We start from the raw sequence: 40758 nt of genomic DNA on the forward strand, positions 1-40758 counted from the left end.
TCAAAGTTTTGAGGGCGCCAAGTCAACAGCTATCATCATGAGTTTACTGGAGACGGCCAAGCGCCACGGACTTGAATACTGAAAAATACATCACCCATCTTCTAGAACATCTTCCAAATGAGAAGACCCTCGCAAAAGAAGAGGTTCTAGAAGGTTATTTACCATGGAATAAAACCATTCAACACCACTGCAAGCAAAAACGTTCCAAAGTCAGTTAAGATTTTGGAACGTTTTCAATATACTCTGTTATTGGGCGCTTACCTTGTATTTATCACAATCCGTAGTTATAATCATCATCTTTCATGGCTTCAACCGTACCAAGAAGATAACCATTACCTACTTGAGAGAAGAAGTCGTGGTTAGACGTTCCTGTGGAAATACCATTCATGACAATTGGGTTGACATCATCGGCAGTATCTGGGAAAAGAGGATCTTGACCAAGATTCATAAGGGCTTTATTGGCATTGTAGCGCAAGAAAATCATCACTTCTTCAGTCCAGCCGACGGTATCATAAAGTGATTTGGTATAATTCTCCTCATTTTCATAAAGTTCGTAGAGGAGGTCATACATCCATTCACGGAATTCAGCTTGTTTTTCTTCTGACAATTCATTAAAACCGAGTTGGAATTTATAACCGATATAGGTACCGTGTACAGATTCGTCACGAATAATCAGTTTAATAATTTCAGCAACGTTAGCCAATTTGTTATTACCGAGGTAGTAGAGTGGCGTAAAGAAACCTGAGTAGAAAAGGAAGGTTTCAAGATAGGTAGAAGCTACTTTTTTCTGAAGGGCATCACCGTTTTTATAAATTTCGTTGATGATTTCAGCTTTTTTTTGCAGAAATTCGTTATTGTTTGTCCATTCAAAGATATCTTCGATTTCTTTTTTCGTGTTTAAGGTTGAAAAAATCGAAGAGTAAGATTTAGCGTGAACAGATTCCATGAATTGGATATTGTTCAGAACAGCTTCTTCATGAGGCGTTCGGACATCTGCACGGATCGCATCAATACCTGACTCGGACTGCATTGTGTCTAGGAGGGTTAGGCCTCCAAAGACTTTACCAACCAAATCTTTTTCATCTGCGCTAAGTTTACGCCAATCGTCAAGGTCGTTTGACAGTGGGATACGAGTATCGAGCCAGAATTGCTCAGTTAATTTTTCCCAAGTCGATTTGTCGATAACGTCTTCAATTTCGTTCCAGTTAATGGCGCTATAGTAGTTCATGAGTGATTCCTTTTTAATTTTATTTGTTTATTATATCATATCATAATTTGTTATGATAAGGAAAAGAGAGAAGTTGAGGTAAACGATTAGTGTTACTAGAGATTATAATGGAGTTCATCTTAGGAGTCTTCATTTTCATAAGTGATCGTTAGTTGCTAGAGCAACCTAAGGGGAATAGTTTTTCTGGGAGAGCTAAGAGGGGGAATTTACACCGTATGGCTAATCAGTACCCTTATATTTAGTTGGCTAACTGTTCAACTATTTTCGGCTATTCTAAAGGGAGAAGGGAACTGGGCCATTATCTTAGTGGCTATTGTTAGCCTAGCCATTGCCATTTGGCTAGGCTATCGCTTTTGGCGTTACACAAAAGCCTTGCTTTTAGAAAGAAACCCAAAAAGTGATGTTTAAATGGATTAGTATAAGATGATGAGACAAAGGAAGAGGCAGAGACGTGATGGTCTTTGCCCCTTTTATGTGTTCAGAGATATAAGGTGATTAAATCACACAGCTTTCACATTGGTTAGCACCAACTTCTTCGCCATCATCTGTATATGTACGAACATAGTAGATGGATTTAACACCTTTATTGAAGGCGTAGTTACGGAGAATAGAGAGGTCACGTGTGGTTTGCTTGCTTTCAGTCTTCCATTCGTAAAGTCCGGCAGGGAGTTCACTTCGCATGAAGAGAGTCATTGAGAGACCTTGGTCAACATGCTCGGTAGCCGCAGCATAGACATCAATCATTTTACGCATATCCATATCATAAGCTGATTGGTAGTATGGAATAGTATCCGTTGACAAACCATAAGCTGGGTAGTAAATTTTACCGATTTTCTTCTCTTGGCGTTCTTCAATACGTTGTGTGATTGGGTGAATAGAAGCAGAGCAATCATTGATATAGCTAATAGAACCGTTCGGAGCAACTGCTAGACGGTTTTGGTGGTAAAGACCATCTGCCATAACCGCTTGGCGAAGGGCTTCCCAGTCCTCTGCTTGAGGAATAAAATGATCTTTGAAAAGCTCTTTGACTAAATCTGATTTCGGAACAAATTGACCTGTAACATACTTGTCAAAGTAAGAGCCATCAGCATAAGCAGATTTCTTAAAATTAGCAAATGTCACGCCACGTTCGCGGGCAATATTATTAGATTCTACAAGTGTCCAATAATTCATCAGCATAAAGTAGATATCTGTAAACTCAATAGATTCAGGTGAGCCATATTCGATATGGTGTGTCGCAAGGTATGAGTGAAGTCCCATGGCACCAAGACCGAAGGTATGAGCCTGGCTGTTACCGTATTTTACTGTTGGCACAGCATCTATGCTTGAACTGTCTGTGACAAATGTTAGCGCGCGCGTCATGGCTTTGATTGATTTTCCAAAGTCTGGAGAAGTCATCATGTTGATGATGTTTGTTGAACCAAGGTTACATGAAATATCCATTCCCATCTTCAAGAATTCTTGAGCATCGTTAAGTTCACTAGCTGTCTGAACTTGAAGGATTTCAGAGCATAGGTTAGACATAATGATTTTACCATCAACAGGATTTGAGCGGTTAGCCGTGTCAATATTGATAATGTAAGGGTAACCTGATTCTTGTTGAAGTTTTGAAATTTCAGTCTCAAGATCACGAGCTTTAATCTTTGTTTTGGTAATTCTTGGATTAGCAACGAGTTCATCGTACATCTCAGTGATGTCAATGTAGTTGAATGGAATACCATATTCTTTTTCAACGGTATAAGGGCTGAACAGGTACATGTCTTCATTGTTGCGAGCCAATTCATAGAATTTATCTGGAACAGTCACACCGAGTGAGAGGGTTTTAACACGGACTTTTTCATCGGCATTTTCTTTTTTTGTTGATAAGAAAGCGATAATATCTGGGTGGAAGACATTAAGGTAAACCACACCAGCCCCTTGACGTTGTCCTAGTTGGTTAGAGTAAGAGAAACTGTCTTCAAAGAGTTTCATAACAGGGACAACCCCGGAAGCAGCACCAGCGTAACCTTTAATAGGTGCACCAGCTTCACGAAGGTTATTGAGACTGATACCAACCCCTCCACCGATACGGGATAATTGCAGAGCAGAGTTGATGGAACGTCCGATTGAGTTCATATCGTCAGTAACTTGAATCAAGAAACAAGAAACGAGTTCACCACGACGGCTACGTCCAGCATTCAAGAATGATGGTGTTGCTGGTTGGTAACGCTGATGAATCATTTCCATCGCCAAGTCATGTGCCAATTCTTCATTACCATCTGCAAAATAGAGGGCGTTGAACATGACACGGTCTTCAATACTTTCCAAGTAGAAGTCCCCGTCGTTGGTTTTTAAAGCGTATTGCTGATAGAACTTATACGCTGCCATGAAAGACTTAAATTGGAAGTTTTCAGCTTTTAAATCAGCTGCCAGTTGCTCAATAAAATCAGGAGAGTACTTGCTGATAAAGGCAGTCTCAATATAGTCATGCTCAATCAAGTAATTGATTTTAGCCATCATGCTTTCAAATGTTAGCGTGTTTGGGATAACATTTTCAGTAAAGAAAGCACTAAGGGCCTCTCTATCTTTGTGCAACATGATTTGCCCATTTACAGGACGGTTGATTTCATTATTAAGGCGGAAGTAGGATACATCGCCAAGTTCTTTAAGACTCATCTTGCTTTAGTTCCTTCTAATTGTGATTAAACGATTTCTTTTAATTTTGAGGGTTGGAACCCTGAAAAGACGATGTCACCAGCTTCGATTACTGGAGCAGCTGTGAAACCAAGCCCTTTAACGTAGTCGATTTTTTCTGGATGTTCATCAATGTTGATTTCTTCAAAATCTGCACCAGCATTTGTCAAGAATTTTTTAGTCATATTGCATTGCATGCAATTATTTTTTGAATAAACAGTAATTTTTGCCATTTCAATTTCTCCTAAAAATGATACCTTATTAGGATACCAAAATTTTCAGAAATTGCAACTTAAAAAACTTAAAAAACACAAAATATGGTACAAGGTTAATTCTATTGCCCCTATATATAGTGGTTTATTCGTTCTTTATAATGTAGAAAGCGAAAAAGATAAATGGATGGTATCTTGTGAATCATTAAATTTTTTTAAAACCCGCGTTGTAAAATGAAGTGCAACAGAAAAGACATGTTAGTCTGATATACTAGAATTCCCCCCAACTCAGTATAGAAAGCAGATGAACATGTCCACTAATTATTCTACCAAAAAGTCGCGTTGTTCTCATTTCTCAGCCCCTGAGCGAGGTGAAATTAGTGCCTATCTCAAGATGGGGAAGAAAACCGCTGAGATTGCTCGCCTTCTAGGTCCTCATCGCTCGACGATCAGTCGCGTGGCAGCGTCACTCAAGTTCAAGATAAGAATGGAAAACTCTTATACTCAAATGTCTACTTTCCAGACAGTGGTCAACGTGTCTATGAGACCAATCGACAAAATAGTACTTATTGCAAACTAGGAGATTGTTCCAAGACCTTCTTTGAGAAGTTGGACAAGACTTTGAAATCCCAACCTAGCTGCCACAGTATCTATACCTTTGTCCAAACCTACAAAGAGGAACATCCGTTTGAAGTCATTCCTTCAACCAAAACAGTGTACCGTTACATCAAAGATGGCCTGTTGACGATTAAACCAATTGATTTACCTAAGATGGTGAGTATCCGAAAACGGTCTAAAGTCACATCTAAGGTCGCAAAGAAAATCCTAGGCAATTCCATAGAAGAATGTCCTGAGTCAATTAACGACCGTTCTACGTTTGACCACTGGGAGATTGACCTTGTACTCGGTAAGAAAACCAGGGGTGAAGCTGTTGTTATGACCTTGGTAGAACGCCAGACTCGATTTGCCCTGGCTTGTCAATTGCCGAATAAGCAAGCAGAGCCGATTAACGCTACAGTTAAGGAACTTCTTTTAGACTATCCTATTCTTTCGATTACGTCGGACAATGGTTCAGAGTTTAGTAGTTTGTCAGACTTACATGGAGTTGATATATACTTTGCCCATCCTTATTCTTCGCATGAAAGAGGGACTAATGAAAACTTCAACGTTCTTTTGAGAAAGTTTCTCCCAAAAAGTATCTCTCTAAAACCACTGACAACAGAAGAACTTAATCATTATGTCTCTGCTATCACTAATAGACCTAGACGACTTCACCACTATAAAACTGCAGATTTTCTGTTTGGGATAGCCCAAACAGCCTAAAAATGGAATACTAGTCTACCCACGAACTTGTGGCACTTGACTTGATAATGCGCGATTTTTTTTAAAGTTGCATGAAATGACTTCTAAAGCTTGACTACCAAGCGGTTTTAAGTTATGATAGTTCTTGTTAGAGCATAAGCTCAAAAAAAATTGGAGGATTTGTTAACATGGCTAACAAACAAGATTTGATCGCAAAAGTTGCAGAAAGCACTTCATTGACTAAAAAAGACTCAGCAGCAGCTGTAGATGCTGTTTTTGCAGCAGTTGCAGACTACCTTGCAGCAGGTGAGAAAGTTCAACTTATCGGATTCGGTAATTTTGAAGTTCGTGAGCGTGCAGCACGTACAGGTCGCAACCCACAAACTGGTGAAGAAATCACAATCGCAGCATCAAAAGTTCCAGCATTCAAAGCTGGTAAAGCACTTAAAGACGCTGTAAAATAGTAAAACTGTCCAGTGGACAGTTTTAGCCCCTGAGCCTAGAAATAAGAAGTGAAGGGATAAGAAGACCAGAGATAGTTCTGGTCTTTTGTTTTGAAAACAGTTAGCTAATCTATTTGACGCCTATTGTATCAACGTTTCTACGTTGTGCAGTAGGCTTTTTTTGTGTTTAGGGGCTCCAAGTATCGGGGGAGCGATACTTGGAGGTGGGAAAACAGAGTCTGTGATAAACCAGTGCGAGATCACAGGCTCACTTATGAAAGGGGCATAAAATCAGTAAGTTTCCATGATGTCAGTAACATTTCATTTTTTTAAGGTTAGAGTAAGAGGTTTAGTATCAATTCATCAAATAGTGGCTTTTCATTAGATTGGCTGAGTTTTAGTTGCAGGACTATAATCCCCTTTTATACTATTCTATTGTTCTTACTTTAATGATAATCTACCTTTTTACCTTAAAATTAGACCAGTATGTGCTATAATAGTTCTATGAATACTAAGCAAAAAATTGAGAATTATGAATTATTGTTAATGCTGGCAGAGGGTCTTTTTGCCAATGAGACAAATGCTTTGGCGAATTTGTCAAATGCTTCTGCTATGTTGCGCGTGACTTTGCCAAATTCTGTGTTTACAGGTTTTTACCTTTTTAATGGTCAAGAATTGATTTTAGGGCCTTTTCAAGGTGGTGTTTCTTGTGTTCATATTGCTCTAGGTAAAGGTGTTTGTGGTGAGTCTGCCGAGAAACGTGAAACATTGATTGTAGATGATGTGACTAAACATGAGAACTATATCGCCTGCGATAGTGAAGCCATGTCAGAAATTGTTGTTCCAATGGTTAAAGATGGAAAGTTGGTCGGTGTCCTTGATTTGGATTCACGTTTGGTAGCGGATTATGATGCTATTGATCAGGAGTATTTGGAAAAATTTGTTGCTATTTTACTGGAAAAAACGCATTTTAACTTTGATATGTTTGGAGTAGAAGGTTAATGTATCAAGCACTTTATCGAAAATACCGCAGTCAAGCCTTTGATGAAATGGTTGGACAAGAGGTTATTTCTACGACTTTAAAACAAGCTGTTGCTTCTGGGAAAATTAGCCATGCTTATCTTTTTTCTGGACCTCGTGGGACTGGTAAAACTTCTGCCGCGAAAATCTTTGCTAAGGCAATGAACTGCCCTAATCAAGTAGATGGGGAGCCTTGCAATACTTGTGATATTTGCCAAGATATTACCAATGGTAGCCTAGAAGATGTCATTGAAATTGATGCTGCTTCAAATAATGGGGTTGATGAAATTCGCGACATCCGTGATAAATCTACCTATGCTCCAAGTCGAGCGACATACAAGGTTTATATCATTGACGAGGTTCATATGTTATCAACGGGGGCTTTTAATGCTCTCTTGAAAACTTTGGAAGAGCCGACTGAGAATGTTGTATTCATTTTGGCTACGACAGAACTGCACAAGATTCCAGCAACCATCTTATCTCGTGTGCAACGATTTGAATTTAAGTCCATTAAGCAGGTCGCTATTAAACAACATTTGGCAAGGATTTTAACCAAAGAAGGTATTTCTTATGAAGATGATGCCTTAGTGATTATTGCTCGACGTGCTGAAGGAGGTATGCGTGATGCTCTCTCGATTCTTGATCAAGCATTGAGTTTGGCACCAGATAACCAAGTGACAGTTGCCATTGCAGAAGAAATTACGGGATCGATTGGACTTGTGGCACTTGATGATTATGTGACAAATATTCGTTACCATCAGGTGACAGAGGCGCTTGAGAACTTGGAGACCCTCTTTGACAGTGGTAAATCCATGAGTCGCTTTGCGACGGATTTGTTGACTTACCTTCGTGATTTGCTAATTGTTCAAACCGGTGGACAAGCCAATCGTCAGACGGAGCAGTTTACTGAAAACCTAAATATTCCTCAAAGTCAGCTATTTGCTATGATTGATACGGTTACGACTAGCTTGCCTGAGATTAAAACAGGTACACATCCTAAGATTTATGCAGAGATGATGACCATTCGTTTAGGGGACAATAGCAAAGCAGTTCAAACGGAGATTCCAGAAAACTTAGAAGCAGAGCTTAATCAGCTACGTTCAGAAATCGCTGAGCTGAAAAAACAATTATCACAAGGGATTGCAAATCCTAGCTCTGCCATTGCTCCAAAACCTCAAACCAAGAAAAGTGCTATCGCCTTCAAAGTGGACCGTGTCAAAATCATAACGATCATGGAAGAAACAGTTGCGGATAGCCAACGCTCGCGTGAGTATCTTGAGGCATTAAAGGGTGCGTGGAATGAGATTTTAGATAGCATCTCGGCTCAAGATAGGGCCTTGTTATTGGGGTCAGAGCCAGTTCTTGCCAACTCGGAAAATGCTATTTTAGCCTTTGATGCGGCATTTAACGCAGAACAGGCCATGAAGCGAGAAAATCTCAATGCCATGTTTGGCAATATTATGAGTAAAGCAGCAGGCTTTTCTCCGCAAATTATGGCAGTGCCACGCCAAGACTTCAATGAGATTCGTGCAGAATTTGCTCAAAAAATGAAAGCACAACGTACGGAATCGGAAGAAAGTGTCGCAGAAGAACCAGTACTACCAGAAGAATTTGCTTACTTGACAGATAAAGTTGAGATTGTGGAAGATTAAGAGAATAGATGAGGCTAGAAAAAGCTTAAAAACAGAGAATGGCTTAGAGTGACGTTTCTTGACAACATCACTCTAAGCCGTTTTATATTGTTTACTTTTTTTATTGCAAGACTAACATTTAAGTTTTTGCCAGCTTCATTTATTAGTGTGATTAAGAAATGATAATTTTTAGTAGATACCTTTAATAGAGATTGTGATTATCTAACAACGATAATGGGAAGCAGTTTTTGTTTTTTCATGTGAAATACCTCACTTTTATTTTTTTCTATTTTATGATAAAATGTTAAAAATCAAAAAATTCCCATATATGCGTGATTGAGGTGTGATATGAAAAATTTTGGAGAAATTTTTAAAAAGTTTCGAGAATCGCGAGGATTAAAGTTAAAAGATGTTGCAAAGGCTGGTATATCAACGTCCCAGCTATCTCGATTTGAAAAAGGAGAGACAGATTTAACCATTTCTAAGTTCATGCTTATCTTAGATGAAATTAACATGCCTATTGACGAATTTATGTATGCTGTGCATGATTTTCATAGGGATGAACTCAATGAACTTTTGTCAAAGGTTAGGCATTTTGTATCTAATCATGATGTTGATGGGTTGAAAAAATTACTCTATTCCCAAATGGAGTCAAATCCTAAACAAGAGAAATTTCATAAGCTTAATATCATTTTATTAAAAATTCGCTTACAAGATTTATCAGGAGAAGCTTATTATTCTAGTGGTGATTTATCGTATCTAACCGATTATCTTATTAGTGTGGAATATTGGGGATATTATGAACTTTTGATTTTTTCAAATACTTTAGATGTCCTAAAACATGATGTTTTCATGGTTTTGGCTAGAGAAATGTCTAGGCGTTCTGATTTCTATAAAGAAATTCCAAATAATAGACGATTAATCTCATCAATGTTATTAAACGGATATATCACATGTGTTGAGAGAGGAAAATTTCTGGATGCTCTGTATTTTGAAAAACAACTAAACCAATGCTTTTTCACTGAGACTGAAATTTATGAGCGATTGGCGTTTCAGTATGCACAACATCTGTATCACTATACAAAAGAGAAGGATTGTAAAGCAATTATTGAAATGAGAAAGTGTATCGCTGCAATGAAATTAGCAGGAAGTAACCACTTATCCAAAACTTACGAAGGGCATTTAGAAAAAATTTTAGGAGAACATAGCTAATCAGCAGATATGGGAAAGAAATTTAAAGTTTTTCAGAGTGATATACTTAAAGCGTGATAAAGGAGGTTTCGTTATGGAAATGTCACATTATATTTTAAGTAAATCTCTTTCAGGCGGAAATGTATATTACAATACCAAAAATAATCATTCTTTTTTCATAACGAATGAATTATTACGAAAAATAGAATGTGATGCAATAACAAAAATGCAATATTATGATTATTTAACATCATATCATTATCAACGGGAAGAAAATGAGTTACAAGATACGCTAGATAGAATTAAAAACGAAGATGATAAATTGCTAGAATTTACAATTCTAACTCATGGAGATTGCAACTTTAGATGTAAATATTGTTATGAAAAATTTGAAAATATTTCAATGTCTCCAGAAGTAGAAGATGCTATTGTAACATTCGCGGATAAACTATTATCCGAGGGAAAGGTTGTGTAGACTTTATAAAGAGAGAATGCAAAAGGATTTTTCACTTTTTATTCTTACCAAATCTTATAACGATATCCTTGATATAAATTAAATTTTTGGAGGAATTAACCATGATTATAAAAGAAAATAAAAAATATGACCCAACTTCAGCTGTTGAAAAACCAGGTAACGGATTTTGTCCGAATTTTATCTGTGGTAAGTAGCTTGTAACTAGTTAGCTAACCTTTCCTAGCTAATTTCTTTATTTAGAGGAGATGATATGAAATTACTTTCCTATCTTGGTAAATTCCGTTATTTTGCCCTTGTGGTCTTTATATTAGGGGCTTTCTCTAGTATTTTACAGTCATTAGTCATTCAAAAAGTCATGACGATTGATAGGGTAACGGACTTTGAATCGCTTGGGAAACTGTTTGTCGTAGGATTGTTGACTTATCTGCTATTTTATGGTTTAGAATTTGGGGCAAATGTTGTTTATAATGTGTCTTGTAAACGCATCATGTTAGCTTTGCGGGATAAATTGACAAAGACGCTCCTCTTAGCGAAGGAGTCAATAGACCACCATGAGACGACCAATTTTCTCAGTCAAGATTTAGAATTTTTCTATGACAATTACGTGACTCAGGTCATGCGTTTGCCCAAAAATGGGATGATTTTCGTAGTTGTATCAGTTTATTTATTCACCTTAAATCCTGTTCTAGCGCTTCTGTTTATTTTAGGCTCTCTTTTACGCCCATTACCACAAGTGCTTTTAAGTAAAATGGCGGATACTCTTGGTCAAAAGCAGAGCGAGGAGCGAGAGCGTTCCATGGCTCTCATTATGGACTTTGTCAATGGTGGAAGCACCTTGTTACATCATCAAGCATTTGCAACGACCTATGGAAAATTGAAACATCAGGTACTGACTTATGAAACTGCCCGCCGAAATTATTATTACCTATCTAATTTCCTCTTTTTCTGTAATGGTTTGACACAGTTTTTAGGACGTGTGCTACCAATTGGAATTTATTTTTTATTCCCAAATGTTTTTGGTCATATTCCAGTATCATCTCTGGTTGCCATGTTTATCGCTTCAAATAGCCTGTCAAGTCCTCTTCAAAATATGATGTATGCCACTTTTGACATGCAAGCTGCTCATTCTATCAAGACAAAAATCTATAATCTAATGGATAAGGTTGTTAATGAGGAGGAAGTCTCCTATATTCCAGATTTTAAAGCTCTGATTTTGCAAAATATCACAAAATCCTATGGAGACAAGACTATTTTGAAAGATTTCTCCTACACCTTTGAAAAAGGGAAGAAATATCTCATCACGGGAGCTAGTGGACGAGGAAAAACCACCCTCTTAAATATCATTAAAGGTGAAGCTGTCGATTCAGGACAAGTCGCTCTTGTGACGGATGACAATCAGTTATTTAACTCTTATCAAGCGAATATTGGCATGGTCAGTCAGTCACCCTTTCTCTTTAATGGCACCTTGGAAGAAAATATCTGTCTAAATCAGACCTTTTCTCATGACGAGATGATTAGGGTGTTAAATCAAGTCCACCTGCTTGAAGAGCTACCAGACGGCTTAGACTCCAACATTGAAAATAACGGCAGCAATGTTTCAGGTGGTCAGCGAGTGCGCATAGAATTAGCACGCTTTTTACTGCGCCAGAAGGATGTTTTACTGCTTGACGAAGTGACAGCAGCACTTGATAAAGAGAATGCTCATCGTGTCAGAGAGTTGATTTTTTCACTGCCCATAACCATTATTGAAGTGGCTCATCATGTGGACGAAACAATCGTTTATGATGCTGTGATAGAGTTGTAGGTGATGAGATGTTTAAGTATTTTAATAAATTTTTAGTGACCTTAACCCTTATCGCCTGTATCTTAAACAGTTTTGTCTTTCTCATTGAACCCTTGATGACAGATAAAATCTTTGACCTTACAGCGTTAAATAGTCGTAAAGAAACATGGGAGTTTTTGGTCTATGGATTGACACTCTACTTGCTCTTATATGCTGTCATGTTTATCGCTAATCTCTTGATCAATCAGATTATGACCATTGGCTGCGGTAACATTCGCCTTGATCTTTACAAGCGTTTGATATTGGGGCATCAGGAGATTGGGAATGAACAGAAGATTTCCCTTTTAACACAAGATGTTGAATATTATCTCTGGAATCATATTAGTCCAAGTATTCTCCTTGTTGCACACATTAGTAATTTCCTATTACTTAGCATCTACCTCTTGGTAAAAAATATACCGATTGGTTTGCTGTTTATTGCCTGTTCCTTTATTTTCTTAGTTGTTCAACTGAGGATTAGTAAAATAGCAGAGCGAAAAGGGGACGAGCAAGCATCAGAGAGACAGAAATTACTGAGTTTAGTGAGCGATGCCGTTGTTGGAAGGCCAACGTTAGTTCATAATCAAGCCCTTTCTTCTGGTCTTAAAAATGTTCAAAACCAGTCAACACGCTACGAAGATTCACGACAAACATTTGGAATTTATCAATCTTTCTTTGCCTTTTTAGCCAATCTGATGCTCTTTGTGTCTCAGTTTCTCCCAATCTTTTTAGGACTGGTACTCATAGCAGCAGGAACTAGCGTACAAGTGACAGATTTAATTGCCATGTTTATTGCAGCAACACGTCTGGAGCAGCCATTGATGAATATTGTTAACGATATTTTTAGGCTCAAAGGAGCAAAATCCATTTCTGACACATTTGACCAGATATTAGCCCAGCCTATTCCTAAAGAGCAGGAGCGGTCTCTTACTAATGAAGATTTTGAAGCCTTAGCATGTCATCAATTAACGAAATCCTTTGCAGGCAGAAGACTCTTTTCAAACCTCACTTATCGCTTTGAGAAAGGAAAAAAATATTTGATAAAAGGACCGAGTGGTTCTGGTAAATCAACCTTTTTTAAGTTAATCTCACAAGAATTGAAGCCTGACGAAGGCTCTATCGAGATGGTGACTAAAAATGGTCAGGTAATGGCAGACAATCATCAGCGTATTGGTTTGATTGCACAGTCACCTTATCTTTTTAATGATAGCATTCGCTATAATTTGACATTGGGAGCTGAGTTTTCTGATGAGCTATTATTAGAAAAGCTTGAGCAAGTTGGTTTGACAGCTGAGTTTGATAATATTTTAGACTATCAAATTGTTAATAATGGGGAAAATATTTCTGGGGGACAAAAGGTACGCCTTGAAATTGCACGAAATCTGATTAGACAAAAAGATGTGCTTCTTGCAGATGAGGTGACAGCACCGCTGGATGCTCAAAATGCTAAGAACATACGAAATCTGCTATTTAATCTACCAGTTACCGTTATTGAAATTGCCCACCATATTGATGATGATTTTGTCTATGATGGAGAAATTGAGTTAACATCATACAAAAAAGCCTAAAATCCTTGGTCGGATGTGACCAAATTTTAGGCTTTTTGATTTGAATTATAGTTATTACCACGATGTTAAGCTAACTTCCCCACTAGAAATTTCCATCATGCCACCAGAATCTAATTCAACAAGGAGGCCACCGTTTGGAGTAATATCTTGGGCAATACCTGAATAATCCTGCCCATTTTGTGTGAAAGTGACATGCCTATCTAATACTAATGATTTATCACGGTAGACCTTGTACAAATCATGTTCTGGAATGGTTGAAAAGATATGCCAGATTTCACTAATGAGATCGTTTCGTGTAATCGTAGGCAAATCATCTGAAAAGAGACTACCAGCTTTCTGCTTGAGATCGCTTGGAATATCTTTAAGATGGAAATTAATCCCTACACCAATGATAACATCTGTAATGGTACCAGTCTCAATTGAGGAAACGGCCTCTGTTAAGATACCAACAATTTTTTTACCTTCAAAATAAATATCGTTGACCCATTTGATGTCACAATCTTTACCGGTTAGGCGGTGAATAGCTCGGACTGTTGCACTTGCTACCATGAGCGTATAGGTCGGTAGCTGATCAAAGGCTACATTTGGCTTAATGTGCAAACTCATGTAAATGCCACCATTTTTTTCAGCAAAAAATTGGCGTCCCATTCGCCCACGAGCTGCGGTTTGATTACCCGCCAGATAGAGTCTAGGAGAGGAGTTGCCATTGTCCATGCCTTGCTTGGCATCTAATTGGGTAGAAGCGCTGCTTTGTACAAAAGTCACAGGAAGACCAGTTTTAGAAGTGATTTTATCTGGAATTAAGAGATCACCAGATACCCAGCGATAGCCTTTTCCTTTACTGGTTTCTATCGTAATGCCTTGTTCTTCAAGAGTTTTTATAGCTTTCCAAATAGCTGTGCGAGACACTTGCAAGGATTGAGCCAGACTTTCACCGGTGATAAAGTCTTTTTTCTCGTAAAGTGCCTCAAAAATTTTTTCGTATGTTTTCATAAGTCTAGTATAGTATAAAAAGATTGATTTTGGTAGTTTTAAATGAGAAGATTTTAATAGCCAAAATGAGTTATCTATGTTAGAATAATAACGTTATTAAGTCCCGAAAAGGTAGTTGTATGCTAGTGATTGTTTCTTCTGTTGTGAGACTTCAACTGGTTTATAGCTAGTGCTTTGTAACCTAGTAACGCGTAGTGTTCTTTATCGTTCAAGGAGATCTACGAGATTTTTATTAAAGGGGGACATTTTTATGTCAGAACGTAAACTTTTCACGTCTGAGTCAGTTTCGGAAGGACATCCGGATAAGATTGCAGACCAAATTTCAGATGCGATTTTAGATGCGATTTTAGAGCAAGATCCAGAAGCACATGTTGCAGCAGAAACAGCTGTTTATACAGGTTCTGTTCATGTTTTTGGTGAAATTTCGACGACAGCTTATGTTGATATTAACAAAGTTGTTCGTGAGACGATTGCTGAAATCGGTTATAACAATGCAGAATATGGCTTTGCGGCAGATTCTGTTGGCGTACATCCGTCGTTGATTGAACAATCACCAGATATTGCTCAAGGGGTTAATGAAGCTCTTGAAGTACGTGATGGGGAAAAAGATGAACTTAGCTTGATTGGTGCAGGTGACCAAGGTCTTATGTTTGGTTTTGCCATTGATGAGACACCAGAATTAATGCCACTTCCAATTTCATTATCACACCAATTGGTTCGTAAATTAGCAGAGCTTCGTAAATCAGGTGCGATTTCTTACCTTCGTCCAGATGCAAAATCTCAAGTTACAGTGGAATATGATGAAAATGATCAACCAGTGCGCGTGGACACAGTTGTTATCTCTACACAACATGATCCAGAAGCGACAAACGAGCAAATTCGTGAAGATGTGATTAACCAAGTCATTAAAGCTGTTATTCCAACAGAATATCTTGATGAAGACACAAAATTCTTTATCAATCCAACAGGACGCTTTGTTATCGGTGGGCCTCAAGGAGATTCTGGTTTGACAGGACGTAAAATCATTGTGGATACTTACGGTGGTTATTCTCGTCACGGTGGTGGTGCCTTCTCTGGTAAGGATGCTACTAAAGTTGACCGCTCTGCTTCTTATGCGGCACGTTACATCGCTAAAAATATCGTAGCAGCAGGTCTCGCTAAGAAAGCAGAAGTTCAATTGGCTTATGCCATTGGTGTAGCTCATCCAGTATCTGTGCGTGTAGATACTTTTGGTACGGCAACAGTTTCTGAAGCTGCTTTGGAAAAAGCGGTGCGTGAAAACTTTGACCTCCGTCCAGCAGGTATCATTAAGATGCTTGATCTTAAACGCCCAATCTATAAACAAACAGCAGCTTATGGACACATGGGACGTACAGATATCAACCTTCCATGGGAAAATTTGGATAAGGTAGATGCTCTGAAAGCAGCAGTAGCAGAATAATAGCGTTTAGATATGAGGTTGGGACACTTTTCCCTGCCTCTTTTAAATAGAGGCGATGGGGTGGGGAGTAACACTTTCTATAAGAGTGAATGGCCTACCATTGAAATCTGTTTTAGAAAAAATAAAGTAAAACTCACTGAAACTTACTAGAATAAATGAAAAAGATGAAAGCTAATGAAGGTTGGCTTTTTTGGTGTTCTCGTGGTAAAATAAATAATGATTTACAAGTAGAAAAGAAGAGAGAAAATGAATTATTTTAATGTCGGAAAAATTGTTAATACCCAAGGGTTACAGGGTGAGTTGCGTGTGATGAGTGTCACTGATTTTGCGGATGAACGTTTTAATAAAGGCAGTCGCTTATCACTTTTTGATGATAAGGACAACTTTGTGATGGAAGTCGAAGTAGCAAGTCATCGTAAGCAAAAAAACTTTGATATTGTGAAATTCAAAGGACTTTACCATATCAATGATGTTGAAAAGTACAAAGGATTTTCACTCAAAGTGGCTGAGGAAAATTTATCAGAATTAGAAGAGGGTGATTTCTATTATCATGAAATCATCGGTCTAGATGTTTATGAAAATGATGTTCTGATTGGTCAAGTAAAAGAAATTCTACAACCTGGAGCCAATGATGTTTGGGTGGTTAAACGCAAAGGAAAACGTGATTTGTTGCTTCCATACATTCCACCAGTGATTCTCAATGTAGATGTTGCAGGAAATCGTGTTGATGTTGAGATCATGGAAGGGTTAGACGATGAAGATTGATATTCTGACCCTATTTCCTGAGATGTTTGCCCCGCTTGAGCATTCTATTGTCGGTAAGGCAAATGAAAAGGGATTGCTTGAGATCACCTACCATAATTTTCGTGAAAATGCAGAAAAGGCTCGTCATGTGGATGATGAGCCTTATGGTGGAGGTCAAGGAATGTTGCTGCGTGCGCAGCCGATTTTTGATACCATTGAAAAAATTCAAGCTAAAAATCCTCGTGTGATTCTCCTTGATCCAGCAGGACGTACCTTTGATCAAAGCTACGCTGAGGAATTAGCGAGTGAAGAAGAGTTGATTTTTATTTGTGGTCACTATGAAGGCTACGATGAGCGCATCAAAACGTTAGTGACGGATGAAATTTCTCTTGGAGATTTTGTATTGACGGGTGGTGAGCTTGCGGCGATGACCATGGTGGATGCGACGGTGCGCCTTATTCCAGATGTGATTGGTAAAGAGGCCAGTCATCAGGATGATAGCTTCTCATCAGGCCTCTTGGAATACCCACAATACACCCGTCCATATGATTTTCGTGGCATGACTGTGCCTGATGTCTTGATGTCTGGGCATCACGAAAATATCCGCCTTTGGCGTTTGGAACAAAGCCTCAGAAAAACTCTGGAACGCAGACCAGATTTACTTGAGCTGTACCATTTTACTGAAGAAGAAAAACAATTATTAGAAAAGATAAAAAAAGAGGAAATTGATGAATAAACGTATTAATTGGGCACAGTGTGCTGTCTATTTGCTTGGAGTGGTCATTTTAGCGGCGGGGATTACGCTTAATACCAAGAGTCTTTTAGGGGTTTCTCCGGTGACGACTTTACCTTATATTGCAACGGTATTGTCTGGTATCTCACTGGGAATAACGAGCTTTATTTCCTACTGTGTGATGCTGCTTTTACAGGCGATATTGTTGGGAAAAACATTTAGACTTATCCAGCTTTTTCAGCTTATTGCAAGTGTGTTGACCAGTTATTTTATTGAAGTTTTTGATGGGTTAATGCCAACTGCCGAAGGGGTTGTCTTGCAAGGGATTTTTCTAATCTCGGCGGTTGTCTTAATTGCTATTGGTGCTTCGCTTATGATTGCTATGCAGTTAATTCCTAATCCTGCGGATGCTTTGGCGGATGTGATTGGTTTGGTAGCTAAAAAAGGATTTGGTTATGGTAAAAATCTTTTAGATGCTCTGCATATTTTACTAGCTCTAATCATTGGCTTTTTAGCCGGTCAACCGTTTCTAGGGATTGGTATTGGTACTGTGATTGCAATGGTTTTAACCGGTCGTGTAATTGCGCTTGTTCACCCTTATTCCGAAGTATTATTTAAACGTATTCAAGAAAAGTAAGGAGCGATTATGACACAGACTATTCATGATATTACGATTATTGGTGGCGGTCCTGTTGGGCTTTGGGCAGCTTTCTATGCTGGCTTACGTGGCATGGACGTGCAGATTATTGAAAGTCTATCAGAGCTTGGTGGGCAGCCTGCCATTCTTTATCCTGAAAAGAAGATTTATGATATTCCAGGCTATCCAGTCACAACAGGTGCTGAATTAACTGAGAAATTGCTGGAACAGTTAGAGCGTTTTAAGGACAAGACGACAATCTGTCTTAAAGAAGAAGTACAGACTTTTGAAAAGGTTGATGGTATTTTTCACATTAAAACCAATAAAGCAGAGCATTTATCCCGTTCTATTATTATTGCGTGCGGTAATGGTGCTTTTGCGCCACGTCCTTTGGGCGTTGACGGTGAAGACCGTTATGCCGATACGACTATTTTCTACAATGTTCACAAATTGGATCAGTTTGCTGGTAAAAAAGTGGTTATCTGTGGTGGTGGGGACTCAGCAGTTGACTGGGCAAACGCCCTTGAAAGTATCGCAGAGAGTGTCACGATTGTTCACCGCCGAGATAGCTTTCGAGCTCATGAACACAGTGTAGAGGTCATGGAAAACTCTTCTGTGGAGATACTGACTCCTTATGTTCCTCTTTCAATTTCTGGGGAAAATGGCAGAACGACCAGTTTGACTGTTCAAAAAGTGAAATCAGGAGAAACACTTGATTTACCACTAGATGCTTTGATTGTCAGCTTCGGCTTTTCAACTAATAATAAAAATCTTAAAAATTGGAATGTGGATTACAAACGCACTTCAATTAACGTATCTCGTAACTTTGAAACTAGTCAAGAAGGTGTTTTTGCAATCGGTGATGCCGCAGATTATGAAGGCAAAGTTGAGCTGATTGCGACAGGATTTGGTGAAGCGCCGATTGCAGTAAACGAAGCCATCAAATATGCACACCCAGACAAGGATAACCGTCCAGTGCACTCAACATCGTTGATCAATGAGTAAACGTTACAGGAGAGACGGTTTTATCTTGTTATCCGTTTACTAACTCTTGTCTGTAAAAAGTGGTCAATGCTTTATAATGAGAACACAAAAAAGGAGTTGGATTCAGTCCAGCTCCTTTTGCTATCTTAGGTATAGCATAGCTCTGATGAACAGCGAGTGGAAAGTTTTTGAGATTAGCTCAGTTAGATCATTCTAGTTATTAAAGGTATTCATCTCTAGAGTTTTAGAAAAGTGAGGAAATATAGTAGAATGAAACTAAAATAGGAGACCATTGAATCAGAGACATGTGCTATAATTACCGCTTTATTACGACTCTTTTGTGTCCTAATGTTGATTCAAATTTTGGAGCTGTTGTATCTAACGTTGTTTTAGGGGCTATTTAGGCATTAATTGGGTGTCTGTTGTGTTTTTCGTGCTCTTTGGAAGTTTTTGAGAGATATTGCTTGACTTTGCTAGAAAATAGTGTAGAATGAAATCTGTAAACGATTGCAAAGGAGGTGCCCCTATTTTAAAATCTGAACGTAAGCAACTGATTATGGATAAGTTAGCACAAGAGCATTTTGTGACTTTGGAAGAGTTGGTTAGTTTACTAGAGACCTCAGAATCAACGGTTCGGAGAGATTTGGATCAGCTGGAGTCTGAAAATAAATTACGCCGTGTTCATGGCGGTGCGGAGAGTTTACAGGCGCTGAGAGATGAACCGAGCAACCTTCAAAAATCTGTCAAAAACATTCAAGAAAAACGTCAGATTATCACTCGAGCTCTGGAAGAGATTCATGCTAATGATGTGATTTTTATAGATGCTGGAACCACAACGGCGCTCTTGGTAGATGTTTTGACAGACACGACGATAACTGTGGTGACTAATTCTGTTCACCATGCTAGTCAGCTGATTGATAAAGGGATTCGGACGATTATCATTGGCGGTTTTGTCAAAGAAACTACCGATGCCAGTATTGGTCAAGCTGCGTTGATGCAGATCAAACAGCTCAATTTTGACAAGGCTTTTATGGGGATGAATGGTGTGGATACTGCTTATCTCACTACTCCAGATTATGAAGAGGCTATGGTCAAAAGGGCAATTATTGATAATGCCAAGGAGTGTTTTGTTCTTGTTGATGCGTCAAAATTGGGTCATGTCTCCTTTGTCAAGGTTGCAGAAATTGAAAAGGTGACGCTACTTACCTCTGACAGTAGCTCTGCCATTTTCCAAAAAATAAAAGAAAAAACGAGGGTAATAGAAGTATGATTTATACGGTAACCCTAAATCCATCCATCGACTTTATTGTGCGTCTGGATAGCGTAGAAGTTGGCGCTGTTAACCGCATGGAGAGCGATGACAAGTACGCAGGTGGAAAAGGGATTAACGTCAGTCGTATCTTGCAAAAGTTGGGGTACGACAATACGGCTACTGGTTTTATCGGTGGTTTTACGGGACGTTTTGTGACAGATGGTCTGGTGGCTGAGGGTATTAAGGCGCAGTTTGTTGAGGTGGCTCAAGACACTCGTATCAATGTCAAGATTAAGGCCGACCACGAGACTGAAATCAATGGTACAGGGCCAGTTATCACGGAAGAGCAGCTTGCTGAGCTTGAAAAAACTTTGTCGCAAGTGACTCCAGATGATGTGGTGGTCTTTGCAGGTTCAGCTCCGGCAAACCTTGGTAATCAGGTTTATAACCGATTGATTCCTTTGGTGAAAAATGCTGGCGCAGAAGTGGTTTGTGATTTTGAAGGACAGACTCTTCTTGACAGTTTAGCTTATGAGCCACTCTTGGTGAAGCCAAACAACCATGAGCTCGAAGCGATTTTTGGCGTGGAACTTAATGGCATTGACGATATTGAAACCTATGCTCGTCACATTCTAGCTAAGGGTGCTAAAAACGTGATTGTGTCAATGGCTGGTGATGGTGCGCTTTTAGTGACGCCAGAGGCAGCTTATTTTGCAAAACCAATCAAGGGTCAAGTGAAAAATTCTGTAGGAGCTGGTGACTCAATGGTGGCTGGCTTTACTGGTGAATTTGTAGCTACTGGAAATCCACTTGAAGCGCTCAAATGGGGCGTGGCCTGTGGAACAGCAACAGCTTTCTCAGATGATTTGGCAAGCATTGACTTTATTAAAGAAACTTTTGAAAAAGTAGAGGTAGAAAAACGATGAAAATTCAAGATTTATTGAAGAAAGATTTGATGTTGCTTGATCTTCAAGCAATTTCAAAGGAAATGGCAATTGACGAGATGATTACACAACTCGTTGATAAAGAGGTTGTACACGATTTTGATGTCTTTAAAAAGGGTATTATGACACGTGAAGAGCAAATGACAACTGGTCTTGGTGATGGTATTGCCATGCCACATGCTAAAAATATTGTGGTAGCTGAGCCAGCAGTGCTTTTTGCAAAATCAAACAAGGGTGTTGATTACCAATCACTTGATGGTCAACCGACTGATTTGTTCTTTATGATTGCTGCACCTCAAGGGGCTAATGACACTCACTTGGCAGCACTTGCTGAATTGTCACAATATCTTTTGAAAGAAGGTTTTGCTGATAGCCTTCGTAAAGCAATGACACCAGAAGAAGTTATTGCAGTCTTTGATGCAGCATCTGAAAAATCAGAGGCTGAAACGGTTGTAGTTCCTGAAGAAGGTCAAGATTTCATTGTTGCTGTTACAGCATGTACAACTGGTATTGCTCACACTTACATGGCAGAAGAGTCACTTAAAAAAGTAGCAGCTGAAATGGGTGTTGCTATTAAAGTTGAAACAAACGGAGCTTCAGGTGTTGGTAACAAATTAACCGCAGAAGATATTGCTAAAGCAAAAGGTGTTATCATTGCGGCTGATAAAGCAGTTGACATGCCTCGTTTCAATGGTAAACCACTTGTGAACCGTCCAGTTGCTGATGGTATCAAGAAAACCGAGGAGCTTATCAACATCATCTTAAACGGTGAAGCAGAAACTTATGTGGCTAAAGATGGTGCGCAAGCGGCTACTTCAGAAGAAAAATTGTCAGCAGGTCAAGCTTTCTATAAACACTTGATGAGTGGTGTATCACAAATGCTTCCATTCGTTATCGGTGGTGGTATCATGATTGCCCTAGCATTCTTATTTGATAACCTTTTAGGTGTTCCTCAGGATCAACTTGGAAATCTTGGTTCATATCATGAAATTTCTTCAACTTTCATGAAGATTGGTCAGGCTGCCTTTGGTTTCATGATTCCAGTATTTGCTGGTTATGTTGCCTATTCAATCGCTGAAAAACCAGGTATGGTTGCAGGTTTCGTTGCGGGTGCCATTGCTTCAAATGGTTTGGCTTATGGTAAAATTGCTTACGCTGCTGGTGGAGAAGCGACATCAGGTCTTGCAGGTGTGCCATCAGGTTTCCTTGGTGCTCTTGTAGGTGGTTTTCTTGCTGGTTACCTTGTTCTTGCGCTTAAAAAATACGTGAAAGTGCCACGTTCATTGGAAGGTGCAAAATCTATCTTGATCTTGCCACTCTTTGGTACCATTTTGACAGGTCTTGCGATGTTAGCGGTTAACATTCCAATGTCAGCAATCAATACTGCGCTTAATAATTTCTTGAACGGTTTGTCAGGTAGCTCAGCTGTTCTTCTTGGACTTCTTGTCGGTGGTATGATGGCAATTGACATGGGTGGTCCAGTCAATAAAGCAGCTTACGTTTTTGGTACTGGTACACTTGCTGCGTCTGTGACAAACGGTGGTTCAATTGTCATGGCAGCGGTTATGGCTGGTGGTATGGTTCCACCTCTTGCAGTTTTCATTGCAACACTTCTTTTCAAAGACAAATTTACAGATGAAGAACGTGATTCAGGTTTGACTAACATCATCATGGGTCTTTCATTCATTACGGAAGGTGCGATTCCATTTGCCGCTGCTGACCCAGCGCGTGCAATCCCAAGCTTTATCGCAGGTTCTGCGATTGCAGGTGGACTTGTTGGTCTTGCTGGTATCAAATTGATGGCACCACACGGTGGTATCTTCGTTATCGCTTTGACATCAAATCCAATCCTTTACCTTGCTTTTGTCCTTGTCGGAGCAATCATCTCAGGTGTCCTCTTTGGTTACCTTCGCAAAGCAAAATAAGATAAACAGTTGAGTGGGACAGAAGTCATGATGTCGAAGTCTTGGCTTCCCTTCGCTCTCTGATTTCTAAGCTCAGGTTGAAACTGTCCACTGGACACTTTCACTCCCACCTCCGCACAGCTCCAAAGGTCTGTGAGATTTTTGGAGGTTGGAAATAAGATGAACGACGTTCATCACATTAGTATAGGATGGCCGCTGACGATTGTGTGGTACTCAAATAGTCCAGTGGACTATTTTAGGTGGACACTTGAAAATGAAAGAAGTGTCCAGTTACAGACGTCCAATTAACCACTGCGCCAGTCTGTTATTACTATCAAAAAGAGAAGGCTGAGATATGATATACTCCCCTTATAGTGGACAGTGAAAAAACAAAAATTCACTAGAAACTAAAAGGGGAGTTTTCACATGTCAAAAAGAAGTCCAAAATCAGTAGAAGAAAAACTAGAGATTGTAAACTTGTATCTAGAAAAAGGGAAATCCATTTCAAGTTTAATAAGGGAATATGGCGTCAGTGATACTGCCATTAGAACTTGGGGTCGTAAATACCAACAGCTAGGTGTAGCAGGACTAAGAGAAAGTAGAAATTGGATAAGATACTCAAAAGAAGTCAAAGAACAAGCTGTACAAGATTATCTTAATGGAACAGATCAACGTATACTATTTGTGACAGGTATCAAATATCCTCTAGAAGTGTTCTCGAAAAGTGGCTAAAACGGTATACTAGTGGTAAAGAAATCAAACCAACTAGTAAAGGATTAAGTCGTATGAACCAAGGACGAAAAACCACTTTTGAAGAACGTGTGGAGATTGTCAACTTCACCATTACTCATGATAAGGACTATCAGGCAGCGATTGAGAAATATGGCATTTCCTACCAACAAGTTTATTCCTGGGTGAGAAAGTTTGAGAAGGACGGTAGTCAAGGTCCCCTAGATCGCAGAGGTAAAGGGTTAGACAGGAAACCGACCCTTCCCCCAGAAGAAGAGTTACAGCTCAAAAACAAGCAACTCGAAGAGCGCAACCGCTATTTAGAGATGGAAGTAGGGCTGCTTGCAGTTGCTTGTTGCCAATCGTGTCGTCACCCTGTTCCTAACGCTTGGACAAGCCTTGCAGAGCTATCCGTAACTCGCTTTGCTTCGAACGGCTAGCGCCAAAAAGTTAGAAGAAATCAGACGCAGAAACCGACGGTAAGACTCGGACGTTACTTAGAAGAATTTCAAGCTATTAAAGATTATTCCGATAAGCATAGTGGATCCTCTATTAGCCAGTTATGCCAATGACTTGGAGTGTCTCGATCAGGTTATTACAAGTGGCTTAATCACAAAGAGACTACATCTGAGGAGACAAATCGAACACTATTAAAAACCATCAAGGAACTCCATACCAAACGCAAGGGAATTTTAGGCTACCGTCGAATGACGCGAGCTGTCAATCGGAAACTTAGAACAACTTATAACAAGAAGCGAATTCGTCGCTTAATGCGTATCCTTGGTATCTCATCAATTATCCGTCGTTCTCGAGGCTATTGCACGAAGACTAGTTTTGTGACTATCGAAGAGAACATTCTTAATCGAGAGTTCACAGCTCAAGCCCCTAATCAAAAATAGTGTACAGATGTGACTTTCTTACGGTATGGACGAGGTTGTAAAGCTTATTTAAGTGCTATTAAAGACCTTTATGATGGTTCTATGGCTTACCATATCAGTCAATACACTTGTCATGGAGAACCTAAGAAAGGCTATGGAAGCTAATCCAGATGCCACACCAATCATCCACAGCGACAGAGGAAGTCAATCCACTTCACGGAAATACCGGATGGTAACGCCCCAATATCAGATGACACGCTTTAGGTCACGAGTTGGTAAATGCATTGACAATGCGCCAATTGAGAGTTTCTTTGGTCACTTTAAGACGGAGTGTTATGACTTGAAGGCTTACAAGACATTTGAGGAATTAGTTTATGATATTGATGACTATATCTATTTTTACAATAACGAACGATTTCAAGAGAAGCACAACGGCCTTGCCCCTCTTGAATTGAGGGACAAGGCCGTTGCTTAATCTTTTATTATTTCATTGTCCACTTGACAGGGAGCAGTTCATATCTCAACCTTTTTTTGCTATAATGAGGGAGATAAAACTCTAGGAAGGGTGGTACTATGCAAGAGATTTGGCAAAGGTATTTGCAATTAAAACGCTTTTTTAAGCTGTCTTGGTCACAGCAGAGTATGGAAGTGCTGAAAAACATGACCACCATTGATCCGCGTCTGGGGTCTCAAACGTTCAAGAAACTTTGGACTATTGAAAAAAAGCATTCTTCTTCTAAACAATTATTAAAACTGATTGTGAGTTTGCTTGATTTTCCAGAGTTAACGGGAGATATGGCACAGACTCGTCATCTCTTATCACTGATTTCTCCTAGTTTGGCTCCGGATGATTCTCTTTGGTGGGACATCGCAGAGCAAGTAGATAAGGCTTTTCCTGGAGATAGTTTGGCTCAAGAGGGGAAGTTAGCAAGGCAAGTGCATCAGCTGCGCTATCTTATCTCTTGTTACCAAGCAGAATATGTGCGCCAGCATTTTCGTCACGGAAAGATGACAGATGCTGAAAGTTTAGCCAAGTATTTAAGCCGTCGGGCGTATGATCTTACTGAATCAGCTCGTCTTCACAATAAAATCACAATACGGAATGGAAAACCACACTATCCAGATGGCAAGATGAGTTATAATATTAAAATCCTTCAACGCTTTCATACAGAGTTTATCTTGAATAGTTCGGGACGGTTTTTGAATGAAATTGATCCAGAAATCATGACGGAGGCTGGTGTGGTGAATGGTGCTAGTTTTAACTACGCCACTCAAAATAACCAGAGACACTGGGAGTTAGATGTTTTGCCAATCAGCAAACATGATCCAGATTTTCGGCATAAAGCAAGAAAAGCTTTTGTTGCGCCCTCATTGATTGCTTATCGACAGTGGAGAGGTTATTTTGCTAAACAAGGACGTCCTTGTTTTTATTGGGTTAACAAAGAATTAAAATCATTTTCAAAGATGCTAAAAAAGGTTTAGTTAACCATTGTTGAGTCAGAGAAAAAACAATAAAAGCAATCAGAAAAATTGTGAATGCCAAAGACTTTAACAAACCAGCTCTGCCATTTCCAAAAAGCGTTAAAAAATGCTATAATGAATGAAATAGGGCGCAAAGCGCTTACTTGGAAAGGAAACTTATGGCACTTACTGTAAAAATGTTGGTTGACAAAGTTAAATTGGAAGTGGTCTATGGGACGGATAAGCTTCTGCAAAAGGAAATTACCACATCAGACATTTCGCGTCCAGGTCTTGAAATGACGGGCTATTTTGACTATTATTCACCAGAGCGGTTACAATTACTGGGAATGAAAGAGTGGTCTTATTTGATGACCATGACCTCGCATAATCGTTATGCGGTCCTAAGTGAAATGTTTAAACCTGAGACACCAGCAGTCGTTGTGTCACGTAATCTGGAAATTCCAGAGGAGATGCTCCAAGCAGCAGAAGAAAAAGGAACTGCGGTTTTGCGTGGACGTATTCCAACCAGTAGCCTATCTGGTGAAATGTCTTGGTATATTCATTCTTGCTTAGCAGAAAGAACTAGTGTTCACGGTGTCTTAATGGATATCTATGGCATGGGTGTTCTGATTCAAGGTGATTCTGGTATTGGTAAAAGTGAAACTGGTCTTGAATTAGTGAAACGTGGTCATCGTTTGGTGGCTGATGACCGTGTGGATGTCTATGCCAAGGATGAAGAAACCTTGTGGGGCGAGCCAGCAGAGATTTTACGCCATCTTTTGGAAATTCGTGGTGTTGGTATCATTGATATTATGAGTCTTTATGGGGCGAGTGCGGTAAAAGCATCTTCACAAATTCAATTAGCCATTTATCTTGAAACCTATGAAACTGGTAAAGTATTTGATCGTCTAGGAAATGGCAATGAAGAGATTGAGTTTTCAGGTGTTAAAATCCCTCGTGTTCGTATCCCTGTTAAGACCGGCCGTAACGTATCGGTTGTGATCGAAGCTGCTGCAATGAATCATCGAGCTCGTTTAATGGGATATGATGCAACTAAGACCTTTGAGGCTCGCTTGTCGGAACTTATTAGTAAGAATGGAGCTGCTAATGATTGATCCAGTTGCTATAAAATTAGGTCCGATTACGATTCATTGGTACGCTTTGATTATTATGACAGGTGTAGCATTAGCGGTCTATCTTGCAAGTAAGGAAGGGCCACGAAAAAAAATCACAGCTGACGATGTTACTGATTTTATTCTAGTAGCCTTTCCATTAGCTATTTTAGGGGCGCGTTTATACTATGTGATTTTTGAATGGTCTTACTATAGTAAGCATCTCAATGAGATTTGGGCCATTTGGAATGGAGGTCTTGCGATTTATGGTGGTTTAATAACAGGTGCGATTGTTCTTTTTATATTCTCTTACTATCGTATGATTAAGCCGATTGATTTTCTAGACGTGGCAGCTCCAGGAGTCATGATTGCTCAAAGTATTGGGCGCTGGGGCAATTTTGTCAATCAGGAGGCCTATGGCAAAGCGGTGCAGCATTTAGATTATCTACCTAGCTTTATCAAAAAACAAATGTATATTGATGGAAGCTATCGAACCCCAACCTTTCTGTATGAAAGTCTTTGGAATTTGTTAGGATTTCTAATCATAATGGTGCTCCGCCGTCGTCCAAACTTTTTAAAACAAGGAGAAGTCACAGCTTTTTATCTCATTTGGTATGGATGCGGACGCTTTGTTATCGAAGGAATGAGAACAGATAGCTTGATGTTAATGGGCTTACGCGTGTCTCAATGGCTTAGTGCTATCCTGGTTGTTCTAGGAATTATTTTTGTGATTGTTCGTCGCCGTAAGGCGAGTATTCCCTATTATCAGATGAAATGAGGTGGCTTATGGATTTAGGTGGAATTGCTCTTTTAATTATTGCTATTGCAGTTGTTGTTTTGGTTGTCTTTTTGGTATTATTTATCAAAAAGTTAACTGAAACTGTTGAAGAAACCAAGCAAACAATCAAATTGCTAACAAGTGATGTGAATGTGACGCTTTATCAAACAAATGAAATTTTAGCGAAAGCAAATGTCTTAGTTGATGATATTAATGGTAAGGTGGCAACGGTTAATCCGCTCTTTACAGCGATTGCAGATTTGTCAATTAGCGTTTCTGATTTGAATGATCAAGCTCGAGCACTGTCTTCAAAAGCAAGTAGAGGGACAGCGGTAGTTGCTAATACAGGGAAGGCAGCATTTGCAGCTCGTATGGCATCAAAAATTTTCAATAAAAAAGGTAAAAAAACGGAGGTATAACTCATGGGGAAATTTCTAAAAAGCGTTATTTTAGGGGCAGCTTCTGGTGCTGCGGCAGCTTATTTTCTTGGGACAGAAAAAGGAAAAAAACTTATTTCTAAGGCTAAAGAAAGTTTTGAAGACTACAAGGCTAATCCCGAGGCTTATCATGAAGTAGCTAAAGAAAAAGTTGCAGAGTATAAAGATTTAGCGACTGAAACATTTACGGAATACAAAGGTAAATGGGAATCTGGTGAGTTTAGCGCTGAGAATATTGGACAAGCTGTGAAAGCAACTGTTGAACAAGTTAAAGAAAAAGTTAGTGAGACAGTTCAAACGGTATCAGAAGATGATATTATTATTGTCGAAGTGCCAGAAGAAGAAGTTGTCAAAGAAGATATTGTCATTAATATGACTGATGCACCAAGTGAAGTGTCAGAGTTCACAGAAGGTGAATTGTAAAAAGAAGCTAGATAAAAAGGTCAAAATATAGCAAAAGGCATAGCATCACGTTATCAAAAACGGTGACGCTATGCTTTTTTTATTAGAGGGCTAAGAGTTGATTTTTGAGTTTTTTCAAAATAAAAAACCAGCTTCTTGAGAAACTAGCGTTTAAGCATATCAATGAGAAAAGATAGGATAAATGTCATAACACTTCCCATAATCATACCAAGAGGAAAGGCAAGAATAGGAGAGACGTTGGCGGTTAATAGACTCAAACATGATAGTACAGTACAAATCGTAAATGAGACAATGTGACCTAAAAAGATCAAATCCTTGTATTTTGTCGCATTTGGATTAACGGCACGGTATTCTTGGAATTTTGGTTCTTGTTTTTCTGTAATAGAGACAACCTTATCGTATTCTTCATGATGCCTTAACGGTGCAACCATAGTAACTCCTTTCTATAAAATAGTAATCATATCATTTATTTGTACGGATTGCAGTATCATTATCATACCATAAAAAAGTATAATAATTTATTACAAAAAGATTACAAGTAGCAAGAAATCATTGATATTTACAGTATTTGTTATGTTTTTACAGTAAACTTTTGGAAATCCGTGGTGTTTTTATGAGGAGAGGTTTTACTGTTCTTATAAAAATTTCTAGGCAAATTTCTTGTTTTTTGTTAGAATATACGTTATGGAAAATATTATTATTACTGCAACAGCAGAAAGTTTGGAACAGGCACAAGCTCTTCTAGAGCTAGGTGTTGACCGAATTTATATAGGAGAAATGGCTTATGGGCTTCGTCTTCCTAAAAATCTTTCTTTAGCTGAAATGAGAAAAATAGCACAGCTTGTTCATGAGAAAGGTAAGGAAGTAACGGTAGCTGTTAATGCCTTAATGCACCAAGCCATGATGGATGCTCTTCCTGAATATTTGGATTTTCTTGAAGAAATTGGAGCTGATTATATTACCGTTGGAGATGCGGGAGTCTTTTACATTTGTAAACGTGATAACCGTCCATTTAAGACGATTTATGATGCGTCAACCATGGTAACTTCAAGTCGTCAAATCAACTTCTGGGGAAAAACTGCGGGTGCTTCTGAAGCTGTTTTAGCTCGTGAGATTCCGTCAGCAGAACTTTTTGTGATGGGAGAAAAATTAGAAATTCCAGGGGAAGTTCTTGTTTACGGCGCTAGCATTATTCACCATTCAAAACGTCCTCTTCTGCACAATTACTATAATTTCATTAAAACTAATGAAAGAGTCACTAAAGATCGGGACCTTTTCCTAGCAGAACCAGGCGATAAAGACTCTCACTATTCTGTTTATGAGGATAACCATGGGACTCATATTTTTGCCAATAATGATCTTGATATGATGACCAAACTATTAGAGCTTAATCAACATGGCTTCAATCATTGGAAGCTAGACGGTGTCTATTGTCCAGGTGATAATTTTGTCAAAATTGCCGAGTATTTTGTTAAAGCACGTGACTTGATTAAGGCTGGTGAGTTTTCTCAAGATCAAGCTTATGTTTTTGACGAGGCTATTCGTAAACTTCATCCAGAAAATCGAGGCCTCAGCACAGGTTTCTATGACTATGAGCCTGATCGCGTGAAATAAATTTTTGGAAAATTAGGTTCGAGATGCTTATTGTAGACTTCAAAAGGAGTTACTATAAGACCTATAAAATAACAATCTCACGATTTTTTACACTACCATCATTGAGTTACTATTTCAGGGGGTGGTAGTAGCAAAACTGTTAACATTTTGACACGAAGTCACTTTTTATCTTTGGGGTTCAAAAAGTGATACCAATTCTTATGAGAATTCGCTACTTGCAACGTTGTCAAATTTAAAAAACGTTTGAACTTTTATCTTGTAAATAGAAGGAAAATAATAAACATGTCACATTCTGTTAAACGTCGTCCCGAGGTGTTAGCTCCTGCGGGAACTTTGGAAAAATTAAAAGTCGCTGTTGATTACGGTGCGGATGCTGTTTTTGTTGGAGGGCAAGCCTACGGACTACGTAGCCGTGCAGGAAATTTCTCTATGGAAGAAATGCGTGAGGGGATTGACTATGCTCACGCGCGTGGTGCCAAAGTTTATGTCGCTGCCAACATGGTTACTCATGAAGGAAATGAAGAAGGTGCAGGAGCATGGTTCCGTGAACTTCGTGATATGGGACTTGACGCAGTTATTGTCTCTGATCCTGCCTTGATTGAAATCTGTGCTACTGAGTCACCAGGACTTGAAATTCATTTATCAACCCAAGCTTCAGCAACTAATGTTGAAACTTTCCATTTTTGGAAAGAGTATGGTTTGACTCGTGTCGTGTTGGCGCGTGAAGTATCCATGGAAGAATTGGCAGAAATTCGTCGCCGTACAGATCTTGAAATTGAAGCCTTTGTTCATGGAGCGATGTGTATTTCATACTCGGGACGCTGTACCCTTTCAAACCATATGTCTGATCGTGATGCTAACCGTGGTGGCTGTTCCCAATCTTGCCGCTGGAAATACGATCTTTACGATATGCCATTTGGCCAAGAGCGTAAAAGTATTGAAGGGGAAGTTCCAGAAGCCTTTTCAATGTCTGCGGTAGATATGTCGATGATTGACCATATTCCTGATATGATTGAAAACGGTGTTGATAGCCTTAAAATTGAAGGACGTATGAAATCTATTCACTATGTTTCAACCGTAGCAAACTGCTATAAGGCAGCTGTAGATGCTTATATGGAAAGTCCAGAAAAATTTGAAGCCATTAAACAAGATTTGGTTGATGAAATGTGGAAAGTGGCTCAGCGTGAACTAGCAACAGGTTTCTATTACAGCACACCAAGTGAAAATGAACAACTCTTTGGTGCCCGTCGTAAAATTCCGCAATACAAATTTGTTGGTGAAGTTGTGGCATATAACGCTGCTAATAAAATAGCAACTATTCGTCAGCGTAATGTTATTATGGAAGGTGACCGTGTTGAATTTTACGGTCCTGGATTCCGCCATTTTGAATGCTTTATTGAAGATTTGCATGATGATAAAGGAAATAAAATTGACCGCGCACCAAATCCGATGGAATTGTTGACTATCACGGTTCCACAACCAGTTAAAACAGGTGATATGATTCGTGCTTGTAAAGAAGGGCTAATTAACCTTTATCAAGAGGATGGGACATCAAAAACCGTTCGTGCTTAGTTTATAGTAAATCAAAAAACTGACTGAGAAATCAGTCAGTTTTGCTTTGAGCTTTGGTGATGTTTTTTGGAACGAGAGTGAGTTTTTGAAGGTGTTCCATAGCGATAATACTAGTCACATTGTTTGTTATATTTTTTAAAATAAGTTTATTGTTGCTAGGGTCGTATTTGATAACATGACCTGTAAAACTTTTGTCAAGATAAATGGCATGGAGAGCTCTTTTTTCTCTTTGAGCTTTTGAAATGAGTTGAACAAGTTGATTTTGTCGCAGATTAACGTTGGTGGGTTTAGGGCTGGGTTCGATAAATTCTTTTACTTGAAACAAGATTTTTTTAACAATATTTCCCATAGCAATTTCCTTTAAATATTGATACAATAATTATATCAAAAAATAATTTTTTTTTTGAAAAAAGAGTAATTATTTTTTTAGTTACGAATAGTAAAGTAGGAAGAGGTAATAGTATATATCTTATTTCCACAATAATAATTGAAAGGAATGTTTGGTTATTGATGAACCAAACAAGGATTATGTTTCTTCAATAGAAATATGATTTGATGGTATTTTAAAATGACAGAATTTACGTTTAAAATCGAAGAAAAACTTTTAGTATTGTCAACAGCTGAAAATGGTTGGACAAAGGAACTTAATCGTGTAAGTTTCAATGGTGCCGAAGCAAAATGGGACATTCGTACTTGGAATCCAGATCATACCAAGATGGGAAAAGGCATTACGCTAAATAATGAAGAATTTAAAACTATTTTGGATGCTTTCAGACGCTAAGATGGTCTTGCATTGACACGGATGACTTCTTGATGTCATTTAAATGGTGTGAGTCAGTTGAGTGAAGAAATAGGAGAGTCAATTGATCTGAGATTATTGAGGTAAAAGTTATCTAGCATTTTACTTTAAAAATAGTTTTGGCATGGTTGAAGCGGATTCTTGACACTAAAGAAGTGTCTAAGTATTACCCTTTAACTACCTATGATGTTAATTTATGGTTACTCTAAAAGTTAAAAATGTTCTAAATTTTTGGGTATCTGTATTATGATGAAAAAATGAAAAACCTTCAGACTTGTAATAGACTATCTTATTACAAGTCTGAAGGTTATTTTTGGGTTGGAATTGAAATTTCAATGAGACGTGATGTGTGAATCGTGCTAATCAAATCCATTCGACAAATCTTCTGGTCAATCTTTCGACGCATGAAAAAGTCTCTAATTTGCTCAATTTCCTTATCTTGAATAGCTCGGTGCTTATTGGTAATAAGAAGTTCGTAGTGACGTGGAGCTTGAGTAAAAATCACATCAGTATTTCCTGCCGAATAGACTTCTACTAAGGTCGCGTCGGTATTACGAAGTTGGTTAACTACCAGCTCAGCATGACTATTTGTCGTGTTAATCAATCTCATAAGCAACCTCCTGTTGGCTCTATTATAGCACTATTTTTCTGAAATAGTGTCTTTTTTCTGTCTTTTTTGCCATTCTTGGATACCCCACTTGTGGCTACCTCGTTTGAGCTTTTCAATGGCTTCTTTGATAGGGAACCAAGCAAAATTATTGAAGTCTTCAAGCGGTTTTCCCGCAACTTGAAAGGTTGTGACTTCATAAAGATAGGCGGGATTATAATAATAGGTATCACGGTGGCGGGAATAGAAATATTCATCTGCCTGACCATAGTAATAACCAATAGTCGCTGTAAAGCCGAGCTCCTCAATGAGTTCACGTTTAAGTGCTGACAGGTGATTTTCCCCAGATTCAATCTCACCGCCTGGTAAAAACCATGCTCCATTTGGCGCCTGCACAAGAATGATTTTTTCATGTGTTTCGTTTGGAATAATAGCATAGACACCGTAACGGTTTTGATAAGTGACACCTTCTAACCTGTCACCAAATGTTGGATTTGTCATCATCTTTACCTCAATTTTTCTTAGCATTATTATACCAAAAATACCTGACAAATGTCATATGATGTCATGACAAAATGGGCTAAAAAGCTCTGCTATTTTTCAGTAAAATAAAAGCATTAAAAGAAAGGACTATCACGATGATAAGACAAATGTGTTTTGCTCTTGTAATGATGATTTTAGGAACACTGGTTGAATATTATACCCATCATTTTTTTACGGATTATGGGAGTGTATTTTACAGCATGATTGGAGTATCTTGGGGATTATTCTTTAGCTTAGGTGTCTTAGTGAATGATAGTGGGAGAAAACATCATGATTAAGAGGAATGTAGTCAGGAAACTCTGTCAATTAGTGAAAAGCAAGTTGATTTTAGGAATCGTCATCGTTACAAGCACTGGCAATCTCATCAGTCTGATATTTAAGACATCTGGAGTAACCCCTTCTCAACCTCTGATCTGGAGAATGGGAACGATTTGGTTTGGACTCTTTTGACTCTATGGCTACGGCCTGTTATTGTCAGTCACGAAAAGAAAGGAAGTGATAAGGTATGACCAAGGTTATTGAAGTGACCAATCTTAATAAGACGATTAAAGGAAAATCTGTTTTGACAGATCTTCGTTTTACGCTTTATCAGGGAGACTGCGTGGCGCTGATCGGCCCAAATGGTGCTGGGAAAACAACGCTCATGTCTTGTTTGTTGGGGGATTATTGGACAAAGGCTGGTCAGGTGACGGTACTAGGTTTTGCTCCAACTGATAACATATTGAAAGAAAAGATTGCTGTTCTCTTTCAAGACAATGTCATTGAAAGCGATTTGAAGGTTAAGGAAATCCTTGCCTTTCAACGGGCGATTTATCCAAATCCCTTATCTGAGGCAGCTATTGATGATTTACTTGGTTTTAGTCCTGCTCAAAAAGAACAGTTTGCGGATAAATTGTCTGGCGGGCAAAGACGCTTGCTGTCCTTTGTCAAAATCTTAATTGGGCAACCAGACATCATTATTTTGGATGAGCCGACAGCTGGTATGGATACTAGCACTCGTAAACGTTTCTGGGAAATTGTTGGTGAGTTGAAAAAAGTTGGAAAGACAATCCTCTATTCGTCCCATTATATTGAAGAGGTGGAGCATACCGCTGAGCGGATTTTATTGTTGAATCAAGGGAAGTTGATTCGTGATACGACTCCTTATGACTTGCAGTGGGAGGATCAGGAAAAATGTTTTAGCTTTCCTGAGAGCTATTTAGCTAGCCTAACAAATTGTCCTTTTTATGATGTTGCTATCAAAGCAGGGCGGGCAATCGTGATGACCAAGGCACCAGAGCAAGTTTTACAAGCCTTACTGGAGGACAACTGCCCTGTTTCTGCCATTGAAATGACGAATAGAAGTTTACTAACAACCTTATTTATGAAAGCAGGTAATAACGATGACACGACTGACAGCTTTGCTTAAACGGGAGTGGCTTTTAGCCATCCGCTCTTGGAAGTCTCTGATAATGACCCTGGGAATGCCTGTTGGCTTCTTCCTTCTTTTTTCAGCGACCAATGATGTTTCAGACTTGCCGGTGGCTGTTCAAAATCACATTTTTAAACAGGTCTTAATGATGATGACCATCTCATCTGTTTTAAGCCTTGTGTTTTATAATCTACCCTATTTACTCCAAGAAGATCGGATGAGAAATCGGGTGAGAGCCATTCTGCACACGCCTGTGACTTATTGGGAATATTATCTAGTGAAAACCTTGCGACTACTCTTTTTCTTTGGAATTTCAATTAGTGTTGTGTTTACCGTAGGTTATGTGGTAAAGGATATTCAGATGTCGCTAGTTGAATGGGTGATGTCTGTTGTGCTTATTTTACTAGGGACATTTTTGATGTTACCGCTAGGTATTTTATTGGGGCAAATCAAGTCCAGTGAAACCTTGTCCCTCTTTTCAAATCTTTGCTACATGGGTTTGGCTATTTTAGGTGGTTTATGGTATCCGATGGAATCATTTCCAGCTTGGTTACAAAAAGTGACTAAACTGACCCCGACCCACCATTTTCTCAATCTCTTAGTGTCTTATTACGATAAAGACTTTTCTTGGCGCTCGCTTGCAATTCTTGCTGGTTATGGGATAATACTTTTAGGAATGATCGCCTTGATTAAGAAGAGACAGGATGTGTATTAAATGTTTTACCCTTTTCAGAAAAATTTTCTTCCTTACTATGTTGGATTAGTTTTTGTTAGCTTTCCTCTCTTGGGCTTGAAATACTTTGGCTATCCTATGTGGACATTACCGTTGACACTTCTATTTGTTGTGGCGTATATGGGACTCGTTCATCTAAAGCCAAGCTATCGCTTCTTAGAAGAAGTCTTCTGGCATTACCTTTTGTTTTATATTGTTTTGGTGACCTGCTTAGTGAACGGTAACATGATGTGGTTCCTTTTCTTTCCTTCTAATTTGTTGGTTTGGCGGTTTGAAAAAGGCTGGCGCTCCTATCGAGGATACTCTTTATTAACTGCTATTTTGATAGTTATTGGAGTTTTCATCAATTACTCTCCAACTATGACGGATAAGGTGGCCATTGGTTTAGTTATATTATTTATTTTAGGAATGACAACTTTTCAAATGCAGACCAGAGAGGAAGAAGAGTTAAAAGACCTTCTTTATCGCCAGAGCCAAGAAAACCAAGTCCTGGTTGCGGAAAATGAACGCAATCGAATTGGCCGTGATTTGCATGACACTTTGGGTCACACCTTTGCCATGATGAGCCTGAAAACGGAGCTGGCGCTCAAACAATTGGATAAGGAAAATATAGAAGCTGTGCGAAAAGAATTGGAAGAGATCAACCAGATTAGCCGCACGAGCATGCAGGAGGTGAGGACCCTTATCAATCATCTCAAATACCGTAGTTTGGAAGAAGAATTGCTCGCTTTACAAGAATTGCTGACCATGTCTCATATTGAGGTCAGCCTGGATAATCAATTAGAAGGGGAAGTTCTTCTCCCAAGGGTGTCATCTAGTTTAGTTATGATTTTAAGAGAATTGGTGACCAATATTATCAAACATGCTGAGGCTAGCCAGTGTCAGATTTGTTTAAAGCGTGAAAACGGTATTGTAGTGATGGTTTCTGATAATGGCAAAGGATTTTCAAATCTAACGGGAACAGAATTGCATTCTATTAGGGAACGTTTAACCTTAGTCTCTGGGGAGATGGAGATTGTCTCACCCAAAGCGCCTACCTTGATTCACATTCGTTTAGAAGAAGGAGTTAACGCATGAGAATACTATTAGCTGAAGACCAATCCATGCTCCGAGATGCGCTGTGCCAACTGTTACTTATGGAAGAAGATGTTGAAGCTGTTTTACCAGCCAAAGATGGAGCCGAAGCGCTAGTCATGTTACAAAAAGAAACTGTAGATGTGGCTATCCTTGATGTGGAGATGCCTGTGAAGTCTGGGCTTGATGTCCTTGAATGGATTAAGGCTAATGGTGCTACCAAGGTCATTATCGTGACGACCTTTAAACGGACGGGCTATTTCCAACGAGCAGTGAAAGCGGGTGTGGATGCTTATGTTCTAAAGGAGCGCTCTATTTCAGACCTAATGGAAACCATCCATAAGGTACTTGCGGGTGGCAAGGAATATTCGCCTGAACTTATGGAGACAATCGTTCAAGAAGAACAGCTGCTTAGTGCGCGTGAACGTGACGTCCTCAAACTACTGGCCAAGGGCTTGTCAAACAAAGAAATCGCTAGCCAGCTTTATCTCTCTGACGGCACGGTGAGAAACTATGTTACTTCACTAATGACAAAACTCGGTGCCAATAATCGCACCGAGGCTGTCCACATCGCAACGGAGAAGAATTGGTTGTGACTGTTTAGATACGATAAAAAACCGACTAAGGTCAGCTCTAGTTTAGAGGAGCCGAACCTTGGTCGGTTTTGTGTGTTAGAAAGAGCGAAAATAGCGCCCTTCATACAAGTTTCAATTAGTCTTCAATCACTGTTTCAGCGACTTCAACTTTTTTACCAGATTTAATGATAATATTACCATTTGAACTCATTACAGCTTTGAATTCTTTTTCAGTTGGGTTTTCTAGATAGAAGTCTGTGATGGCATCTTCGATGTGATCTTGGATGGTGCGACGAAGCGGACGTGCCCCCATCTTAGGATCGTAGCCAAGGTCAACCAGTTTTTCTTTGACCTTATCTGTGACAGAAAGGCTGAGACCGTTGTGACTGAGGCGTTCATTAACACTATCAAGCATGAGGTCAACGATAGAAAGGAGGTTTTCTTTGCTGAGGGCAGAGAATTCGATGATACCGTCAAAGCGATTCATGAACTCTGGGCTGAAGAAGTCTCCAAGTTGTCCAAGAACGGAATTGGTACGGCCTTCTCGAGCAGCACCAAAACCAACAGAAGCTTCGACTTTACCAGTACCAGCGTTTGAGGTCATGATGATAATGGTATCTTTGAAGCTCACAGTACGCCCTTGACCATCAGTGAGGCGACCATCATCAAGGACTTGTAAGAACATGTGCATGACATCTGGATGAGCCTTTTCAACTTCGTCAAGAAGGATCAGTGAATAAGGGTTACGGCGCACTTTTTCAGTGAGTTGTCCAGCTTCTTCATAGCCGACATATCCTGGAGGAGCTCCGACAAGTTTTGCAACGGCATGCTTTTCCATGTATTCAGACATATCAAAGCGAATCATGCTGTCTGCAGAGCCAAAGAGCTCAATTGCTAATTGCTTAGAAAGCTCTGTTTTACCAACCCCAGTTGGTCCGACAAAGAGGAAGCTACCGATTGGACGGTTTGGTGAACCGAGACCAACACGGTTACGACGAATAGCTTTGGCAATCTTATCAACGGCATCGTCTTGACCGATAACGTGTGATTTCAAATCACTAGCAAGATTGATGAGCTGGCTTTGTTCTTTCTCTTTCAAATCACCGACAGGGATATTGGTTTTTTGCTCAATAATAGCTTCAATGTGTTTTTCAGTGATGACTGGCATATCTTGATCGGTAATGGTTTGCTGCTGCATTTCCTTGTATTTAGCAATTTGATCACGGAAGTAGGCTGCTTTTTCAAAGTCTTCATCACGTGTTGCTTGAGCTTTGAGATTTTCAGCTTCCACAAGACGTTTGTCAATATCTTTAGGGTCAACAAAGTTGAGGGTTAAATTCATTTTTGAACCAGCTTCGTCCAAGAGATCAATTGCCTTATCAGGCAAGAAGCGGTCTTGAATGTAGCGGTTTGACAATTCAGCTGCGGCAACAATAGCGTCATCGGTATATTTGACGTGATGGTAGTCCTGATATTTTGGCTGAATACCACGCAAGATGGTAATGGTTTCTTCAACAGAAGGTTCATCAACTTTGACGGGTTGCATACGGCGCTCAAGCGCAGCATCTTTTTCGATGATACGGTATTCGTTAAGTGTTGTGGCACCAACCATTTGCAATTCCCCGCGAGCAAGGGCTGGTTTCAAGATGTTACCAGCGTCCATGTTGCCATCACCAGCAGAACCAGCACCAACGATTTCATGAATTTCATCAATAAAGAGGATGACATCCTTACGGTTTCTGATTTCCTCCATCAATTTTTGCATGCGTTCTTCAAATTGTCCACGGATACCAGTTCCTTGAACTAGACTAACGACATCAAGCCGAATAACTTGTTTACCTTGAAGTTTTTGTGGTACATTACCGTCCACGATTTTTTGAGCAAGGCCTTCTACAACGGCTGTTTTACCGACCCCTGGCTCACCGATAAGGACAGGGTTGTTTTTGGTACGACGATTTAGAATTTCAATTACACGGACAATTTCAGCATCGCGTCCGATAACGGGATCAATGTCCCCACGACGGGCGATGTCAGTCACGTTCACACCGAATTCTTCTAATAAGCCTTTTGGCTGCTGAGGTGCGTGTTGGTGTGCTCTTTGTGGGCGATTAGGATTCCCACCGCCATTACCTGCTCCGCCATTGCCACCAAAACGTCCAGATTGAGTTTTAGGTGCATTTGGAAGGTCAGGATTGAAGGCGCGGAAGTTATTGAGGTCACCAAAGAAATCTTCTAAGAAGGGGTTGAGCGAACCTCCGTGTAAGAACATGTCAGGCTCTCCAGAACCAGATTTCATGATTTGATAACAATGCTGGCAAAGGTCAACCTTTTTTTGTTGGCCATTAACATTAGTATAGAGATGAATGCTAGATTCATTAAGGTTGCAATTTTGACATAGCATAAATGAAGTACCAAGTTGAACAAATTTTGTTGAGTAAAACAAAAATGTTCACTTTCCTTTCGTTTGGAAATAGATAACCAAAACTTTGATTAAAGGTCAAATTTGGTCAATATTTATGATTTCATTATAACACTCTTGGCAGACATTGCAAGTAAAAAGCACGAAAAATTAGCAGTCTTTGGTAGAGAGTGCTAAAATAGAGAAGAAGGGTTGTTTTGTGATATCTTGTAAATAAAAAAGGAAACAAGAATATTTGGTAAACTCCTTGAATCATATAATCATATATTTCCCCGCGTTGTAAAATGAAGTGCAACAGAAAAGACATGTTCTTCTGATATACTAGAATTCCCCAACTCAGTATAGAAAGCAGATGAACATGTCCACTAACCATTCTACCAAAAAATCTCGTTATTC

Annotated in this window: 36 protein-coding genes and 2 pseudogenes; 29 read left to right on the forward strand and 9 right to left on the reverse strand. The window is 39.2% G+C overall.

The window, feature by feature from the left end; translation table 11 throughout:
- Positions 1-271: 271 nt before the first annotated feature.
- From nrdF to nrdH, 3 genes are all read right to left on the reverse strand, one after another.
- On the reverse strand, positions 272-1228 hold the full coding sequence (nrdF, locus tag GZ996_RS07865) for a class 1b ribonucleoside-diphosphate reductase subunit beta (protein ID WP_156807253.1): 957 nt from the start codon (positions 1226-1228) through the stop codon (positions 272-274).
- Positions 1229-1723: 495 nt separating this feature from the next.
- On the reverse strand, positions 1724-3883 hold the full coding sequence (gene nrdE, locus GZ996_RS07870) for a class 1b ribonucleoside-diphosphate reductase subunit alpha (RefSeq protein WP_161979802.1): 2160 nt from the start codon (positions 3881-3883) through the stop codon (positions 1724-1726).
- 26 nt (positions 3884-3909) lie between these two features.
- Positions 3910-4134: a glutaredoxin-like protein NrdH gene (gene nrdH, locus GZ996_RS07875; protein WP_162011769.1), complete on the reverse strand. Its 225-nt coding sequence runs from the start codon at positions 4132-4134 to the stop codon at positions 3910-3912.
- Between the two features lie 289 nt (positions 4135-4423).
- On the opposite strand from nrdH, the pseudogene GZ996_RS07880 reads away from it, so the two are divergent.
- The 8 genes and pseudogenes from GZ996_RS07880 (at position 4424) to GZ996_RS07915 (ending at position 13565) form a co-directional block, all read left to right on the forward strand.
- A pseudogene (locus tag GZ996_RS07880) lies at positions 4424-5436 on the forward strand (IS30 family transposase).
- A 167-nt stretch (positions 5437-5603) separates the two neighbouring features.
- A complete protein-coding gene (locus GZ996_RS07885) occupies positions 5604-5879 on the forward strand; it encodes an HU family DNA-binding protein (protein ID WP_156807119.1) in 276 nt (91 codons plus the stop codon).
- A gap of 483 nt (positions 5880-6362) precedes the next feature.
- The gene (locus GZ996_RS07890; protein WP_162011770.1) at positions 6363-6860 is read left to right on the forward strand and encodes a GAF domain-containing protein; all 498 of its coding nucleotides are present in this window, start codon (positions 6363-6365) and stop codon (positions 6858-6860) included.
- Entirely contained in the window at positions 6860-8530 is a 1671-nt protein-coding gene (dnaX, locus tag GZ996_RS07895; protein WP_162011771.1) for a DNA polymerase III subunit gamma/tau, read from the forward strand. Before GZ996_RS07890 ends, dnaX begins: the two co-directional genes overlap by 1 nt.
- 327 nt (positions 8531-8857) lie before the next feature.
- Positions 8858-9721 carry a helix-turn-helix domain-containing protein gene (locus GZ996_RS07900; protein ID WP_162011772.1) on the forward strand — a complete coding sequence of 288 codons (864 nt, stop codon included), beginning with the start codon at positions 8858-8860 and terminating at the stop codon, positions 9719-9721.
- Positions 9722-9794: 73 nt separating this feature from the next.
- A complete protein-coding gene (locus tag GZ996_RS07905) occupies positions 9795-10175 on the forward strand; it encodes a hypothetical protein (protein ID WP_202922612.1) in 381 nt (126 codons plus the stop codon).
- A 250-nt stretch (positions 10176-10425) separates the two neighbouring features.
- Positions 10426-11979 carry an ATP-binding cassette domain-containing protein gene (locus tag GZ996_RS07910; RefSeq protein ID WP_162011773.1) on the forward strand — a complete coding sequence of 518 codons (1554 nt, stop codon included), beginning with the start codon at positions 10426-10428 and terminating at the stop codon, positions 11977-11979.
- Positions 11980-11987: 8 nt separating this feature from the next.
- Positions 11988-13565, forward strand: coding sequence for an ATP-binding cassette domain-containing protein (locus GZ996_RS07915; RefSeq protein WP_162011774.1), 1578 nt, complete (start codon positions 11988-11990; stop codon positions 13563-13565).
- A 54-nt stretch (positions 13566-13619) separates the two neighbouring features.
- Here GZ996_RS07915 and birA read toward each other — a convergent pair whose 3' ends face one another.
- Positions 13620-14558, reverse strand: a complete 939-nt coding sequence (birA, locus tag GZ996_RS07920) for a bifunctional biotin--[acetyl-CoA-carboxylase] ligase/biotin operon repressor BirA (protein WP_156807125.1) — start codon at positions 14556-14558, stop codon at positions 13620-13622.
- 250 nt (positions 14559-14808) lie between these two features.
- On the opposite strand from birA, the gene metK reads away from it, so the two are divergent.
- From metK to GZ996_RS07990, 14 genes and pseudogenes are all read left to right on the forward strand, one after another.
- On the forward strand, positions 14809-15999 hold the full coding sequence (metK, locus tag GZ996_RS07925) for a methionine adenosyltransferase (RefSeq protein ID WP_156807126.1): 1191 nt from the start codon (positions 14809-14811) through the stop codon (positions 15997-15999).
- A 246-nt stretch (positions 16000-16245) separates the two neighbouring features.
- Positions 16246-16764: a ribosome maturation factor RimM gene (rimM, locus tag GZ996_RS07930; protein ID WP_156807127.1), complete on the forward strand. Its 519-nt coding sequence runs from the start codon at positions 16246-16248 to the stop codon at positions 16762-16764.
- Positions 16754-17479 (forward strand): tRNA (guanosine(37)-N1)-methyltransferase TrmD, encoded by a 726-nt coding sequence (trmD, locus tag GZ996_RS07935; RefSeq protein ID WP_156807128.1) that lies wholly within the window; start codon positions 16754-16756, stop codon positions 17477-17479. Before rimM ends, trmD begins: the two co-directional genes overlap by 11 nt.
- On the forward strand, positions 17472-18113 hold the full coding sequence (locus tag GZ996_RS07940; protein WP_156807129.1) for a YczE/YyaS/YitT family protein: 642 nt from the start codon (positions 17472-17474) through the stop codon (positions 18111-18113). Before trmD ends, GZ996_RS07940 begins: the two co-directional genes overlap by 8 nt.
- Positions 18114-18122: 9 nt before the next feature.
- Positions 18123-19118: an NAD(P)/FAD-dependent oxidoreductase gene (locus GZ996_RS07945; RefSeq protein ID WP_162011775.1), complete on the forward strand. Its 996-nt coding sequence runs from the start codon at positions 18123-18125 to the stop codon at positions 19116-19118.
- 469 nt (positions 19119-19587) lie between these two features.
- On the forward strand, positions 19588-20367 hold the full coding sequence (locus tag GZ996_RS07950) for a DeoR/GlpR family DNA-binding transcription regulator (RefSeq protein WP_232323265.1): 780 nt from the start codon (positions 19588-19590) through the stop codon (positions 20365-20367).
- Positions 20364-21275: a 1-phosphofructokinase gene (gene pfkB, locus GZ996_RS07955; RefSeq protein WP_162011776.1), complete on the forward strand. Its 912-nt coding sequence runs from the start codon at positions 20364-20366 to the stop codon at positions 21273-21275. The genes GZ996_RS07950 and pfkB overlap by 4 nt, the downstream gene beginning before the upstream one ends.
- Complete coding sequence (locus GZ996_RS07960; protein ID WP_162011777.1) at positions 21272-23218, forward strand: fructose-specific PTS transporter subunit EIIC; 1947 nt, start codon at positions 21272-21274, stop codon at positions 23216-23218. The genes pfkB and GZ996_RS07960 overlap by 4 nt, the downstream gene beginning before the upstream one ends.
- A gap of 405 nt (positions 23219-23623) precedes the next feature.
- Positions 23624-25279 (forward strand): annotated as a pseudogene (locus tag GZ996_RS07965) (IS3 family transposase).
- Positions 25280-25377: 98 nt separating this feature from the next.
- A complete protein-coding gene (locus tag GZ996_RS07970; RefSeq protein ID WP_162011778.1) occupies positions 25378-26286 on the forward strand; it encodes a DUF3114 domain-containing protein in 909 nt (302 codons plus the stop codon).
- A 158-nt stretch (positions 26287-26444) separates the two neighbouring features.
- On the forward strand, positions 26445-27380 hold the full coding sequence (hprK, locus tag GZ996_RS07975; RefSeq protein WP_156806943.1) for an HPr(Ser) kinase/phosphatase: 936 nt from the start codon (positions 26445-26447) through the stop codon (positions 27378-27380).
- On the forward strand, positions 27373-28155 hold the full coding sequence (gene lgt / locus GZ996_RS07980) for a prolipoprotein diacylglyceryl transferase (RefSeq protein WP_156806945.1): 783 nt from the start codon (positions 27373-27375) through the stop codon (positions 28153-28155). The genes hprK and lgt overlap by 8 nt, the downstream gene beginning before the upstream one ends.
- An 8-nt stretch (positions 28156-28163) precedes the next feature.
- The gene (locus GZ996_RS07985) at positions 28164-28574 is read left to right on the forward strand and encodes a DUF948 domain-containing protein (RefSeq protein WP_162011779.1); all 411 of its coding nucleotides are present in this window, start codon (positions 28164-28166) and stop codon (positions 28572-28574) included.
- Between the two features lie 3 nt (positions 28575-28577).
- A complete protein-coding gene (locus GZ996_RS07990) occupies positions 28578-29015 on the forward strand; it encodes a YtxH domain-containing protein (RefSeq protein WP_161979202.1) in 438 nt (145 codons plus the stop codon).
- A 143-nt stretch (positions 29016-29158) separates the two neighbouring features.
- Here GZ996_RS07990 and GZ996_RS07995 read toward each other — a convergent pair whose 3' ends face one another.
- Positions 29159-29446, reverse strand: a complete 288-nt coding sequence (locus tag GZ996_RS07995) for a DUF3270 family protein (RefSeq protein WP_156806951.1) — start codon at positions 29444-29446, stop codon at positions 29159-29161.
- A 253-nt stretch (positions 29447-29699) separates the two neighbouring features.
- Here GZ996_RS07995 and GZ996_RS08000 point away from each other — a divergent pair, with 253 nt between their 5' ends.
- Both GZ996_RS08000 and GZ996_RS08005 read left to right on the forward strand, forming a co-directional pair.
- Positions 29700-30629: a peptidase U32 family protein gene (locus tag GZ996_RS08000; protein ID WP_162011780.1), complete on the forward strand. Its 930-nt coding sequence runs from the start codon at positions 29700-29702 to the stop codon at positions 30627-30629.
- 282 nt (positions 30630-30911) lie between these two features.
- Positions 30912-32201, forward strand: coding sequence for a peptidase U32 family protein (locus tag GZ996_RS08005; RefSeq protein WP_162011781.1), 1290 nt, complete (start codon positions 30912-30914; stop codon positions 32199-32201).
- A gap of 31 nt (positions 32202-32232) precedes the next feature.
- On the opposite strand, the gene GZ996_RS08010 is transcribed toward GZ996_RS08005, so the two are convergent.
- Entirely contained in the window at positions 32233-32550 is a 318-nt protein-coding gene (locus tag GZ996_RS08010; protein ID WP_156806956.1) for a hypothetical protein, read from the reverse strand.
- A gap of 219 nt (positions 32551-32769) precedes the next feature.
- Between GZ996_RS08010 and GZ996_RS08015 the strand changes: the two genes are divergently transcribed.
- Complete coding sequence (locus GZ996_RS08015) at positions 32770-32982, forward strand: YdbC family protein (protein WP_156806958.1); 213 nt, start codon at positions 32770-32772, stop codon at positions 32980-32982.
- A gap of 325 nt (positions 32983-33307) precedes the next feature.
- On the opposite strand, the gene GZ996_RS08020 is transcribed toward GZ996_RS08015, so the two are convergent.
- Together GZ996_RS08020 and GZ996_RS08025 are read right to left on the reverse strand one after the other, a co-directional pair.
- Positions 33308-33610, reverse strand: coding sequence for a DUF1827 family protein (locus GZ996_RS08020; RefSeq protein WP_156806960.1), 303 nt, complete (start codon positions 33608-33610; stop codon positions 33308-33310).
- Between the two features lie 30 nt (positions 33611-33640).
- Entirely contained in the window at positions 33641-34108 is a 468-nt protein-coding gene (locus GZ996_RS08025) for an NUDIX hydrolase (protein ID WP_162011782.1), read from the reverse strand.
- A gap of 547 nt (positions 34109-34655) precedes the next feature.
- Here GZ996_RS08025 and GZ996_RS08030 point away from each other — a divergent pair.
- The 4 genes from GZ996_RS08030 to GZ996_RS08045 are packed head-to-tail and all read left to right on the forward strand — an operon-like array spanning position 34656 to position 37964.
- Positions 34656-35558, forward strand: a complete 903-nt coding sequence (locus GZ996_RS08030; protein ID WP_162011783.1) for an ABC transporter ATP-binding protein — start codon at positions 34656-34658, stop codon at positions 35556-35558.
- Entirely contained in the window at positions 35533-36276 is a 744-nt protein-coding gene (locus GZ996_RS08035) for an ABC transporter permease (protein WP_156806966.1), read from the forward strand. Before GZ996_RS08030 ends, GZ996_RS08035 begins: the two co-directional genes overlap by 26 nt.
- Entirely contained in the window at positions 36277-37371 is a 1095-nt protein-coding gene (locus GZ996_RS08040; RefSeq protein ID WP_162011784.1) for a sensor histidine kinase, read from the forward strand. It begins immediately after the preceding gene.
- Positions 37368-37964: a response regulator transcription factor gene (locus tag GZ996_RS08045; RefSeq protein ID WP_156806970.1), complete on the forward strand. Its 597-nt coding sequence runs from the start codon at positions 37368-37370 to the stop codon at positions 37962-37964. The genes GZ996_RS08040 and GZ996_RS08045 overlap by 4 nt, the downstream gene beginning before the upstream one ends.
- Before the next feature lie 115 nt (positions 37965-38079).
- On the opposite strand, the gene GZ996_RS08050 is transcribed toward GZ996_RS08045, so the two are convergent.
- Entirely contained in the window at positions 38080-40344 is a 2265-nt protein-coding gene (locus GZ996_RS08050) for an ATP-dependent Clp protease ATP-binding subunit (RefSeq protein ID WP_156806984.1), read from the reverse strand.
- Positions 40345-40758: the final 414 nt, after the last annotated feature.

The organism is Streptococcus sp. S784/96/1, from assembly GCF_902729355.1.
Classification (GTDB): Bacteria; Bacillota; Bacilli; order Lactobacillales; family Streptococcaceae; genus Streptococcus; species Streptococcus caledonicus.

Coding starts and splice junctions, on each gene's coding strand:
- GZ996_RS07910 (WP_162011773.1), top strand. CDS start 10,426: ATGAAATTACTTTCCTATCTTGGTAAATTCCGTTATTTTGCCCTTGTG.
- GZ996_RS08035 (WP_156806966.1), top strand. CDS start 35,533: ATGACACGACTGACAGCTTTGCTTAAACGGGAGTGGCTTTTAGCCATC.
- GZ996_RS07905 (WP_202922612.1), top strand. CDS start 9,795: ATGGAAATGTCACATTATATTTTAAGTAAATCTCTTTCAGGCGGAAAT.
- GZ996_RS07890 (WP_162011770.1), top strand. CDS start 6,363: ATGAATACTAAGCAAAAAATTGAGAATTATGAATTATTGTTAATGCTG.
- metK (WP_156807126.1), top strand. CDS start 14,809: ATGTCAGAACGTAAACTTTTCACGTCTGAGTCAGTTTCGGAAGGACAT.
- rimM (WP_156807127.1), top strand. CDS start 16,246: ATGAATTATTTTAATGTCGGAAAAATTGTTAATACCCAAGGGTTACAG.
- dnaX (WP_162011771.1), top strand. CDS start 6,860: ATGTATCAAGCACTTTATCGAAAATACCGCAGTCAAGCCTTTGATGAA.
- nrdF (WP_156807253.1), bottom strand. CDS start 1,228: ATGAACTACTATAGCGCCATTAACTGGAACGAAATTGAAGACGTTATC.
- GZ996_RS08020 (WP_156806960.1), bottom strand. CDS start 33,610: ATGAGATTGATTAACACGACAAATAGTCATGCTGAGCTGGTAGTTAAC.
- GZ996_RS07900 (WP_162011772.1), top strand. CDS start 8,858: ATGAAAAATTTTGGAGAAATTTTTAAAAAGTTTCGAGAATCGCGAGGA.
- GZ996_RS07995 (WP_156806951.1), bottom strand. CDS start 29,446: ATGGTTGCACCGTTAAGGCATCATGAAGAATACGATAAGGTTGTCTCT.
- GZ996_RS08010 (WP_156806956.1), bottom strand. CDS start 32,550: ATGGGAAATATTGTTAAAAAAATCTTGTTTCAAGTAAAAGAATTTATC.
- birA (WP_156807125.1), bottom strand. CDS start 14,558: ATGAAAACATACGAAAAAATTTTTGAGGCACTTTACGAGAAAAAAGAC.
- GZ996_RS07950 (WP_232323265.1), top strand. CDS start 19,588: ATGAAATCTGTAAACGATTGCAAAGGAGGTGCCCCTATTTTAAAATCT.
- GZ996_RS08015 (WP_156806958.1), top strand. CDS start 32,770: ATGACAGAATTTACGTTTAAAATCGAAGAAAAACTTTTAGTATTGTCA.
- pfkB (WP_162011776.1), top strand. CDS start 20,364: ATGATTTATACGGTAACCCTAAATCCATCCATCGACTTTATTGTGCGT.
- nrdH (WP_162011769.1), bottom strand. CDS start 4,134: ATGGCAAAAATTACTGTTTATTCAAAAAATAATTGCATGCAATGCAAT.
- GZ996_RS07915 (WP_162011774.1), top strand. CDS start 11,988: ATGTTTAAGTATTTTAATAAATTTTTAGTGACCTTAACCCTTATCGCC.
- GZ996_RS07970 (WP_162011778.1), top strand. CDS start 25,378: ATGCAAGAGATTTGGCAAAGGTATTTGCAATTAAAACGCTTTTTTAAG.
- GZ996_RS07885 (WP_156807119.1), top strand. CDS start 5,604: ATGGCTAACAAACAAGATTTGATCGCAAAAGTTGCAGAAAGCACTTCA.
- GZ996_RS07960 (WP_162011777.1), top strand. CDS start 21,272: ATGAAAATTCAAGATTTATTGAAGAAAGATTTGATGTTGCTTGATCTT.
- trmD (WP_156807128.1), top strand. CDS start 16,754: ATGAAGATTGATATTCTGACCCTATTTCCTGAGATGTTTGCCCCGCTT.
- GZ996_RS08050 (WP_156806984.1), bottom strand. CDS start 40,344: ATGCTATGTCAAAATTGCAACCTTAATGAATCTAGCATTCATCTCTAT.
- GZ996_RS07940 (WP_156807129.1), top strand. CDS start 17,472: ATGAATAAACGTATTAATTGGGCACAGTGTGCTGTCTATTTGCTTGGA.
- GZ996_RS08045 (WP_156806970.1), top strand. CDS start 37,368: ATGAGAATACTATTAGCTGAAGACCAATCCATGCTCCGAGATGCGCTG.
- GZ996_RS08040 (WP_162011784.1), top strand. CDS start 36,277: ATGTTTTACCCTTTTCAGAAAAATTTTCTTCCTTACTATGTTGGATTA.
- nrdE (WP_161979802.1), bottom strand. CDS start 3,883: ATGAGTCTTAAAGAACTTGGCGATGTATCCTACTTCCGCCTTAATAAT.
- hprK (WP_156806943.1), top strand. CDS start 26,445: ATGGCACTTACTGTAAAAATGTTGGTTGACAAAGTTAAATTGGAAGTG.
- GZ996_RS07990 (WP_161979202.1), top strand. CDS start 28,578: ATGGGGAAATTTCTAAAAAGCGTTATTTTAGGGGCAGCTTCTGGTGCT.
- GZ996_RS07945 (WP_162011775.1), top strand. CDS start 18,123: ATGACACAGACTATTCATGATATTACGATTATTGGTGGCGGTCCTGTT.
- GZ996_RS08005 (WP_162011781.1), top strand. CDS start 30,912: ATGTCACATTCTGTTAAACGTCGTCCCGAGGTGTTAGCTCCTGCGGGA.
- GZ996_RS08000 (WP_162011780.1), top strand. CDS start 29,700: ATGGAAAATATTATTATTACTGCAACAGCAGAAAGTTTGGAACAGGCA.
- lgt (WP_156806945.1), top strand. CDS start 27,373: ATGATTGATCCAGTTGCTATAAAATTAGGTCCGATTACGATTCATTGG.
- GZ996_RS08030 (WP_162011783.1), top strand. CDS start 34,656: ATGACCAAGGTTATTGAAGTGACCAATCTTAATAAGACGATTAAAGGA.
- GZ996_RS07985 (WP_162011779.1), top strand. CDS start 28,164: ATGGATTTAGGTGGAATTGCTCTTTTAATTATTGCTATTGCAGTTGTT.
- GZ996_RS08025 (WP_162011782.1), bottom strand. CDS start 34,108: ATGACAAATCCAACATTTGGTGACAGGTTAGAAGGTGTCACTTATCAA.